The organism is Paenisporosarcina sp. OV554 (genome assembly GCF_003058165.1).
Classification (GTDB): Bacteria; Bacillota; Bacilli; order Bacillales_A; family Planococcaceae; genus Paenisporosarcina.
The window spans coordinates 1-57,671 of record NZ_QBUC01000022.1 but is presented as its reverse complement, the minus strand read 5'-3'; the positions used below and the strand labels follow the sequence as shown (position 1 = coordinate 57,671).

The window sequence follows — 57,671 nt, the reverse complement described above, 5'->3', positions numbered from 1 at the left end:
TCGGCATCTGTCTTCACTTTTCTTAAACTTGATTCTCTTGCTTTGTATGAAACGGATTGAAAATAATCAATAAATATCCTCGTTCTTCCAAGTAATGACGACAGGAGTTTGATAATGCCCTGTAGCTTCTAAAACTATTGAAGGCTTCTTACCAGTCACTCTTTTCACATCCTCAAGAAACGCTACAAGATAACTAAGCCCCTCAACAGTATGAGACACTTTAAAACTCTTACGATATGGTTTGCCTTTATCTAAAAATGCTTGAACTTGACTTTCCCCTTTTGAAATATCCAGACCAACGACTGGATTCATTCTAAATCCTTCTCATAAACTAGTAATTTGCCAGTAACACAGACAGTCATTTATGCTGTTCGAAATCAACTTGTTCCGTTTTATGTCACTCTTGGTATAGTACTTTTGTTTTAAGCAGGTATAGAACCAAGAACAGCAAAAGATACATCCTAGGTTTAATTTTCAGAAAAGTAGAAATGTGGGATGATAAGGGTTAATTGGGCAATGTTTCTGAATATTGAATGAATAAATGCTGAATAAACGCCCAGTTGATACTAGATTAGTTGAAAAATTTTAATAACTTGATGTTGAAAGACAGATCAGTGTATTAAATGTGAAGTTAAGTCATCAGCACGAAACCTTTACATTTTTACAAATATATTAATCTACTATTTAGTTAGGCAGGGGAGAGGATTAATGAGGAAAAGGAGAAACAAAAAAATTATTATTAGAATCATTGTTTCGTAATTCATTGCACTACATATGTAATAAAGAGACAGAGACTGGGAGGAAAGAAAATGGGAAAAAAAGCAAACAATAAAAGTAAGTTCTTAAAAAGCTTAGCTGTATTTGCTCTATCATCTAGTTTTATTTTAGGTTCTATTGTACAAGTACCAACTACTGCGAAAGCGGTTAGTTATTCGAATACTGAAAATTTACTTGCTAATTTAACACCAGAACAAAGAGCAGCACTTAACCAGATGACTACAAATGAATCAACAGGTCTTCAAATTTCTTCTGATATTGATTTAACGACAACAGAACAAACCCATGTAATTGTCGAGTTTGCAAATAAACCAGCAAAAGTTGCTAAGATTGAAGCGGCATCAGAAGGTCAACAACTATCATATTCTGAAGCATCAAATTTAGTTGATCAAGATCATGAAACATTTCAAAAAGATTTAGGACAAGTATTAGTTGATGAAAAAAGTAAAAAAGTAAATTATAAGGTTAATCGCTCATATAAAAATGCATTAAATGGTGTTTCAATGAGTTTACCTGCAAATCAAATTCAGAATCTATTAAAATCAAAAGTTGTCAAATCAGTTTGGAGTAACGAAACGTTTACGATTGATCCGCCTGTTCAAGGAAAAGATAATGATCAATTAAAAGCAGATGAATTCAATATTGCAACTTATACACCTTATGATGGATTAAACCGTTTACATGCAGAAGGCTATACCGGTAAAGGGATTAAAATCGGTATTCTAGATACTGGAATTGATTATAACCATCCAGATTTAAAGGATGCTTATAAAGGTGGATATGATTTTGTAGATGATGATAATGATCCAATGGAAACAACTTATGCGGATTGGAAGAAATCAGGAAAACCTGAATCTAATGGATCATCGGTTTATTACACAGAACATGGTACACATGTTGCTGGGATTATTGGAAGCCGTGGAGTAACGGATAGTGAGTATACAACAATTGGAGCAGCACCAGAAGCAGATATTTATGCGTACCGAGTGCTTGGACCATATGGCAGCGGACAAGGTGACGACATAATTGCAGCTGTCGATCGAGCTGTGAAGGATGATATGGATGTTATTAATATGTCATTAGGTAATTCCCTTAATGATCCATTATATGCAACTTCAATTGCTGTAAACAATGCAGTATTAAGTGGAGTAACAACCGTTGTTGCAGCGGGGAATAGTGGCGATAAAAATTATACGCTAGGTTCACCAGGTGCTGCAGCCTTAGCGTTAACTGTCGGTGCATCATCTGTTGCAATTGATATTTATCAATATGCAGGTGCACATAATGGGAAGAATTACAATTTAAGACAATTAGCAAAAAACTATACAGATGATTTATCTGCATTAAAAGGAAAAACTATCCAACTTGTTGATGTGGGGCTCGGAGATGACTATACAGGCAAAGACGTAAAAGGGAAATTTGTACTCATGAGCCGAGGAGTTTATACATTGGCCTCTAAAATTGCGTATGCCAAGGAACAAGGTGCTGCTGGCGTTATCATGTATAATGATGAAGCAAACAAGGGCGAGGGTGCAATTCAGTCCTTTTTAGGTGAATCAGTTAATTCGATTCCTTCATTCTCTGTTTCAAATGAAGAAGGATTAACGATCTTGGAAGCATTAAAAACTGGTAAAACTGATTTCACATTTGGCGATTTTACTAAGATACAAACAGCATCCGATGAGTTAGCAGCATTTAGTTCAAGAGGTCCTTCTCGTGTAAATTATGATATTAAACCAGAGGTTGTCGCACCTGGAGTATCAATCCTTTCAACCGTTCCATTTTATGTAAATGATAAAACTGTTGATGGATCAAAAGCTGAAGACTACAAGTATGCTTATCAACGATTATCAGGTACATCGATGGCAACACCTTATGTGGCAGGTGTTTCAGCATTATTACTTCAATCGAGTAAAGATCTTGAGCCAGCTGATGTAAAAGCGATTTTAATGAATACAGCTGATCCATTAGCAAAAGATTATAGTGTGTTTGAAGTAGGAAGTGGTCGTGTTGATGCATATGAAGCAATTCATTCGAATGTTGAATTGGAAGTAGTAGATGAAACACCTACAAGTATCAATGGAAAACAAAAGTTAATCAAAGAATTAACGGGCGGAATCAGTTTTGGTTCATATGGATTTGACGACCAAGATATTTATGATTCACGTAAGATTACAGTGAAAAATAGAAGTGAACAAGCAAAAACATTTAGTGTAAATGTTAAATTCCAAACAGGATTAAGAGGTTCCAAAGATGCAGCTCAAAATGGAGTGACCTTAACAGGTCCAACTTCAGTTAAATTAAATGGAATTAGTCAAAAATCAATTAAATTTGACTTAAACATTCCGAAAACAGCCGAAAAAGGAACATATGAGGGATATATAGTATTTACAAATAAAGAAGATCCAACAGAAACGTATCAAATTCCATTTGGCGGACGTGTTATTAATGAAGGGATTGATACCTTTACAGTACGAAATCCAATGTATTCTGGTGATACACTTTGGCCAGAAAAAGCCATGCCAGCCCTTGGTTTTCAATTCTCATTAAAGTCCTTTATGAAGACTTTAGATGTAGTATTACAAGATTCAACGGGTCAAGATATTGGTTTCCTAGGGTCTTTTGATCCTCGATTATTGAATGAAAACCAAGATAATTTTATTACTTTTGGATTCACTGGGATTTACTATCCGTTTACAGGTGATTCGAAAAATCCGATTAACAGTGATTATGTTTATGCAAAAACAGGTAACTATAAATTAAAAATGATTGGAACAAATGGTCAGGGGAAAGTATTTACGAAAGTCGCGGATTTTATCTTCGAAAAAGGCAAGCCAACAATGACTTCAAGTTTTGATTCGTTAGATCAAAAGGTTATTGAATATAAAGACAGTCAATTCGATTCAAATGGAGAATATTTATATGATTTCAATATTAATGTAAATGATCCTGAAGTGGCTGATGCTAATCGTGTTGGAATTCCAATTGATCAATCAAGCAATGCAGTGGTTTCATTCTACGATAGTCCATATTCAGCAGAACCAATTAACACTGATAAAAATGGAAATTACAACGATCAAATACTAGTGAAAAAAAGGTCTACACCTTTAAAAGTTCAGTTTTATGCTTATGATGCTGCAAGAAACTTTACTTCAGATGCTATGTCAATGCTAAGGGTAGCTTATGTTTCTAATACTTACCCTTACTATTACTTAAAAGCAAATAAACAAGTCGCTTCAACCGGAGATACTATAAATTATTCAATTCGTTCGAATAATATTAAAAACCTAAAAACATCAAAGATTACAATTCCAGTATTAAAAGACAATGGTGACTTAGCTACAATTAATAATGTTGTTGTAAGTGATGCAGTTAAGCAATATGGCGATGCAAAAGTATCTGTAACATCAATATCAGATGATGTTTTTACGACTTATACAATTACTTTTAACTATTTCGGAAATAAAGCATTACCAGAAGATATGCAATTAGTTAATTTCGATTTAAATACAGTTAAACATCATTCGCCAAAGTCATCTTTCTCTGTCAACTGGTTTAACATGGAAATGACTAGTACTACAATTGATCAATCAAATGCAGTAACAAATAATGTATATACTTATATGGATAGTGTTAATATGAAAGAAAAATATTCAAGGATACAGGGTAACTTGAATTTAGAAGGAACGACTGATCCTTTAACAGGCCAACAGAATTACGCGTTAGATCAAACCAAACTTGGTGCAAAAGTAACTGTAACGTCATATGATGGTAAAACTGTTTTTGAGGCTCCAATACAAAACAAAAATGGAAACTACACTGCAGATGGAATGAATGCTGATAAAAATGCTTATACACTAAAAGTAGATGTACCAGGTCATTTTACGATGTATAAGTCGTTTGAGCTATCAGATGACGTTCGTGGAGAATTAATCGGAAACAGAAGAGTTTTTTCCACTCGAGCTAAAGCTGGGGATGCAAATAAAGATAATGTAATTGATATAATGGATGCATTATATCTACAAATAAATTGGGGAACAAATAAATCAGGTGCAGATTTGAACTTCGATGGAGTTGTTGATAAAAAGGATATGGATCTTCTTATTAAAAACTATGGATTACAAAATAGTACAGTTCCGAATGCACCTAAAGCGAAAACTTCGTATAAAGGTTCTACATTAGATACTGTGTTAATTCAGTTAGGATTAAAATAATCCTAAGCTGGTTTCTATAATCACACGAAGAACCATTTGATGGCTTACTACAATAAATAGACAGTAATTAAATAGGATTTTAAGAAACCTTAGCCCTTTATTTTATTGGGTTAAGGTTTTTTAATTACTTTTGAAATCAATCACTCTGCGTTCAAAAAGCATCAGTTCCATAAGTGTACATTTTAAATATCTGGCTGACCTTATAATACGATCGGGGCTTTTCTGAAATATCCATGCAGTGCAGATGTTCCAGGACGATCTTCAACAATCGGGCGCGATTGCAGCACAAGGAGCAGTAGCTTTTTTACTAGGATTGGATGTAAGCTTCGCTGGTACTACCCCAAATATGCAGTTAATAGAAGAATTGCAGGCAGATCGGGAACGGATGAAAGAAATACAGGAGCGATTGAAGCGAATAGAGGAAGCCGATCAAGAGCGGGCAAAAGCAGATCGGGAAAGGTTTGATCGTATAGAAGAGCATTTAAAGCAGCGTGAGCAAGTAAAAAAAGTTTTCTTTGGGTGTGCGGAAATAGGGGGTAACTGGCAACTGGCCAAGCTCAAAATTATTTGGGTTTTAACTGGCCACTGCTTATGGGCAGTATAAGCATAATCTCTCTTGTAAACCTTCTAAGACTTCTTCTGGTACTTCCCTGACCTTGATATCCCCACCCAGGAAAAGTAGCCAATTTGTTATTTCGGTCAATTCTTCGGGCTTATTAACATTGATAAAAGTCTTTAGAATGGCTGTGGTTTGGTAAGGATTCGTATAGGAAATTGAAACTTTTAAAGGATGGTATTTTTTGAACTGGGCAATCGCTTTTGGACCAAGTTCAAGGACAAGGTTGATTACTTCTTCCTGCTTACTTAGTTTTTCTAAAATCTTTTTCTTACTTAATCTTTTTTTCGTCGGGTAGGGTTTGACACTGGTGAGATGCTCGACAGGAAAAATCTGCTTCTTTTCTTCCTTTAAGTCAAAGCCTTCAATCAGCCAAAGGCTTTTTTCATTATAAAGGTGCAAGAGATAAATTGGATAAGACTTTATTACCTTCTCTTCTTTGATGGTAATCAATAAATAGCTATCCAAAAGAAGGGTTTGGATGAGTTTTTCTAACATGGGATGGGGGAGGTCTGAAAGATCAAGTAGGTCGGGATTATTGGGGTTGGTCCCTTCAAAAAGCAAGATTTGATTTAAAAGAACAAGGTCATTTTGCTGGTTTTCTGAGATGAGGCCTAGTAATTTTTCAGCTAAAGACTGACGACTCTTTAGATAGGGGAGCTGTTGATTTCTTGTGGCCATAAAGGCAATAAAAAGAGCTTTGACCTCATTATCGGTAAAACGAACAACGGGCAGGACAGAGTTGTGCATGACAAAATAACCCCCATCCCTTCCAACTTCAGCGACAAGTGGCATCCCCATAGCCTCAATTTCTCTGATATCTCTAATAGCTGTCGAACGAGAGATGTTAAATTCTCGCATGATTTCAGAAATTGTAAAGTGAGCACGGTTGTTGATATACCGCATGATGATATTAATCCGTTCAACTTTTTTCATCGGGACTCCTAAACAGTATCATTTTTTGACATGATTTAAGGCTATCATAAACTTATCAAGTGAAGAAGACAATTCATTTGATTAATTTAAAAAAGAGGAAGGTTTTGAATATGGCAGATTATACCCTAGAAGAAAAAGACAGCTTTACCGTTTTAGGTGTTGGAACTGAGCTTAAGAGCGATTACACAGACTTTGCTGGCATAAACAAGGAAAAGTCAGACTTTTGGCAGGCCTTCAGCCAAGATGGAAGGCTTGACACTTTAAAAGCCATAGCCACAAATGACTACGTTTTTGCCGTGAACGAAGCGGTGAATAACAAGATGATGCATTATGCTGGCGTCATGACAGAGGCATCGGCACCAGAAGAAGCCAGAGTAATCCAATTTCCTAAGGGGGAATACCTAGTTGTTAATGGGGAAGGGAAGACGGCTGATGAATTGAATAATAAGCTTGCTGGCCTTGCCTTTGGTCAAGTTTTGCCAGAAGCAAAGAATTTTGCCTATGTTGGTGGGCCAAATGCAACGGTTGAGATGGGGCAGCGAAACGGCTTAGTTTTTGGTGAAATGTGGATTCCTGTTGTTAGGAAATAAAGAGATAAAAGGAGGGATGGAAATGTCCTATATCGTTGATTTTAAAAATGTGTCTACGGTTGGTTTAGAATCTTCACCTGTAGTAGAAGCACTTGCTGGGTTACGTGCTAATGAAGCCCGTTACTTTATGAACAAATACAAGCATGAATTTACGGTTGTACCAGTTAGCGAAAGCCAGGAGACCCTTGATTATGTGAACCGAATTTTGAAAGAAGAACGTGATATTGAGTTTGCGGCCAAACCTTTAGAAACGTCGCGTTTTCAACTGGAAAATATCGAATTTGCCTACGTCTTTTATGAGGATGGTCTTGAGGTCAACGTCATGTATACGGTTGATGGCCCTAAGAAACGGGCCGTTGGTTTTAAGCTTTCTGAGGGGATGGAGGTACCAAAGGAATTAGAAGGGAAGTTTAAGTTTGCTAGGCAGAAGTCTAAACTAGCTGGAACAATTCGGGGCTCGTATTTTGTAATTAAAGGAGAATATTAAAGTAAGCAAAAGCAAGCGCAAGTCCTTGTTATTCCATTAAAGGGCGCGATTGTGGAACAACACAGACAGAAAATGATCAAACTTTTTTATAAAACCAAACTTAAATCTGCTGAAAAAGAATCCATTTTGATCAATCTTTCTTCAAAATGGATTCTTTTAATTTATCGTAAAATATGGGGTTTCGCGGTATTTTTATTCAAACTTTATTCCAAAGCAACAGCTGACCATTTACCTGAACCGATATTGCCGTATCGTTTGATTAATCAGTTGGACTCTTGGATGATGACTTCTTTATTCAACTAACGGGGCAGGTTAGTTAAAGAAGCATAATCAAAGGATTTGGGTTATTTTTCCCATATACTGTATAATTGAATTAAGATAATATCGGTATCCGAATATTCAACTCTGGGGCAGTTTTAAAGAATTATTTTGGGGGGAAAGTTTTGTTATATTTATCTTTATTTATTGGTATCGTTTTAATTGTCATTATAACTAAACTTACGCAAATTTTTAAATTATCAAGCATCTGGGAGTTGATTGGTCAGATTAGTGCTTCACTTGTAATAATAATGCTCGGCAAACTTGATGTTAGTTATTTTAATCTAATTTATGGTAATCAAATCGAATTAGGATATTTAACGATTCCATTTTCTTTATTATTTATTGTAGGTTTTACAAATGTAATGAATATGGAAAAAGTGCAAAATCATTTAATATTACTGTTACCATGTGTTTCTTTAGTTTGTCTTTCTATATTGGCTTTCATCATGGGATATTCATTTGTTTCAATAACGGGGATTTGTGCTAGTTTAACGATTATGTTGATTCTGCTATACGGCTATTATTCGGGTAAAGTATTTGTAGGTAGGACACTTACTACATCAATAGGTTTTATAATTGCAGTACTTTCACTAGCTCTTAAAACAGTTTATATTCCTTTATTTACGTTAGCACTACCTTTCGCTCTATATTATTTAATTCAAAATAAATTTACGTCTGTACAATCAATTACAATTAGCTCTTTGATGGGTATTCTATTTAGTGTATTAATGTTTATAGTCCCTTTAAATATATTATGGTATCTTGTTGTTGGGTTAACGGTCATTTTGGTTATCACGCAATTGTCTCGTAGATATCGCTTTATTTAGAAAAAAATTTCGATTACCGAATCTTAGGGGGCTTTATCAACAAAAAACTAAAGCCCATCTTCAACAAACTGGTGCTTTACTTCAAGAAGGAGTAAAGCATTTTTTGCATTTTTTCTTATTGCACTAACGGGGCAGTTTAGTTCAATAATGTCAATAGAAAATAAAGTTAAGTAATAGTCTCTTTTAAGGAGGATAATGCATTTGGGATTTGATGTGGTCTTATATAATCATAAAGGTAGTAAAATTAGACTGTACGAGCTGCCAGAAAGTCTACATAATGAAATATTTAATTCGAAGAAACTGTGGCGTAGTTATTTGGAACTTAGAAGATTAAGCGATTTTTATCTTACTGATGAAACTTTTTCAGGAGAGAGACTGTCCAACCTAATAAATGACCTCAATAATTACAAATTATTTATTTCGGTAAATGAACTTAACGAATATGAAGAATTTATTAAACAATTGTCCAGTGCGGAAATAGCCAAGGTACATATTGCTGGAGATTAAAAAATAGCTCATCCTTGTTGAACTATCAGGACTGGGTAACGAAAGAAATCCTTATTCAACTAACGGGTGCTTTAGTTGAAGATCATTGTGCTGCTTAGGCCGCTTTTTTCTTATTGAACTAACGGGCGAAATAAGGAATTACTCTTTAGAAATCATATTATAGAAGAGGAGTTTAATTCTTTGTTATTCTCTACTGTAATATTGGCTGGATAGGTATTTTGATTTTTTTGATTGCTTTAACATTCAACAAGTTAGCACATCATAATGAGTACGGATTTTTACATATATTAATGGCAGTAATGTATGCGATGTGGTTGCCTCTTCTCATAGTAATGAATCGATTGTTAAATAATGAAGTGTTAAAGGTTGGAATGATTTTTGGGATAATTTATCTAAGTATGATGGTAATTACAATGACTTTTCAAACAGGTCATATTGTACACATAGCAAGGGAAGAAAATAAGAGTCCAAATCGGGAAGACAAAAGTAACCATATGATGGCAACATTATCTGGTCCATTTGAACTGTTAGCAAATATCTTAAAATGTATATGGGCAGTATTTTTATCTATTGTGTTTTTGGGAGAATAACAACTTCATAATGGCGAGTATAATGTCCTTATTTAGCTTGCTAATTGTTTATTTTCTATTGCTCTTAATTGATAGTAGTCTTGTAAAAAGAATTAAATTCTTTGGAAAATTTAAGCCCAATCCATATTTATTTAATTTAGAGACTTTATGTTTCTTCCTAATTTTAACAATCTTTATATCACTGCAATTAAAATTGTTTTACTTAATATTAATTTGATTGTGAAGAGTTACACTTAAACTAACGGATGCTTTACTTCAAGAAGGAGTAAAGCATCCGTTAGTTTTTTTCTTATTGAACTAACGAGGCAGTTTAGTTGAAGAAGTAATGAATATTTATGTAATAATATGGTAATATATATTTAGACATTTTATTCCTATGAAAGCCAAAATTAATAATTAGGGGAGTTGTTTTTTGTTGAAAGAGAATCAAGAATATAAAAGGCATTGGAGAAAGTTTATTATTTTTACACTTATTGTTGGTTTAGTTGTTGGAGTTATTTCAGTAATTTCTGATAATCTACCCAATTTAGCTGATGATGTAACAGTCCTCGAATTTATCATTTCGTATTTAGCGATAACGATTAATTCTTTACCAATGTGGTTTATTCTTACACTGCTTGTTGGCTATCTATTTGCGAATAACATTAGTAAAGCTGCATTACTTGGATCCATTTATACAATTTGTGCAATTACTTTTTACTTCGCGATTGGACACTTTTATATAGAAGCAACAGTATCATCATATTTTAAAGAACAGGCACTTGTATATGCAATTTGGGGCGGTGCTTCAGCTATCGATGGTATGCTTGGTGGAATTACAGGATTCTTATTAAACTAACTAGGTGCGTTTATCAGAGCGATTATCCAAGCGGGATTAAAGCTCTTTGAACTTATTGTACTAACGGGGTTAGTTCAATAAGGAATCACAAAAATCCACCGAGAATATTAGATTAAACCAATGCTTATGACAAACGTAACCAACATCGTTAGAGACAAATAAACCAAGTGAGGTATAACAATTGAAAATTGAGAAATATAACATTGAAACATCAAAAGGGAAGTTACAATATAATATTAGTGGGAAAGGAAAACCAAATATAGTTTTGATTAACGGTGGTTCGGGACCGATAGATGCTTGGATGAAAATACTACCAGAAATTTCAGAATCATCATCTGTATTTTCTTATAATCGTTTTGGTATTAGTGGTAGTGATAAACCAATAGAATCTCAAGATGGAAAAACGATTGTTAAAACTCTTCGTGAAGCATTAACAATAGTGGGGTTTGAATCTCCACTCATATTAGTTGGACATTCGTTAGGTGGATTATATGCAAATTTGTATGCTCGACTTTACCCAAACGAGGTAGCAGGAATTGTCTTTTTAGAATCCAGCCACCCGAAAGATTTAAGCCTAAATGAATATCAAGGTAAGACAGTAAAAGTAATAAATAAAATGTTCACAATGTTTGATTCCTTGTCTTCACATAAACAATTCAATGAAGTTAATTTTGTGAAAGAAACTGTTGATCAAATCCAACAAGTAGACTTTTTTCCTAAAATACCCGTATTTGTAATTACAGGTGGAAAAGAAAACCGAATGATGCCAGAGGAAGTTCGGAAAAAACGACTAGAGAATCAATTGGAGTTACTTTCATTGTCAAAAAATAGCAAACACATTGTAGCTGAAAAAAGTGGACATTTTCCTCAATTGTCAGAGCCAAGAGTCGTAATTGATACTATCAAAGATTGTGCAAAACAAATAAATAAGGTGAATAACCAATAAATGCAAATTTATTTAGTATTACACTTTAACTAACGCGTTCCTTACTTCGATAAGGAATAAAGCCGTTTCTTATTGCACTAACGGGGCAGGTTAGTTAAAGAAAGAAAAACATTGAAATTTTGGAGAAAGATAATCTATTGGAGAGATAGTTATGAAAATAAGAGCTGTTAAAAAAGAAGAATATAATTATACAGAAATTTTTGTTTGTGAAGTATTCAAAAACACGGGTCATGCAGATGGAGAATACGAAAAGGCTTGGCTAAAAAAGATTAGAGAAAAACAATATTATATTCCTGAGCTTGATTTAGTAGTTGAAGAAGAAGGAAAGATTATTGGACATTTTGTCCTCTCAAAGTTTCCAATTAGTAAAAAGCACGAAAATGAAGTGTTAATGCTATCACCAGTTTCAGTGGCAATTAATAAACAGCGTCAGGGTGTTGGTAAATACATGTTACGGGAAGGAATTAAATTAGCTTCTAATTTAGGATTTAAGGGGATTGTTGTTGAAGGAGATTTTCGTTATTATCAACGCTTTGGGTTTAGAACTTCAACTAAATTTGGTATATATGCATCCAAGAAAAATCTTCCTCCATCAGAAGAGTATCTAATGGTAATGGAATTATGCGAAAACGGGCTGGAAAACATTTCAGGTGAAGCAGATTATTCAATGTATGGTGAATTAAAAATTTGAAAAGCATAGGTGAAAATTTGTTTGTTTAAATACTCCAAAGCTAAATAAAATAAGAAATTTGTTATTACAATTGCTAAAAAAATAATTATTTCTTTTTCAACTAGAGGTGCTTTAGTTGACCAACCAGCTGCCTTTAAAAGGCGGCTTTTTCTTGGTTGAATACTTCCTAATTCATCTATTATGTCAACAGGTTTGCATGCCCCATACAAGCAAGTTCACTTGTTTACTACCTGCAATTGAGGAAATATTGTTATTTTTGTAGAATTCTCAAGAGAAAATACATATGTTATATTATTGTTGCGCTAAGGAAACTTTTTTGCTCAAGGAAACAAGTTCAAGTTTTCTAACATGATTTTTAATTAGGAGGTATTTTATGTTTGTAGGATTTTTAAGAGAAAATGCATTTGCTTCTTATTCATTAACTGTAGGGTTTTGGGCGACTTCTTTTTATGTTTGTCAAATTCTTAAGCGAAAATTCATAGCATCATTTTAAATGGGGTTTAACAATATTCGCGTAAGAATCTTTTAGCAAAACACAAACTTTTCTTATTAAACTAACGAGTGTTTAAGTTGAAGAAATCGGCTGCCTTTTATAGGGCAGTCTTTTTTTAATGAACCTAGTTGAATTCTTCCCAATCGGGGTGTTATGTCAACCTATGGTGTATGCTCGATACAATCCAACTGAGTAATTGATTCGAGGTTTTGCGGACGGATCATCCAGTTACTTGTTCAACTAACGCAACAGGTTAATGGAATAGAAGGAGTTGTGTGTTCTGGATAAAATTTTGTTTGATTGCTATAACTAACGAGTGCTTTAGTTCAATAAGCCGCTACTATTATTAATCAAAAACACCCAAGAAAGAGAATTTAACACATTAAACGTTGCAAATCAATGAAACAAGGGCTACCAATTCATATACGAATTGATAACCCTTTTGTTTACTTATTTATGTTTGTACTTCAAAACGGAACCCGTTACCCCAAATGGTCCTTTTTTGCTTAAGATATTCTATCAACTGATTAATCAGTAGTTACTTCTTTAATAACTGCCATTTCTTTACCGAACCTATCACCGTTATCAATGAATCCTAAACTTGCGTACAAGTTATGTGCTCCCAAGTTTTTGGGATGATAACCTACAATGATTTTTTGAGCATTCAATGATTTAGTCATCTCAGCCATCATTAGTTTGGTTGCTGCTTTACCTATGCCCTTACCTTGGAATTGCTTATCCACCATTATTCTATATACCCAATAACCATCTAGTTCCTCTTGAACAGAATTATACATCAAAAAACCAACTACCTTTTCTTCAGCATAAATAGCATAGGGCTTTAATGTAGTTTCAAACTTTGATTGCGATATTGATATAGCATTTGGTTCAATATATTCTTTTTGTTCTTCCGATACCTCTAATTCGCAACAATCGTACCAATTTTCTGCATTTAACTCTACAATTTCCACATTTTCTATTTTCATAATTTTCCCCTTTCAAAATTCGGGGAAACGCTAAACCAAGTTGTTAATTAGGCGTTATCCCCGTGTAATCATTACTAATAATAAGCTTTTTGTTTTTTTTCATAATGAACGCCTCCTCTAACAACTTTCGTCTGTAAATTAATGGGTAATTTTCCAGGTGTTTTTATTGTATCACATTTTTTTTACATAAATTTCTTTTTCTTTTCTAATTAGTCTAACAAGAAAATAGCAGAACCTTTGTATCAAGGAGTAGCGTTTCCTACCTCTATTAATTCTTATCTATAAATCAATAGGGATAGGAGATACAAAATCAACAAATGGGTTGGGTAAAAAGCTCGATAGAATAATCTTGGTATTTTCACTACAGTGAGGTGATTTTTGAAAATTATTATGAATGTGGCAATGATACTGAATGATTGAATAGAATTCCAAGAATCAAAATAATTCCAGCTATATAGAACGTTTAAACTTACATGACCGATTAGTAGTGCAACCGGTTTTTCTTTCAGAAAATAGTAGAGTAAAAATAATAAGTATCCATATATACCGTAGTCCGTGAAATCTGAGATGGGCACCATGATGAGACCAAAAATCACGAGGATGAAAATCCCCCGAATTATCCCGATTTTTTCATATATTACGATTGCAATTGCTCCATATAATAGGGTGAAGAGTACGTTTAATGAATAGGTCTCGAAAAGGAATGTAAAAGGAAGTTGCGCTAATACGCCAATTACCAATAATCTTTTAAAATAGGTAGATCTACTACTTGTTAATGTTAACCCCCTCACTAATAGGTAGGTGTAAATAGGAAAAGCAATCCTTCCTATCATTCTCCAAGTAAGGTCAGTCGGAAAAAATTCATACCCGATATGGTCAATTAACATGGTTATTATCGCTATCCATTCCAACATACAGAAACCCTCATTTGCAAAAATAAATTAGATTTAATATCTATACGGCATGCTAATTATTAATATTGATTTCTTTAATTATATATTGTTCTTTGAAGAAAAAGGGAAACATGTTTCCTTGTAGAATAATAATTAAATAGATGAATCGATTCTAACGCTTTGAATTAACGAAAAGAGGGATAAATAATGTCTGATCATGAAACTTTAAGAGAGCATCTATTGCAGCTCGAAGAAAGATTGTTAAAACCTGAAATAAGGACATCACTTGTAGAACTCTCAAATTTACTTGCAAGCGATTTTTTTGAATTTGGAAGTTCTGGAAACATATTGTACAAGGATGGAATTGAGGCAGATGGAATTGGTGTTGTGAAGATGACATTAAGTGATTTTAAAATACATCAACTATCTACAAACACAGTGTTAACGACTTATCGAATATTTAACGAGGTAAATATGCAGTATTCATTGAGAAGTTCTATATGGAAACTTAGTGATGGACAATGGAAAATGTTTTTCCATCAAGGGACTCCTACTCAAGCACAATGAAACAGTTTTTTTCAATAACATACTGTGTATAGCTGGAGAAGAGTCTAATTGGAGGAATATAAAATGAAACTAAACATAATTGATCGAATAGAAAACTTGCAAAGTAATAATCAGTTTTCGGGGACAGCATTTGTTAAAAATGAAGACCAGGTTTTAGTAGATGTAAGCTACGGATTCGCGAATCGTTCTGAACAAATTAAAAATCAAACAGAAACTCGATATGGTATAGCTTCAGGCTGTAAGCTCTTTACTTCAATCGCAATTTGTCAGCTTGTAGAGGAAGGAAAAATTTCCTTTGACTCTACTTTAAGAGATTGTCTAGATGTGAAGTTTCCGCATTTTGACGAAACGATAACGATTCATCGGTTGTTAACTCATACTTCTGGAATACCTGATTATTTTGATGAAGAAGTGATGGATGATTTTGAAGATTTGTGGATTAAAAATCCAATGTATCATATTAGGTGTTTGAAAGACTTCTTACCTTTATTTCAAAATGAGAACATGAAATCAGCAGTAGGGGAGCGTTTTCATTACAATAATGCAGGTTATATATTGCTCGGTTTGGTAGTCGAACAAGCAAGTGGATTTGCCTTTACTGACTATGTTGAGAAACGGATTTTTAAAAAAGCAGGAATGTTGGATTCAGGGTACTTTGCTTTTGACTCTCTCCCAGAAAGGATTGCGCTAGGTTACATTGATAATTCTGATGGGACATGGAAAACGAATATTTATTCTTTACCAGTAAGAGGTGGTTCGGATGGTGGAGCATTCGTTACAGCAACAGATATGGGGAGGTTTTGGGAAGCCCTTATGAATCATCAACTGATAAACAAATCAATTACCAATCAGTTACTCACTGCCCACACCGAAGTCAAAGAAGATAGCTTTTATGGGTATGGAGTATGGATAGAGAAGCATGAGAATCTTATCTCCAAATACCATGTTATGGGCTATGATCCCGGAGTTAGTTTTCACTCTGCTTATTTTCCTAATTCTTCATTCAAGGTTGTTGTATGCTCAAACAAGTCGAGAGGAGCATTTGACATAATGAAAGGAATTGAAGAAGAATTGTCGAAAATAACATTTAACAAGACCTCTATTTAATCGGTGGGAAAAAGAGGGCAAGTTAAACTTACGAATACAATTAGTATTTCTCTAATTTCTTGTTCTGTTATAAAAGTAACGTGACTACCATAAATTTGTTCATTTAGGAGTGGAATTTTGTTTATTGTTAATGTTGAAGGTGCCATTTATAAAAATGAAAAGTGGCTTTTAATAAGACGTAGTGAAAAAGAAGAACACGCTGGCGGTACACTTTCTCTTGTTGGAGGCAAGGTAGATTACGAAGGAACCTCATCAGATATACTAGAGAGAACATTAATCAGAGAAATCTACGAAGAAGTAGGAATAGAGGTTTCAAATCTTAGATATGTTAATAGTTCTTCATTTGTAACAGATTTGGGTTTACATGTGGTCGACATTGTTTTTCTTTGCGATCACAAATCTGGAGAGGCATATGCGAAGAGTCCTGATGAGGTAGACAGTTTTTTGGATGTCAACTCAAGAAATATTAAATAATGATGCAATACCGAGTTACTTAATAGAAAATATTAAACTTGCTGAAACATTGGTAGGAGTAATTAATGAGCTAAATACATAAAATTATTATTCATCCATTAATATTTGTAACTTGTGATTGTAACGAGGAGGAAACACGATGTGGACAAAACCAACTAATAAAGAATTTCCCGCTTATTATGGAAAGTATATTGATTTAGTTTCTGAGGGGTCTCTTGAAGATACGCTAATCAAACACCTAGAGAACACAACTGCATTGCTTTCGGATGTTTCTGAAACACAAGCGAATTATCGTTATGCACTAGGGAAATGGACACTGAAAGAAGTTATTGGCCATATCGCAGACACGGAACGAATTATGAGTTACAGAATTCTCCGGATAGCAAGAGGTGACCAAACGCCACTTGCAGGCTATGATGACGAGCAATATGTAAAAGAAGCTTTATTTCATTCCCGTTCATTCCCAGATTTGCTTGAAGAATATTCTACAGTAAGGCATTCAACTCTTTCTCTAGTGCGTGGATTGTCTGAAGTAGTTCGGGATAGAAAAGGAATCGCGAACAACAGCGAAATTTCCGTAAGTGCTCTGGCATACATTATTGCAGGTCATGAACTTCATCATGTGAAAATCATCAAGGATAAGTATTTAATTTAGTTAGTGAAATGGATTTGAATCCCGATTTTTAGAGTAGTAAGTATAAAGCGGAAAATCATTGGGCTCAGCCCTTTTTCTTTTTGTACTAAATGGTGCATATAGTCTTAACCAAAAGATGTGAAGGTTAAAGGAAATACAAAACTGTCTGTCGAAGTATATCCTATACTTATGGAAAAAGGTGGAACGTTTATGATTGAGAAAGCAACGGAAAAGGACAAAGAATTTATATTGACTAAGGCTGCTGAGTCAGCAAGTGAAGGTGCTCAGCAAGCACTAAGTGCAGAAAAGGCAAACCAAATATTTAATGGTATTTTAAATAAAGGTGGTTTTTACCTAGTCTAATAAATTATTAAAAAGGAAACTTTAGGTCGACTTTTCACTAACGGGTGCGATTCTTCAATAAAGAAGGATCGCTTTTTCTTTTTCATGTAACGTAAGCAGGTTAGTTAAACAAGGGGATATGTATTATGATATTAAAGAAATGGAATCAAGGAGGTTACAGTGATTTGTCACATCCGTAAAAACTATTTGAAGGTACTCCTTTATGGGAGCCTATTAAAAAAGGAATAAGTGACCTTGTAGAAAATAATGACATTGAAGAGACAACACATAGTTGGCTACCTTTGTAAGTTAATAAAATAAATGATCGGTAACGAAAAATAAATAAACAGTCTTTGTTTAACTAACGGGTACATTAGTAAAAAAAATATCTAAAGGTGATCTAATAATGAATATACAAGTCAGTCTAAAAGATATAATTGAGGAAATGGAAGTACAGTTTGAAGAGTCACGTTCATTACTAAATATTAAAACGGGTGAAATAATGATAGTTAATTCTGAGGACTTGGGAGCTGCTGAAGACGAAGAACCATTTGATCATTTACCTGAATGGGAACAAGAAAATAGAATGACTGCAATTGATGTGGTTGAAAACTTTGAAAATTATATAGAGTTACCTACTAAATATGCAGTGAATGAATATGGAATAATGGAAAACTTCAGTTTAAAAGTTAGGGATCAACGGATGCAGGAATCTTTATTAAGGGCCATTAAGGGTAAGAGTGCCTTTAGAAGGTTTAAGGACAAAATAATAGATTTTGAAATAGAAGATCAATGGTATTCATACCGTGACGAGTGTTTTAAACAAATTGCGATTGATTGGTGTCAGGAAAATAAAATAAACTTTATTGAATAGAAATAACAGAGGTGATTACCGAACCAAAGGGTAATGGCCTGTTTCCAATGGAGAATGTTAAATGGATAAATGGAAGTTATAAAGAAGATAATCGTATTTTTGATTCGGAAATTCAAGCCGAAGAATGGGTGGATGCCTTATATCCGGATTTTGGTCCGTATTTATTTAATAAGATTAATGTTGGATATGCTTCACCTGCTTCGCCTTATCGATTCCCATTTCTTATACACGATCTCGCTGGATTCAACATACTCAAACCTGATTCAAATAAGGATGGTGAAGTAGGTCGGTTTCTTATTCGGATTCAAGACCCAAAGGCTACCACGACCTATTCTTCACCTCTACTATATAAAAAAATAGTAGTGCTAACCAATGCCTTGGTCTGCACTACTAATCTTAGTATGTTTCTTATTGAGTAATGAAGTAAATGTCTTCCGAATCCAGAGGCTGTGTCACTAATGATGCGCGTAGCATTCAGCCCGGAAGTGGAATTTCTATCTTGAAATAGGTTATGACATTACCGGATTGTCATAACCACAATGAACACTAGACTGGCAGACAGCATATATCTACGATTTTTTCTGCATTCTAAAACGGCCATCTCTAAAAAGAGAGATGACCGTTAATTTTTATTTTTATTTTTGAATGAATTGTTGTGTCCAGTAATTACCTTTTGCATCGTATCCAATACCAATATGAGTGTAGTTTCCATTCATGATATTAGCGCGATGTCCTGGTGATTCCATCCATCCTTTAACGACTTCTGCCGCCGTTTTTTGACCCATTGCGATGTTTTCAGCTGCGGCTTTGTATTGAATGCCGTTAGCTTTCATTTGATCGAACGGTGAACCTAGTGTTGGACTAGTATGAGAGAAATATTTGTTCTTGCTCATATCTGCTGATTTTTCACGAGCAGAATTCATTAACAACGCATCAGTAGCAAGTGGTTTTAAACCACTTTTTGCACGTTCTTGATTCGTCAAAGTTAGAACTTGTTGTTCTATGTTTGAAATCGACCCTGGTTGTTGAGTTGCAGGTGGTGCAGTAGCTGGTTTTTCTACAGCTGGTGGTGTAGATGTAGCTGGTTTTTGTGCAACTGGTTTTGCTGGTGCAGGCTTAGAAACTTCTGCTGGTTTCTGAGCAACTGGTTTTGTTGCTTCAGTCTTTTGAACAACTTGTTTGATTCCTGCTTGTGATAAACCTGCAGTTTCAAGTTGTGCATAAAGTTTTTCTAGCATTTGTTTTTCTAAGGCCGAGTAATCCACCTGTTTTGCTTGAGTACGTGTAGAAAAATCTGAAACATTATTAGTCTCGCACGTGGGTTTATATGATGAAAATGATGCTTCTGCTGTTGTTGCTTGACTTAATGAGAACACCATCGCTCCCATTGTTAAACTTAGTAACACTTTTTTCATTTTTTATTCCCTCCTCTGCCACTTAGTCTATCTTTAAAATCTAGCAAAAAATTAGCCATTCGTTTCCAATGCATCCAATGGAAATAAAAATCTCCATTTTTAAGGGTTAAAGACCTTAAGAAGTGTGTTATTTTTGATAAATTCCCATCTATTTCAATTTATTTGGTGTTGACGTTCTTAAAATAGATGACATTCCCACATGTGAAACGTAGTCACTGTGATTCTATGATCCTGCCAAAGCCAAGTTACTAATGAAGAATAACAGGCTGTATTCCTACGCGTTTATGTTGAAATTAGTGAACGAATTGAACGAAACATTTTGCTAGAACAGGCGAATAATTAAAAGAAAAAAGCCGGGAGATTTCTTCCGGCTTTATAAATAACTAAAGATTTTTTGGGGGCAACTAAAATATATCTTTAGACAGAAAACGAGCCTTAGAAGAGATTCTAAGAGCTCGGTTTTTTGAGTATAGTTGCGTTTTAATAAAATTCTATCATTCACAAAGTGGGTACCAGTTTTAGCAATGGGTCCAATGATAAAAGAAATATATCAGAACCCAAGATTGGGTTTCCGTCAGACTAAATTTCTTTTTATTGGAGGAGGGCACTTATCCAGTATTGGAGAAGCTTTATGATGATAAAAAACGCCAATGCATTATTCGGTGTGTGAATTTATCCTGTGATTAGTTTGATTCCAGTTAGGGCTAGTCCAATTAAGCAACCGCATAATGCCCCATTCACACGGATCCATGTGATGTCATTTCCTAACTTGTTTTCAAGCAACACTGTAATTTCATCGTTTGTCATTTTATCCAAATTATCTTTCACTAATTGCCCGATTTTTTGGTGATTTTGTTCGATAATATCAAGAATTTGCTCCTTTATCCACACGTCTAATTTCAATAGGGTCGTCGATTGTCCTTTCAATTTGGCAATTCCTTTTTTGATAATTGGCGAGAGTATGTCCTCTATGAAATTTTCTTGCTGAACGTATGTTAACAAAAGGTTTTGGATACGTTTATTTAGCGTTTCAAATAATGGCTTCATGTCATATTCATTCACTGAACTCTGTTTAATAGTTTCGATTTGTTGAATAACGGACTCGTTGTTTTTAACTTGTTCCATTTCAGTTCGGATATATCCAATGATTTTTTTTCGGTTTTCACTGGTTTCGCTATTTAAGTCTTCTAGAAAGTCCGTAATCGAAACATCGATGATTTCTGCCATTTTCCCACTAGCTATATTCATTACAGATTTTAAGGCGAACCCGAAAATTTTGTTCTCTGAATTTTTTTCAATTGCGTTTGTGATCATTTTAGTAATTACATCTCTTGTCTTTTGGTCAGACAATTTGCTATCTACCACTTTAAGGGCCATTGTATATAATCTTTCATCCATTTGATTTTCTAGTGCTTTATCAATGGCTTTTTGGATCACGTATTCTGTTTTGATGCTATTCATAAGTTCTTTAGCCCACAATTCCAATTGAGGCTTTAATGGGTTTATATCCATATTACTAGCTAGATATATAGTGGCTTTTTGAAGTTGCTTTTTCATTTCATTTCTTTGAAGTTCCGTCTCGACTTTGTCTAATAGCAATTGGGCAATTTGGACGTGTTTAATTTTATTAACAATACTTTCTTTCGTGAGCCATTCATTTTCTAATACATGTAAAATTGTTCCAATGATCCGTTCGCGGTTTTTAGGTAAGAGTGCTGTGTGCGGGATCGGGATATTGAGTGGATGTCGAAATAACGCTGTCACTGCAAACCAATCGGCCAAGCCTCCTATTAGACCTGCTTCAAAGCCTCCTTGCAACAACTTGCCAGCTATGGAATCGTTAATCGGAAGGGTAGCCAAGAATCCCACACCCATTATGCCGAGAGACCAATTTGCTATTTTTTTAGAATTTGCTTTTCTTTCTATTTTAGTCAATTGATGTCTCTCCTCCTCCAAAAAATTCTTTATATCCATTATAGGTTATCTCATTCTGTACTAAAAGAATGGTGGGAATAACAAATGACCGTATCTGGATTTGTCCAAGTAAAAGAGAAATTGTATGAACTGGAGAATACCTTGCATGCTCATCAATTTATAAGAATCTCGAAATTCGTCATTTCCAACATTTATGAAATGAGCAAATTTGAAGCATCTTTCAATGGCACTCTGTGTGTTCACTTTCGGGTGCAAAAGAATACTTATCGTCATACGTAAGTGCAATCAAAGAATTACTGAAAATGAAAAGGAGGGTTAACTTGAAAGCATTTTTACTAAGAAGTGTGTTCGGAATTGGGAATAGGGGCCATTCTTTCGGTGTTTATCAATGTGAGCATCGTTGTTTTTGGTAATGAAAGCACGTTGGATGGTGATTTGTATGTAAAAAATGCATGGGGTTCCTTGCTTTGTGGCTGGTTTTTCGCAGTAGCAGCCATGATATTCGAAATGAAAAGATTGGCTCTTTGACAGCAAACACTGATTCACTTTATCTTCATTACGGTTCTCTATTTCATCTTTGCCAACTGGATTGGCTGGATTCCATACCATGAAGGAGTCTTCCTTACTATGATTGCGCCTTCGCGAATGTCTATTTAATTATGTGGTGGTTTAATTATCTTTGCGAGTGTTCACGGAACTTGGATTAGGCCTCTTTTTTGTTGAACTAAGTGGCAGTTTACCCAAAAAGGTTACGTTATAATAGCTATATTAATTAAAGTAGGAAGTGACCTAAATGATTTAATCAATAGCATTAATTATACTGGCGGGTCTTGCTGAAATAGGTGGCGGCTATCTTATCTGGTTATGGTTAAGAGAAGGTAAACGATACATAATTTTACGTAGGTGCTTATTGCCGCGTTTATTAATTTTATCTTTAGCTATAAACTTCCCGGATTGGTACCGCAAATATCAATAGGCATTCAGTTGTCTGTTGTTGTCAAACCTCCGAATGTCTCCAATTTCTGCTATCATTCCGACAGCTGTCTTTACCCCACTAGCTGGGATACTACGTAATATGCCATACTCTTCAAACCTTTCGGCCAACGACTCCATCTTGCCGATACATTGTTCTTTCTGAAGGAGAAGCTCCTGATTGTGAGGTGTGTAGAGATTGCAGACAAAACGTATTGGGAAATTAGGACGAATCTTATTGCCGAAAGATATTTTAGATCGATTTCAATTAAAAGATGGCGATATGATTGATATTTCCTATAATGATACACAAATAATTATCGAGCCACATCGTCAAACTTATGTGTGTGCGAGTACAGGGAAGATTTCAACAGAGGCCGTAAAAATTGATGAGGCGTGGATTAGTAAAGAGGGAATCAAGAAGTTAATTCAATATATGGATCAGTAAAAGCCTGAAATCGAATCAGGCTTTTTTTTATTGAAACATTTAGTTTTAAGATTTTTTTTTTATTTTGTACGCACGTGCCGATGGGGGGCATTCTTCAGACTAGGAATACGAAGAAGAGGTTTGCAACATAATGAGTCACCAAATTATAGGAAATACTGAACTTTAAATGGACAATGTTCGTCGATATCAGTCTCTTCATATTGTGTAAAGGGGTGGGACTATGACTAAAATAGCGTTTTTGCTTTTTATGTATATGGATGTATGTATAGCTATTGGGTTTTATATGTATTTAAGAAAAATTAAGAAACTTATCGATTTTCAATTAGGGATGAATATCAGCGTTGTAATGGGAGGGATGACAGCTTTACTATCCGGTGTATTACTTATACTACAATATCCCTTTCATTTCACTTGGATAACTGTTATTTCCACATTGGTAGGATTAACGGCTGGAGCATTGTTTGGACTGTTATTCGATTACCAAACGTTTGTGACAGGTTTAACAAATGGAGTCGTCATTGGGTTGATGTCACCGATGATCGGAACAGTTATAGAAATGGAATCCGTGTTTGAGGTTCATTCACGGCTTTTTTGTTTTAAGTTTACTCACTATTTTTATTTCAATTAAAAGGGTCGTGATGTAAACCTTGCTACTCATCATATTGCTATTTATTTGGAATCTAACTGAATCAGGTTATGTTTACAGGATTTTTAAAAAGAAACATTTATTATTTGACGATCGATTTACCAAGACGATGTGTATGGCCATAACTATGATATCTTCCTTTGCCTTGGCACTTTACCTGGAACTATTGCTTCCTGCCAATCAAAAAAATTTTTATCTCCTTCCTATCTTAGGTGGATTGTTTATTGGTTGGAAATTCGGTGCAATCATAAAAGCCCCGGCTACTTTAAACGGTATTTATAATGGCACATTGGGAGGAATTATGGGAATGATGCTCGGTGTTGTACTACAAAATCCAGCTCTGTGCGATATCCCAATTGAGTCGGAAGCAATGATTGTAAAAAATATGTATAGTCTTGCTATTTTCACTGCTTGTCTTCATGCACTCATCAGTCACTTCATTCGTTATTCAATCAAGGTGTAAAATGCTCTCTTTTCGTGAAGAGCATAAAGGGGGATCCTAATGAAAGTATTTGTCATTGTGATGTTATTGGTTGTCGGATTTATGGCTTTTAACTTTTTATGGCCGAAGTCAATCGATTTGCCTCAAATTGGCACTGTAAAGGAATGGGCACTGACTGAAGTGAGTGGAGAAGACGCGTCCATTAACAAAAAACCAAAACTAGTAACTTTCTTCTATACAAACTGTCCAGATATTTGTCCAACTACCATGTTGGACTTGAAAGATTTGCACCAATTAATGAAGGACAAAGGTATATCTGACGATCAGTATCTTATTGTAGCTGTGACATTAGATCCGACCAACGATACGAGAGAGAGAATTATACAGTACAAAGATACTTTTGACATTTCGAGCCCCAACTGGTTATTTTCAAGAGGCACGGAAGAAGAAACCAAGAAATTTACTCAATACTTCAATTTTGCCTATAAAAAAAATCAAGATGGATTTCTTACCCATTCCACATCCATGTTTGTGGTGGATTCAACTGATCAAATAAGAGCCCATCACGATATGGCGATGGGTAAAAAAAGGGTGAATATCGAAAAAGTAGCTGATCACTTGATACAGTTGATAGAGGATTCGGAATAAATTTTATTCCTGAATCACGGTAAGGAAGTGAATTGTAATTTTGTATTTAATCGATTTCAATTAAAAGTTGGCGATATGATTGATATTTCCTTTAATGATACACAAATAATCATTGAGCCACATCGTCAAACCTATGTGTGTGCGATTACAGGTAAGATTTCGACTGAGGTAGTTAAAATTGGTGAGGCATGGATAAAGAGGGGATTAAGAAGTTAATTCAATATATTGATCAGTGAAGGCCTGGTGTGACTTCAGGCTTTTTGTTATGTAGTCTTTGAGCAGTCGTGTGCGTTAAAGTTAGAGGCTGTTTGATGGAAAGAGGCTAAGAACCGATAATAAAAAACCACTACCTGTTTTGGTAGTGGTAGTTGGTACGTATTACATCCTCTATTTATATACTTTGATAGGTCTCACCGATAATTGATAGTTTCAATTTAGAAATAACCATAAAATGTTGCAAGGTTCTTCAAATTTGATTAGTGATGATGGCTATGTCCTTCTTCAGGCGATTCTTCTTGTTTCCTATCAGTACTCATTACTTCACCAACGACAATTTGACGAGTGGGTTGAATTGTTTGAGAGCCTGTTTCCATCTTCGCCCGTAAATTGTATATTCCCTCTTCATCAAATGACGTTTGGATGTTCACAATCCCTTTATCATATTGTTCAAACGGAACTTCTATAGTTTCCGTCTGCCCTTGTTTTTGCAAAACAAACGAGATTGGTTTAAGTTCTTCCTGATCGGAACTGTGAAGTGAAATCATTATATCTACTTGTGTATTTATATCAATCGATTCTGGCACATTCCAGTCAATCTCCGGTGGTTGCGACATTGTATCAGTGGCATACGTACATCCTGATAACAAAAGGGCTGTACCTAATCCTAATATTACTTGAGTTGTCATTTTCATCAGTGTTCCTCCTATGCCTGTAGCCAATCTTTTAGTTTCGGAATGTAGGGAAGGATAAATTTATCAAAGATAAATACGACAATCAAACTAATCCCAACAAGTGGCATTAAAATACCCATGACAATCATCAATCCCCAGACAACACGTGTTACTTTGCGATTGTCCACTTTAGATGGTGCGCCAGATTTAGTAGCAGGCTTGCGCTTTCTCCACATGATGAATGAACTTATCACAATTAATATGATGCCTAGACACACAAGTGTTCCAATAATTTGATTCACTACACCAAATAATCTTCCCTCATGGAACGAAATCCCAGCAGTCATTGCTTTTGCCATGATGCCATAGTCTGCAAATCTTGCATCACTTAAAATAAAACCTGTATATGGATCAACATGGAGTGTCGCTTCATCTAATACTTGTCCGTTTGAAGATGTGATTGTGAACACACCTGTTTCTTCTGCCGGAAGTGAAATAGTATATGGCTTAGCAATTTCTTCTTTTACAGCAATATCATTTATTTCATCAATCGATAGTGCAACAAACCCATTCATATCCGTTGTTGGAACTTCCAAGTTTTGAGTTGCCCATGGTACATCTGCAGCAATTTCATCTGTTTTGATTGATGATGGAGGTTTTTCACCATAGGATGTACTTAAAGGAGCATTTCCAGTGTTTGTTGATGTAGCTACTCGGTTCATGATGTCCCCTGAAACAGTCGACCAAGCAAGTCCCGAAAATAAAATGATCAAGATAGCACCGGATAGCCAAAAAGCAGTGACTCCATGCATATCACGCCAAAATAGTCTTCCTTTTTGGCGGAAACGTGGTAATACAGTTCCCCATATTGAAGGTTTTCCACGAGGCCACCATACATATAGTCCAGTAATCATTAAGATGATCGCCCACCCTGCAGCTAATTCAACTAGTAAATTAGCAACGGATCCACCAACCAATAACTCACTATGTATCTTAACAACTTGATTCATAATCAAATCATCATCTTTCATTTCCCCAACAATTTTCGCATCATACGGATTGACATACACCGTTTTTGCTACATCTTCATCCATCACTCGAATTTCAGTCGTTCGATTTCCTTCTTCAAACTGTCGAATGGACGTAACGACAGCTCCATCCATTTCAGATGTCACTTCTTCCACTAATGCACTTGGTGCTAAGCGTTTTGCCGTTTGTGAAGGGATTTCATATAAGTCTTGATACATCGCTGCTTCAATTTGAGGTTTAAATAAATAGATTCCTCCACTAATTGCTAAACTGATAAATATAGGAGCAAATAATATCCCCGCATAAAAATGCCATCTCCAAACCGCTTTGTACCAGTCACCTTTTGTCGTTCGTTTCTGTTGGCTCATGAACTTCACTCTCCATCATCTGTATGTTTCGTTTAGTGCGAGTCGTGACACCCATGCCCATTCATTGCTTTCTCAATGGCAATCAATGCTTTTTCAAATGTAGTGAGTTGTCCGCCAAATCCTTGTTGAAACTGCTTTGCTTGTTTGTGTGAATCAAAGACCAATACTTCTGGTTGACAACAATTCATATGAGCGTTTGTCTCCATTAAGAAATAGGCTCTCTTAGCACTAATCGTTGTGTCTTTTAAAAAATCGCGACATATAATTTGAGAAATTCTTGATTCAATTTCGTTATAACGCAATAACCCACAATGCATACAACATGTTTGTTCGACCTGATGGTTTGTCAAAATAAGCTGAACCGCTAAACGACTTTGTACAGGTTTGGCGCAATAAGAACAGCCTTTTGGATTACCTTTTGCTAAGTCAATTAAAGTTACCCCATTTGATGTTTTGAGAACTTTTTGTTCCTTAACCAATGAGGAAACATCACGGTAAACCGTCATTTCTGACACTTCTAGTCGTTCACTAATTTCTGCTATTCGAAGTGTTTCTTCTTCTTGAAGCCATGTTAAAATTTGTTGCTTTCGTTCAATTGGCAACATTTTTTATCACCATCCTTGTAAGATAACGTACATATTTTTTGAAAAGTTCACTTATTATTAGAATATCAGAATAAAAGTTTTTTTTATGAACAACGTATGAATTTTTGATGATTTTTGTTTGAAATAAACAAAAATCATCAAAAAAAGAATTGGATTCCATTTTGCGCAATTACTATTCCTTGAGTGAAAATTAAGATCAGATTAATAAAAAGCCTGAAATGACTGGCAGACAGCATATATATCTACGATTTTTTCTGCATTCTAAAACTTCCATCTCTAAAAGCGAGATGGCCGTTAATTTATGTTTATTATTTGAAGGACTGTTCTATACGGACACTTCCATTAAAATGGATTTTAATATGAAAAGAAAATTCGTTTGAAAAAGGAGAAGTTACCATTTAATTTCTTATAACTTCGCATAAAAAGCTTATTTTCTAAATAATGTCTTAACACGTCATTCACATCCTCTTCATAATCATCTACTACACTAAAACTGCAAGCTCAAATCCAAGGAGGTCCTACATGAGTCAAACACGTTTGAAATAGAAACCCCTACTTATCGCAATCCTTTCGTTTTTAGCCATCAGTGGAGTCGCTGGAACCATTGCCATATTTCCATTACATAAACGACAACGAATTCCTCTAAAAGCTAGATAAGTAAAAATAAAAATTGCGGTTTAAAGGAGAGTCATTAACGTGGAAATTCAACGAAGACCTTGGAAAAAAAATTCTTTGATCCGATTTATAGACTTCTTAAGTAAGTCCACTCAAAGCGCCGAAGCAAGGAGAGTTTCTCAATTAAATTCATCACACCCACCTTGGAATTAACTAAACGAAATTTTCGACTTACGGGGTAGGTTAGTTGAGGTGAAAAACTTGGATATTATTCGACTTGTACGTCTTACAAACGCCAAACTGATAAAAAATTAGGTGTTGCTCTTAAAAAATCTACTAATTGGACCAGTTGATTCGGATAAAAGCTAAAACAGTGGTTTAAGGCACTGCCTTTTCTTGTTTATGAAGAAATGGACCTAAACTAAAGATCGCATTAGTTGAAGAACCGGCTGCCTTTACAGGGCAGCTTTTCTTATGGAGTAATGAAGTTAATGACTTCTCTATAGTTGCATTTGATAGTAAATTTAGAAGGTGATTATTCAAGCTTAAAAGAAAAAGGGTAATGTAATACATATAAGAAGGAGATGAAAAAATCTCTTCCTTCTTTTTTTACTATAGAAGATAATTATTATCCCCTAAAAGGAAAAAACAAAAGCCCTGCATCTAAGCCGTTCAGTTTTGGATCACTTATTCCTAAATAAGCGGTTAAATCAACCCTGTTTTATTATCAAAATAAACAGCCAAATATAACCCAAATTAGCACCTCATTTCGAGGTGCTTTTATAATTGATAGAAAATTTTATCTTTTTAGAGGTAAAAATGGATATTGTTGGTATAATAAATAAAAGGAATTGTTATTTTTGTTTCTCTAACGAGGCAGGTTTGTTCAATAACAAGTATTGAAAGGAGGTCTTTTGTGAGAATTATATTGTTTCCGTTATTATCATCAGTTGGGACAATGGCACTATTATATTGGATTGGAAATATATTTAATTTATCTCTTCTTAGGTTTTCATTTGTTCTAAATGAACCGTTAGAAAATGGGTTGATTTTTGATGCAAATATTGCAATACTTCCTTTTGCTATCGGCTTAATAGTTGGATTTATTGTGCAACGTATAGTTAAAGTCAGAAGCAACGAGGTACAATGAAAAGGAAGAGATAAAATGAAGGATAAAAATGGGAATAAATAAGTTCGAATTTTGCTGAAGGTGTTATTCCACTAACAGGTGCTTTAGTTGAATAAACGGAGAAGAAAATTGGTTTATTAAAAAGTAGAACAACTAGAAAAACATTGAGATAATACTCTGTGTTTTTTTCTCTTTTCCAATCATAAATATTCATTTCCCGGTTTACAGGTTTCTTGTTTAGTTTATTCGGTTGTTTTTCGTCAATGCAATTTCACACCTCTTTATCATACCAAATAGATACCTAAATAATCACTTTACAATCACAATTGTAATAGCAATAATTGACCTGTCAATAGTATGATTATTTTAAAGGTAAAATCAATACAAACCTTGATATATCAATAAAAAATAGACACCCAATTGACTAGCTAATTGGGTGTCTATTTAGGGTTATATTTCAAGAAAAGTGATTCAAAACTGAACGGCTTAACCTGCATCATGCAGGTCTTTTGTTTCTATCGTGTTAATGCATTATAGATGTTGGCTTCTCCAGATCCGTAAAGAGTATCTTGTCCAGACTTCCCAAAGTCCTCAGCAGTATTTCGTAGAGCAGCTTGAACCTGTGCTGGGGAATACTCTGGATGCCTTTAGTGATTAATTCACTGAAGGGTTTTTGTTTTCTTCCATTATATATATTCTCAAACACTTCGGGCTTCCATTGATGGATTGCATGACATTCCTTATATTGGGCAAATTCAATTCACTATAATTAGAAAGATAGGCTTGATTAAGAATAAGTTCTTTCCATTACCTGAAGCTACCACACATAATCTTTTTGAATAGATCACCTTCTATATAGTCATATTAACATTAAAAGGAGATGGTCATGTGCCACGTGAAAATGAAAATCAACATGTTGAAGCAACCCCTCATTTTGATGGAGAAATAGAAGGTATAATTAATGATCCTACAGCATCGGCAGGCTCAAAGATTGGTATTGTTAATACTAAAGGAGAATTCGCACAAGAGAAAAATCCATTCAATTTCATTCCTAAACAGGATCCAGAAATGAAACAATTCGCAAAATTAATGGCAGGTAAAAAAATAGAAGATTAAAAAAAGCAGTTCATCAAAAAAGTGATAGTGAAATTTTGGAGATATCCCTCTAATACGATACGCATAACCTCGTTCTTTTTTTGAACGGGGTTTAATACATGTAAAGGTGTGATGTTAATGAAGAAGGCTTTATTTTTGGATCGTGACGGAGTAATAAATGAAGTGCTAACGGATAGGGTTAAATTTGTAAATAAGCCACATGAGCTATACTTCTTACCAGGTGTTCCAGAAGCAATTAAAAAATTGAATCCTTTCTTTGATTTCATATTTGTAGTAACTAATCAAGGCGGTGTTGGATTGGGATTCATGAAGGAAACTGAGCTCAATAAAATACATGACCATATGATTTCTGAATTAAAGAAGGAAGGGGCAACTATTCATGACGTGGCTTATTGTCCTCATAAGCCAAAATCGGGCTGCGCCTGTCGCAAGCCAAACAGCAAATTAATTATAGATCTCAGTAAAAAGTATGATATTGATTTATTCCAATCCTACATGGTAGGAGACACCGATACAGATATTATCGCAGGGAAGAAGGCAGGTACAAAGGGAGTATTCTTGGGTAAGAGTGATCCGCTTGCAGATGCTGTTTTCCCTGACCTAATAAGTGCTGTGGATTGGATTATAGAAGATTCAACAGCAAAGTAGAGCGTGCATTTGATAATCTCTTTTTTGGCTAGTCATCATCTAATTTCTTGTTCAACTAACGAGGTAGGATAGTGAAATAAGAAGGAAGTTTTAAAAGAGTATCGAATTGGTGTTTTTTATTTACTTGGACAGACAATGACACAGTAATAATTAACGGTCATACATTAGATACGACAAATTTGATTTTAGATATGAATGAGTGCAGCTTTTCTTATTGATCTAAAGGTTAATTAAGATGAGCACTTCCTCATCCGGGGGTTATGTCAACCTAGGGGATACCAATATTTTATGAGTTGTTCTTTTATCGTCAAAGTAAGAAAGAGCGTATCAATAGTAAGATTGAATGATTACAAAAGTTATAGAATGACCAAGGCATTTAAAGTAGGATAAGAAAAAATTAATATAATAGATGAAATATTTAACGAGCTGGATAAAGTCAGCTCGTTTTTTTTTAGGAAATTTAAGTTCGATTGTTATGTCAACCTACTGTGTATCCTCTATACAACGAGTTCAGCGTTTGAATCGTGGTACTTAATCACTTCCTCGCATTTTTTAGAAACTAACCGAATATGTTTAGGTGTATTGAATTTATGCTATAGGAAGGACGAATTTTGTGAACGGTACCCTATCAGACGAAATTAAACGAATTATAAGCATCTTGAAGAAGGATCAATCTGAGGTAGGAACTTGGGATTATCCTTTTGAAACAGGTATTACAACGGATGCCTATATGATTATTTTATTGCGTTCATTAACTATTGATGATGAAGAATTAATAAAGGAACTAGTAGATCGGATTTTAAGCAAACAACAAGATAGTGGGGCTTGGAAGCTGTTTTATGATGAAGAAGATGACGGTAATGTAGCTGCCACGATTGAAGCTTATTACGCCCTTCTATATTCCGGCTATTGTTCTCATGATGATGTACGAATGCAAATAGCAAGACAGTTTATTTTATCAAATGGGGGAATAGACAAAAGTAATTTACTAACAAAAATTATGCTGGCAGTAACTGGACAATTTTCATGGGCAAAAATTTTTACTATTCCGACAGAATTTGTTTTTCTACCACACTCATTCCCAATTAACTTTTTCGACTTTTCTGTCTTTGGTAGGGCAAATATCGCTCCACTCATGATTCTCGCTGATAAGAAATACATAATTAAAACAAATAAAAGTCCAAACATTTCAGATTTATTTATTTTGAACCACAACCGGTTGGATGAAGAATATTTATCAAGGGTCCTCTCAAATGAATGGAGTCCTTTTCTTTTATCCATTCAAAAAAGAATTGAGGACCTAATTGGTTTGCCAAAGCAAATTCAGGAACTTGCGGTAGATAAGACAAAACAGTATATGCTGGAACGAATTGAACCGGATGGCACATTATACAGTTACTTCAGTTCGACATTTCTGCTAATTTTCGCGTTGCTTTCCCTTGGATATAAGAAAGATCATCCCACAATCATTCATGCGGTAAACGGATTAAAGTCTATGAAATGTCAAGTTGACGGGAAGACTCATATGCAATTCACCACAGCAACGGTATGGAATACAGCTTTAATTAGTTATGCCATGCAAGAAGCAGGGGTTTCCGAATTAGATCCCGTTATAAAAAAAGCAAACCAATTTTTATTAACACGACAGCATTATAAATATGGGGACTGGGTCATACACAGTCCACATAGTCTTCCAGGGGGATGGGGTTTCTCAAATGTAAATACAATGAACCCTGATATTGATGATACAACTGCATCCTTAAGGTCAATCTGCAAAACTGTCAATAAAAAACCCAAGGTCCATACATCTTGGGACAGAGGAATCAACTGGGTATTTTCAATGCAAAATGATGATGGAGGATGGCCATCATTCGAAAAAGGCGTGAATAAAAGCATTTTGTCTATAATTCCAATTGAAGATGCTGAATATTTACTCGCAGATCCATCAAGTGCAGATTTAACAGGAAGAACATTGGAATTTTTCGGGAAATTCACTAACTTAAAGAAGAGTCACGACTCTATAAAGTTAGGTGTAAATTGGTTATTCGATCATCAAGAACCGAATGGATCGTGGTATGGCCGATGGGGCATATGTTATATTTATGGTGCTTGGGCTGCTATAACCGGGCTTGTTGCAGCAGGAATATCATCGGACCATCCTTCTATTCTAAAATCAGTCAAATGGCTTCGTGATATTCAAAATTCGGATGGGGGATGGGGAGAGTCTTGTAAAAGTGATAAAATGAAAACGTACGTTCCATTGAGAGCCAGTACGTTAACTCATACAGCCTGGGCATTGGATGCGCTGATTGCTGCTGAAGACGAACTCACACCAGAAATAATATCCGGCATCAAATATATTTTAGAAAATAATGATAAAGATGACTGGACAACATCTTATCCAAAAGGACAGGGAATGGCTGGCAGTTTCTATATTCATTATCATAGTTATCGATATATTTTCCCACTAATTGCACTTGCGCATTATCAAAAAAAATTTCCGAATGAAAGCCTCTCAAGGACGAATAGGTATGAAAGGTGACATACCAACTACGGTGTAAACGGAATAGTTGATTATATAAATCAGTTTATTTTTAATGAAGATCTAATTTTATTGGCTGAAGATGGGGGGCAATTTGAAGAATTTGCTAATCGCCCAATCGCTCAATATTACTGGAGAATCTTGGGTTAATAATCATCCTCATGAATTAAAAGTAGGTTTGGTTTTACGGATTGATTATCTAATTCCTTCATCAACTAATGGTGTAGGTTAGTTGAACAACCTATAAATTGAAGAGTTTAAAGTTATAAAGCATTCCTTTTGTAATGAGGAATGCTTTTATCATTGTCCAATATACCAAAAATATAATAAAATTCGATAATAATTTATTGTTATACGATATATAATGTATTAAAATATAAATCGAAAATTTATGAAACAAGGAACAACATTTTTCCTAAATTTAGAAAACCCTTTGATACTATTAATTGATTAAATGATATTGTATTGGTCAAGTGATGGTAGAAACGATTTGGTATAATAGAGTAGTAATAGAATAGGTACTCAAGGGTGGTTGGCGCCATGTCAGTATTTGAAGCATTGATGTTCGCAGTAACGTTCGCAGCATTAATCGTGTCAATTCTGTCATTTAACCATAAAAAATAACCCATCCTTGAGTTAGACGCACAAGATGGGTTATTTCTCATTATTTAGCTGACGCCCTTTGAGGGAACCTGCCTATTGCATGACTGAATGGTGTTGACGCACCGTTCGGTCTTTTTTAATATACGTAATACTTGCTATCATTATAACATAATGATTAAAAATAATGCAAAGCACATCTGAAATTGCTATATTATCATTATTTTAAAATTAAGAATTTCATAAATAAAATAGTATGACTAAAAGAAGATACTCAAACGTCTTTTTCAACTAACGGGGCAGGTTACAAGACTTAAAAACAGGAGTATTAAAAACTATGTAGAATATTTAAGTAACCCCAAAATTTAGGGGTTGTTAGATTGTATTGTAATCGAAATTATTAGGGTGGGAGATTATATTACCAAGAAGATAAGTGTTTTCACTAAATATTAATTCGTTTGTTCTATTAAATAACCCACTCGTTGGATCACAGTAAAAGATTGTTAATCATTCTTTATCTTCAATGGAATCTTTTCTTCTTTCTCATTCCACTTAACGACGACCTCAATCAATTCATCTTTCTTGCACATATTACCATCACCAGCTTCTGAACTATCCCGAATATACTTTGTTCCTGGAGGGCATAGAGTACCAACCTCTGTCTCTCCGCTTGTTGTATAAGTATAATCTAACAATGGCATCGGAAATATCCGAATAGTCACCTTTGTATTCAAGTACAAAATCTTTTTGTTTTTCTTCTTAATGAGTAGCTGTATCGACGTTACCTGAAATATCTAAAGTTGCCTTCCAATGTTTTTCTTCGCCGTAATATTCATGTTTAACGCTTGCGACCATCTTTGCTATTACATCCCACAAGTTAGTGAACAAGAATAAAACTGTACTGGACTTACGGATGCTTTAGTAAAGTTTGATAAACGTTTTTGCTTTCAATCGGATGTAACACTTAAAGTATTTCGTTACATTCAATTATTTTTTTTGAAAGTATGTATAGAAGTTAAATTAGTTGCTAATGATAATCAAATGACCATTTTCTTCATTTTTGAATTAATAGTTTTATTAATAGATTTGTCTTTAATTATCAAATAGTAGATACAGTATATAAAATAAAATATGTAATAGGGTTATTTCTTGAGTTGCAATATGAAAGAGAAAAGAAGAAGGGAGGAAATAAATCTTATGAAAACGTTTATAAACAAATTTGCAGAAGCGATTGTCATAGGTATCATTTTACTATTATTTAATCCTGAGTTAATGGTGATAGGATCTAGTATTAGAAAGAATGCATACGAGACGATTGTAGTGAGCCTATTAGTAATAATAATCGTTTTGATTTTAAGAAAACCAAGATCACGAGCATAATATATCGTTGAATCGAGAATTACTCTTAGCCAATAAATCGATAAGTATATCAGTAATTTTTAATGATCTTTTTTCACTGCAATACTCATATTCATTCTCTCTTATTTCCTGCACTAAAAACAAAAAATGCAAATGAAAGCCTCCCCTTATACCTATATTGGTATAAGAGGAGGGCTTTAGAATGGCATCAATAAAAAAAGGTCATCAACGAGTCCAACTCTCTATTAATTTTCTCATTTATCTAAACAAACGCCCGATTGGACGTTCTGAATTCATATTTAATTGAACTTAAATTCAACAGAATCTAGCTCTTTACCACTACTTACATATGTTTCCCCATTATTTAAATCAATTTCGATTGGTAAATCTTTTTCTTTTATTGCTCTTAAATGAACGACAACATCCCAATATCCTGAGCTATGGTTTGTAATAGGTACAGAAACTTGATCACCATTATTAAAATTAATAATCATCTTCACAACTTTTTCACCCCCCATTTATTCATTATTCTACGTAAGAGGATCAATTTTAGTTAGGTAAAAAAGCCCTGGAGGGTCTTAATAAATAGGTGGCGGCTATCTTATCTGGTTATGGTAAAGAGAAGGTAAACCATATTATTTGGAGATTCTAGGAGGTGTTACTCTAGCTCTTTACGGTATCATAGCTACAATTCAATCGTTCCCATCGTTCAGTAGAGTTTATGCCGCCTATGGAGGAGGTTTTATCGTTCTATCTGTATTGTGGGGATGGGGGATTGATAAAAAAACACAGATTTATATGATTGGATAGAGCCGCTTTTTGGCGTGGCTACAGGCGCAATGAAGCCGCTCGCAAAGAAAATCAAGAAAGATTAGCCTTTAGCCGAGCTGCTTTACGCCACCGGGAACTACGATGCCATGTATTTTGCCGGCATCATTGCGGACTCAATGACAATGACTGAGTCAGATTTTGTAGTTGCAGTAACTTTGGCAGAAACCGAATTTGCGCAAGTTGTTGCCGATAAATGGATCGCAAGCGGTGAAGAATTTAGAATGTCTGCAGGTTGGGGCTGTTACTGTTGGCTTCTTGGTAATTGCCCAGACACTGAATTTAGCGCCAGCAAAATTGCCAGTATGCTTGATTAGGTGGAAAATATGATTCACGATTCACCAGATCGAACGAAATCCGCTTTGAATAATTTTATCTACACAGTTGGGATTTCATATTTGCCGCTCCATGATAAGGCGGTTGAAACCGCAAAGGCAGTAGGCCCAGTCGAAGTCAGGCGTGGAAAGAAAAAAACAGTATCCTGCTTGCTTCCGAAAATATTCAAAAAGATATAGATAGAGGGCTGCTTGGTTTTAAACGGAAAAATGTAAGATGTTAGTTGCGAATACAGCTTTTTTCTTATTGAAGTAACTGGGCAGATTGAATAAGAAAAGAGAAATTTCATGACATTAAAATCGCAAAAAATGGGGGGCTTATAATGTCCGAGAAAGAAAGAGATAGGTTAAAAGCTAAAGAACAACGAAAAAATCCTGGTGGTGCCTTAAACAATGCGTGGGCTCAAGCCCATACAGGAGCACCCAGCAGTGGATGTTTAGTCAATATTGGCTCAATTGTAATAATCGTAGCAATTATTCTTCTGGTAAGAGCGTGCTCAAATTAATTTTATTGTAGTAACGGGTGCTTTACTTCAGGTGGGGCCATTCTCTTATTGAACTAACGCGGCAGGTTAGTTTAATAACAGATAGTTTACAGCAAAAAAATAGTTGATTATTTCTTTTTTTCTGAAAAGTAAGTAATTTATTACTTGTCTATTCTAAAAAACATGTGATAGAATACATTAATTTGTGTGTTTAGCGATGAGTCGCCCGACATTACAAATCAGTTTTTTTAAAAAGAAAAAGAAAGAAAAGAGAATTAATAAGATGGGGAGGTGATTGGATGGAATTTAGAGGAGCTAGTGTTTACGATCAAACGGATTTTTTTTCAAATTACATGAAAAGAAGAAACAGACAAGATAGTCCAAATAATGCCATTGAAGGTCCAATTATCTTTGAATTAATTCGGAGCATTCAAGAAATAAGCATCTTAGATTTAGGGTGTGGTGATGCCTCGTTCGGAAAAGAACTTTTACATTTAGGGGCAAAAAACTACACAGGAGTAGAAGGTTCGCAACAAATGGTAGAAGCTGCACGCTCTAACTTACTCGAACAAAACGGAACAATACACTGTGAAACAATGGAATCCTATGATTATCCTGAAGAGGCATTTGATCTTGTAACTTCTAGATTCGCATTCCATTATGTTTCCGACGTTAACCGCCTATTTCAAGCTGTTTATAAAACACTTAAAGAAAACGGTAGATTTGTTTTTAGTATCCAGCATCCCCTGACAACTTCTTCATTTGCTAGTAAGCAAAGTGGGGATAAACGCGGTAATTGGATTGTCGATGACTATTTCCATGAGGGTGAAAGAAAAGAGCCTTGGATTGATCAAGTAGTGGTTAAGTATCATCGCACAATTGAACAATATTTTATCGCACTTAGACAAGCTGGCTTTACAGTATTGGATTTACGTGAAGGTACACCAAAACGTGAACGTTTTAGTAGCGAAGAAGAATTTGTTAGAAGACAGCGGATCCCAGTCGTATTGGCTTTTTCTTGTGTGAAGTAAACAATTTTTACGATTGAACTGTTAAACTAACGGGTGCTTTAGTTGAAGATCAGTGAGCTGCAAAGACATCTCTTTTTTCTTTTTGAGCTACCGGGGCTTGGCAAGAGTAACGTAGGTTATAAAAAGAGTTAACTTTATTATCTGATTCAAACATATGAATAATGTTGAGATATCCATAGGTTACTTACTTCTAAAATCTTAAAATAATTTGTAGTAAAATATACTATTTGAGGAGAAAAATAGAATGTCTAAGAAATTAAGAGTAGCTATTATTGGTTGTGGAGGTATTGCAAACGGAAAACATTTACCGAGTCTTAAAAAGCTTGAACAAGTAGAAATGGTTGCATTTTGCGATATTGAAATAAAAAAGGCAGAAAAAGCCGCAATAGAGTATGGAACACCCGAAGCGGCAGTGTATAAAAATTACAAACAATTATTGGAAGACGAATCAATCGATGTTGTCCATGTCTTGACACCAAATATTTCTCATGCGGAAATTTCAATTGCTTCAATGGAAGCTGGCAAGCATGTCATGTGTGAGAAGCCGATGGCAAAAACGTCTGAAGAAGCTAAATTAATGGTTGAAACGGCAGAACGTACCGGTAAAAAGCTAACGATTGGTTATAACAATCGCTTTAGACCTGACAGTCAGTATTTACATAACGTTTGTAAACAGGGTGATTTAGGTGAAGTGTATTACGCAAGAGCCCATGCCATTCGCCGTCGGGCAGTACCAACTTGGGGAGTATTTTTAGATGAAGAGAAACAAGGTGGCGGCCCGTTAATTGATATTGGCACACATGCGCTTGATCTAACACTTTGGATGATGGACAATTATAAACCTAAATCTGTGATGGGTACGACCTATCATAAATTAGGGCAAAAGAAGGACGCTGCAAATGCATGGGGTCCTTGGGATCCAGAAAAGTTCACGGTTGAAGATTCTGCATTCGGATTTATTACGATGGAAAATGGAGCAACAATTGTCTTAGAGTCAAGTTGGGCATTGAATACATTGGATATCGATGAAGCAAAATGTTCCCTTAGTGGGACTGAAGGTGGAGCAGATATGAAAGACGGATTGCGTATTAATGGAGAGAATTTTAGTAAACTGTATGCAACGAATGTAGAGTTAGGTGCTGGTGGTGTTGCTTTTTATAATGGAAAGGCAGAAAGTGATTCTGACCTTGAGGCGAGGTGTTGGGTAGAAAGCATCATTAATAACACAGAACCGATCGTGAAACCAGCAGAAGCCTTAGTTGTCACACAAATTTTAGAAGCAATATATGAATCTGCAAAAACTGGTAAAGCGGTTTATTTTGATTGAATGATTACTTGAAATCTTGAATATAGAAGGCATCTTAAAGAGGTCTAACCCTGATTATATTAAGGAGGAACTATAATGATTTATGTTGCATTATTGAGTAGATGGCATGTACATGCTGATGATTATGAAAGAGAGATAAGGGAAAATAAACATCTTTCCGTCCAACTTGTATGGGACGAAGATATAGAGCGTGGTAGAAAATGGGCAGAGGAGCTGGGTGTACCGTTTGAACAAGATTTACAATCAGTTCTAGCAAACCCTTCCATAGATGCTATTGTTGTCAATACACCTACGAATCTGCATAAAGAAATCATTCTTGCTGCAGCAAAAAATAAAAAACATATTTTCACTGAAAAGGTGTTGGCATTTTCCGTCAAAGACTGTGAGGAAATTTTTGATACAGTCAAAGCACACGGGGTTAATCTGATGGTTTCTTTACCTAGATTAACAATGGATTATTATTTATATGCCCAAAAGGTAGTGGATAAAGGATGGCTTGGTAAATTGACAATGGTTCGTTGTAGACTTGCTCATAATGGAGCCGTGCCAAATAAGGGGGGAACACAAGGGTGGTTGCCTGAACGATTTTTTGATAAGGAACAATGTGGTGGAGGTTCATTAATTGATCTTGGTGCACACCCGATTTATTTGACTAATCGTTTAGCTGGAAAAGCACAGGCCCTACACGCACGGTTGCAGCAAACAAATAATCTAGGAGTGGATGATAACGCTGTTGTTTTACTAGAGTATGAATCTGGTGCACTGGGTGTTATTGAGACTAGTTTTTTATCAAACGGAAGTCCGTTTCAGTTAGAGCTTTATGGGACAGAAGGAACACTGCTAATTGAAAATGAACAAATTCGTTTAAAAAGTAGTCAGCTAGAAGAAGGAGAATGGATAAATCCAGTAGAACTAAAGCCATCTTTACCAATGCCGTTGGAACAGTGGGTAGCGATAATTAAAGATGGAACTGTATCCACAATTACGAAAGAAGATGTGATTAATTTGACACTAATAAATGAAGCCGCGGCTTTGTCCCATAAAGAAAGTCGTCGAATTGAATTAAAAGAAATTGTGGAGAAATGTATTGTGAATAATGTCCTTTGAGTTGAAATCAGGTCTTAGAGGAACGCAAGAGGGAACTAGAAGTTAGGAAGAACTTAGATAGTTAGAATTATAGAGATTCTCTTGTAAAAGGAGACAAATATAATGAGCATAAATCTGGTGACTTTATTATGATTGGAGATAGAAAGCACGATATTATTGGGGCAAGTAATACTGGAATTGATTCTATTGGATTTACAGACAAGCGATAGTCCGATTCGGTAATGTTTTTATAAATAATCCCCCTCACAATTAGAACGTTTGTTCTAATTGTGAGGGGGATTCAATTATTTGTCCAGTTCTATTGTCTTTATCGGTAAATCATGGATATATGTCTCAATTTCTTCTTTAAGCCAGTAAGGTTTCCCTCCCTTACGTAGCATGTGAATTTTCTTGGTATCCATGTTTAAAACCCCAGCCTCGGCTGGGGTTTTCTATGAAAGAGGGTCATTCGCACGTTGCTCATGTAGATGTACAAGATAGATTGTAAAAGGTTGGAAACAGTACGGTCTTAGAACGCGATACCATAATTCCAGATGCACTATTTTTCTAAATGAGACATCCCCCCACTTAATTGTGAATATAAGCAGTCCAATATTTATTTGAGTTATTTTCACTTAAACGAAAAGGGTCCTATGGAATTTAGGGGCTTTTCCCTATATTAAAGAACTTGTATACAGAAGTATCCTATATAAGTATATAAGATATGTAAGATTATTGAGAAAAGGAGTTTTTTGAATGCGTACACAAAAGGCAAGAATAGTTATAGTGGGGGCTGGGTCAGGTGGCATTTCGGTTGCATCGAGATTGTTGCGAGAAAACAAACAGTTGGAACATCAAATATTGATTATTGATCCTCAGAAAAAACATTATTATCAACCTCTTTGGACACTAGTTGGAGGTGGAGCAGCACAAAAGGAACAGACCGAACGTGATCAGTCCAGCGTGATTCCGGAAGGTGCAAATTGGCTTGCAGAAAGGGTATCATCATTTACTCCGGACAAGAATGAGTTAATAACAGAGGAAGGTACAAAAGTTACTTATGAATATCTCGTTGTTGCAGCTGGGATTCAGCTGAATTGGAGTAAGGTGCCTGGTTTGAAAGAGTCTATTGGAACAGATGGCGTCTGCAGTAATTATGAGTACCAATATGTAGATTCTACATGGGAAAATATTAAAAATTTCAAAGGTGGAAACGCAATCTTTACAATGCCAAATACACCTGTAAAATGTGGAGGCGCACCTCAAAAGATTATGTATTTAGCCGAGCAATATTTTCGGAAATCGGGTGTACGTGATCAAACAAAAGTTATTTTTGCCACAGCATCGCCTTCTATTTTTTCAGTTGAAAAATATCGCAAGACTCTCGAGGGAATTATACAAGAACGTGAAATTGAAACGAAATTTCAGCGTCACTTGACGTCCATTGATTCAAAAAATAAAAACGCGGTATTTACAAATCTTGAAACAGGTAAAGAAGAGGTATTGTCTTACGATATGATCCATGTTACACCACCAATGGGACCGCCAGAATTTTTGGAGAAAAGTCCACTAGCAGCTGAAAATGGATGGATTGCAGCAGACCAATATACGTTACAACATCCGGTTTATGGAAATGTATTCAGCCTTGGTGACTGTGCAAATCTACCAACGTCAAAAACTGGTGCAGCAATTCGGAAACAGGCTCCTGTCGTTGCGGAAAATATTCTTTATGCTATGAATAACGAACCCTTAGCGGCCAAATATGATGGCTATTCTTCCTGTCCAATTGTTACAGGATATGGGTCACTTATTTTAGCTGAATTTGATTATGATAATTATCCAGTTGAAACATTCCCATTTGATCAATCTAAAGAACGCTTAAGCATGTATTTAATGAAAAAACATATGTTGCCGGCGCTTTACTGGAATGGCATGTTGAAAGGACTTATGTAAAAAAAGGAGGTGAAATGTCTTGGGAAAAGTAGATACATCAAAGTTGAATATACTTCTTTCTGATCAACAAACTGTTGAATCGCTGACCTATCTAGTATCAAAGCTACCAGAATATACAGCGCGTATGAAACAGATGGAGGAACCCCTTCTATTTATAGAAGAGGTGTTAAAAGATCAGGAATGGCTTGAACAAATAACAGGTGAAGCAGAGCAAGCGATACAGTCGTTGAAACTGACCAAAGAATCTGTCAGTTCCTTAGTTCGAATCATAGAGATTTTACCTATTATTACACCTTATTTGGATAAAGGAATCGAACTTGCTGAATTTGGACGCAATACATTAAAGGATCCAACTTCTTTCCAATCTATAACATCAGATATCCATCCCTATATAGAAACTGTCCAAAAATGCGGGGGTATTTTACAGGAGACTAACCGCAGAGTACAAATGCAAGAAACGGAGAAGATATCACTATTTAAGGTGTTGGCACTATTAAAAATCCCCGCTGTAAAACGAGGCTTTCAATACATGAAAACATTTCTACAAGTACTTAGTGAAAAAAAATAGGAGGCTAAAATATGTTTTTTACATCATTTTTGGATGAGAAGTTAGCACATTATTCGTATTTAGTTGGATGCCAAAAGACAGGAGAAGCGATTGTTATTGATCCTTCTCGTTATGTGAATCAATATTTAAATGTAGCAGAAAAAGAAGGATTCTCCATTTCCGCAATTGTGGAAACTCATATTCACGCGGACTTTTTATCAGGTTCCACTGAACTTTCAGAGCAGTCGGGAGCTAAAATATATTTATCTGATGAGGGCGATGAAAACTGGAAATATCAATTTAATCCACGATATAACACTGAACTCGTAAAAGAAGGATCGGTTATTCAAGTTGGCAATGTGAAAATTGATGTGTGGCATACACCAGGACATACACCGGAAAGTATTTCATTTGTTTTGACAGATCAAGGTGGAGGGTCATCAGTACCAATGGGAATCTTTACAGGGGATTTTGTTTTTGTTGGTGACATTGGACGTCCCGATTTACTAGAAAAAGTAGCCGCAATGGAAGGTACTGCACAAGCAGGAGCTAAAACAATGTTTCAGTCAGTTCGGAAATTTAAAGAACTTCCGGATCATGTTCTAGTCTGGCCAGCTCATGGGGCTGGGAGTGCATGCGGGAAATCCCTTGGTGCCGTACCACTTTCAACTGTTGGATATGAAAAAGCAAATAATTGGGCACTACAAATCGATCATGAAGATGAATTTGTAAAAGAATTGATGACTGATCAACCGGAAGCACCAAAATACTTTGCGATGATGAAAAAATTGAATAAAGAGGGGGCTTCTCTTCTACCTAAAGAAAAGCCTCATCTCATCCATTCCATTAACGAAATGGAAAGCGAAATGAAAAAGGAGAAGATGGTCATAGTTGATACACGTCCTTCTGATCAATTTTTCAAAAATCATATTGAAGGATCCTTAACTATTCCACTTAATAAATCATTTACTAATTGGGCTGGTTGGCTTTTATCTTATAAAAAGCCCATATTAGTAATTGTAAAAGAAGAAGAGGAACAAGAAATGGTTAAAGCACTCCAATCTATTGGGCTAGATCAAATTAAAGCAGTTTTTCGCCCAGAAATTGCTGAACAGGGAAATGGAACAGTTAAGCAATTGACAGTTGATGAATTTCAAAATCTTACTGAATACCAGTTAATTGATGTACGAAACGATTCGGAATGGAAAGAAGGGCATCTTCCCGAAGCAGAACATATTATGCTCGGTACTCTAACGGATCGGTTGGCTAATATAAGCAAAGATAAACAACTAGTTGTTCAATGCCAAGCAGGCGGCCGTTCAGCCATTGCTAGCAGTATTCTACAGGCAAACGGCTTTGGAGATGTATACAATTTACAGGGTGGATATGAAGAGTTAGTAAAAAGAGAAATTTCGGTTTCGTGCCACGTATAATGGAGAAAAAACAGAGCAAATCTCATTATGGGGTTTGCTCTTTCCGTAAAGGAGAGAGAGAAAATGAGTTCTTCGAGTATGAAACAGGAATATTTTGAAAATATTTTAACACATATACAGGATGGCATTATTGTCATGAATAACGAACGAACAATCCTCTCAATGAATCCAGCTGCAAATAATTTAACTGGATGGAAAATAAATGAGAATGTTCCATATTGCACATATTGTCAAAGTAGGGTTCTTTCTGAAGGAGAAGATCGCTGTTTATTAATTTCCAAAAATGAAGTTCCATACTTCCTTTCAGAAATGCCCACCTATCAAGGACAACATATTAATGTTGAGATGAGCACAGCACAATTAATGGTAAATGATGAAACTGGGGAATCACAATATTTACTCGTCTTGAAGGATCAAACATTAAAAAGAAGAGAAGAAGAAGCAAAATTCTCTAAATTAATGATTAAAAGGCTGACCGAGGCACAGGAGGGTGAACATAAGCGTCTCGCACAGGAACTTCATGATGGTGTCAGTCAATCCCTCTATAGCATTACACTTGCAATGGATAATATTCAAGTTTATACACAGCAGCCTGTACTACAGGAATACCTAGATGAAGTACGCATTGAACTGGATAAAGTTATTTCAGATATTAAAAGTTACTCCTATCAACTTCGCCCAAAAAGTCTTGATCAACTTGGTTTGTCTGCAACAATTGATGCATTAGCAAAATCATTGATGACAAAAAAGGCAGGTCTCGTCATTGAGTTGGACTCAAATTTAGTGAACAGGCTTCCAGTGGCAATTGAAATTAACTTGTATCGGGTTATGCAGGAAGCGCTACATAATATGATGAAATACGCCGAAGCGACTTTTGTAACAATTCATATTTTCTATGATGAGAAAAAAGACCAGATCCTTATCGAATACAAGGATAACGGAATAGGCTTTGACACTGAAAAAGAAAAAAATGGACTAGGTCTTCAGCATATGAAAGAGCGAGTGGATCAATTAGGGGGGCATTTTCTACTTTCATCCTCTATCGGACAAGGAACTTCAATCACGATTGAATGTACGGTTAATGAGGAGGTAGAGTATTGATTAAAGTATTGATTGTTGATGACCATAAATTGATTCGAAAAGGGATTATCATGATGTTAGATACGTTTGAAGATATAAAAGTTGTGGGGGAAGCCTCTGAAGGATCTGAAGCTATCAGGCTTTCCTTTCAATTAAATCCTGACGTCATTTTTATGGATATTTCAATGCCAAATGGATTGGATGGCTTTCAGACAGCGAAAGAAATACGCCAACAACTGACGCATGTTCGTATTATATTTTTAACTATGCATGAAGAAGAAGCCTATATTAAAAAAGCACTCCATCTGGGTGTTAGTGGATTTTTGCTTAAGAAAAGACAAAAAAACAACTTGTACGAGTCCATTCAACAAGTAATGAAAGGACAGCTTTATTATAAAACCGAATTTCCAGATCATTTAATTGAGCTATGGAAAGATAGTCAGAAAAAGAAAGGAGCACTAACGGAACGAGAACTTGAAGTTTTACGGTTTCTCGTCTTAGGATTTACCTATATTGAAATTGGGGGAAAAATGTCTATATCGCCAAAAACGATAGAAAACCATAAAGCGAACATGATGTCAAAATTAGAAATAACGCATCGATATGAATTAATACAATATGGTCTTCGAAATCAGTTTGAAATACAATTTTGATGTAAAGAGGTTAAAAATATGAGTCTTACAATGATAGTTTTAATATTCTTCATTGGATTTATCGGATCATTTATTTCTGGGATGCTTGGTGTGGGTGGTTCTATTGTTAATTATCCAATGCTACTTTACATCCCACCTTTATTAGGTCTTGCAGCGTTCTCTGTGCATGAGGTAACAGGGATCAGTGCAGTTCAAGTGCTTTTTGCAACCATTGCCGGTGTTTGGCTATTTAGAAAAGATGGGTACTTAAATAAACGCTTGATTGTATATATGGGAATCAGTGTCTTAATAGGAAGTCTAGTTGGCGGTTTTGGCTCCACGGGTATGTCAGAAAATACAATCAATATTGTTTATGGAGTACTGGCATTATTAGCTGCAATACTGATGTTTGTGCCAACTAAAGGACCAGATGACCAACCACACGATCAGGTAACGTTTAACGGACCTCTCTCTGCTGTATTTGCCCTCATTGTTGGAATTGGGTCAGGCATTGTTGGTGCCGGGGGTGCTTTTTTACTCGTGCCAATCATGCTGGTTGTGTTAAGAATTCCAATTCGTATGGCCATTGCTTCTTCACTTGCCATTACATTTATTTCATCTCTTGGGGGAACCTTCAGTAAACTAGCAACAGGGCAGGTAGAATATATTCCGTCAATTATTATGGTTATTGCCAGTATAATTGCAGCACCTCTTGGAGTAAAGTTAGGGAAAAAAATGGAACCGAAATATCTAAAAGGATTGCTTGTGATTATTATTTTAGGAACAACTATTAAAATATGGATGGATATTTTATAACAAGTTGGTGCGGTAGAAAAAGCTTTTAAAACAGGAGAAGTTGGTTGCACTGGTATCATCTTATCAGAGGAGCTTGGGTTTAATGTTTCATTAAAGGAAAATACGAACAACTATATCAAGATAAAATCCCTCAAGCCTGGGACTTACTATTATTCATGTTGAATGAATATGTTTAAAGGCACAATAACTGTTGTAGAGTAAACAAATATACTTACTAATCCTCCCTTTACAAGAGGGGGTCAGAGGGGGGCCTCCAGACGCTATCCATTGAAAAAATAGACGTTTTGATTGAAACAAAAAAAGCTTGTAGAGAAAAAGAATGCTTTTTCTACAAGCTGATTGTATGTCTTTTGTACATATTATTTTTATCTGGTAAATCACACGTACTTTCAGCATGGCATCCTTCACTGTTTATTAAAAAACACTTACTGTCCGGTCGATCGCGCGGCGTGATATTCATAATGAAATACCCAATGATTAAAACCAGGATGACAAGCGAATAGAGCAATGTTTTTATAGGATGATCATGATCAACAATAATTAATCTTACCATCGCGGTGATGCCAATATAAAGAAAATATCTTAGTGGAAAATGATAATTTTCTTTAAAATATTTTACAATCATCGCAATAAACTCGAAATATAAAAAGAAAATGAGGATATTCGCCAAATAAAGTTGATAATCATTGCTTTCATTTACAATCAATATATGACTAAAAATAAATAACTCCTTTATCAATAGAAAGGACAAAATCATCGCAAGAAAAACGAGGGAAATATTTAATACGATTTGCAGCACTTTAGGAATGATCTGCAAGAAAAAAGCGTACCCCTTTTTATACTTCGGCATATACATCATCCTCCAGCACGGAAATACCTATTTTAGATAGGTTGACATGATTGAAAAATAATCTGTACATTTCTTGTAGCCTACTTTTTTCCTTTCACCGTTTCCCCTGAATAATAGGTGTTCGAAATCTCAATAGCCTCATACGGACATTTAAAACACGTAATGAGCTCTACTGCGAGCTTGCAATCTGGTGGGGTAATCATTCGTCCCCTAAATCCCCCCAAAATCGCTCCGGCCTTTTTTCTTAATAGTAATAGCGCTGTTGCTTCTGCTAATGCCTTTTCTTTTTTGTGCAAATTCGTTTATGAAGTAACGAAAAAAGCCCAATTTCTAAATTTTAATGCTGAGGAATTGGGCTTTTAATATTGGGATATTCAAGCAATTATATTAGGGTACAATCACATCTGTTTCAATCAATCGTGGATGAATCTTTTTCGCTTTTTCATATGTTTCAGCTGAGTTAACTGAGTATACATGCAGTTTTAGGCCTGCTTTTTTGATTTTTTTTGCAGTTTCTTCATCTACATTGTTAATAGATGTTGAATAAATGGCGTTTTCATATTTCTGTAACTCTTTAATATCGGCATCTACATTCTTCAATGCATTTCCAAGGAAGGTCACAGTTGCTTCTGGATACCATGTGTTAAATTGATCTCGAATACTCGTATTACTCAATACAAAAAATGAATGATTTAATACTTTCGTTTCTTTAGCTTCTTCCATAACACCGTCTACGAATTCCTTGTCATCCCAGTCACCTTTTGAACCATCAAAATTGATACCAATATTGTATTTATTAGCTTCCTCTAACACTTCATGAAGTGTTGGTACTTTATAATTGGTCACATTTCGTAAACCGTTGATACATCAATGTTTATAGAGGGAGTTTAGTTGAAGATTCAGTTCCAAAAGGAGATGAATTGATATGGAATACAAAATTAAACCGCATAGATATCCATTTGTTATGACCATCATTTTTGTCCTATTTTTGAATGTAGTTTCGGATTACTATGGCGGGTCTTCATCTCTATATCTATCAGTTTTACTGGTAGCCGTTGTATTTGCTTTTGTTCAATTTAGGCTTAATATCAACGAAGAGAATTTGGTTTATGAGATTTTAATATTCAATAAATCCATCGTAAAACAGAGGATTTTTCCTGAAGAAATAAATGAACTGAAATTTACACGAGTCGGCTGGGCTAAAAAATCTGCCAAAATAAAAGTAAATAAAGGGATTAACGTAAGATTAGCTGTTCTCGAACCACCAAAAGCGTATGACCATTTAATTGAATTCGCAGAGAAACACGATATAACAATAGTTAAAACAAAGGACTATTTAATTTTGGAAAGCATGAAATAATAAGTTTCCTATTGAACTAACGGGTGCTTTAGTTAAAGATCATCGGGTTGCATAAGCAGCCTTTTATTGAACTAACGAACAGGTTAGTTGAAGAAGGTGGGAATGTTTTGTTAATACGAACATTCAGGAATGAGGTGTTTTTATGGGTATTATTTCACTAATCAAACCATTAAAAAAGTATGAGGATTATTTTTATAGAGCTAATACTTATGAGAATTTATTCCTTATTAAAAAGGCTATTCAAATTATGGATACAGCTATTAAACAAGAATTCACTAAGGAAGAAAAATCTAGTGGTTATATTTATTTGGGGATATTATATTCCAAAACAAAGGAATTCAGTAAAGCTTCTAACTGTTATAACCAAGGGCTTGATATGATGAGAGATGAAAATTTTAAATACAGTAGCAACTTTAAAAAAGCCATTAAAATTTTTATAATAAATAAGGATGAGGAAAGAGCAAAATTTTGGCTAAATAATCTTCTTCAACGACAAAGTTATGATAAAAAATTTAAGAAGTTAACCGATTTAAAAAGCAAAGTTCAGTAAAGACCTTATTGAACTAACGGGTGCTTTAGTTCAATAAGGAGTAAAGCCTTTTTCTTCTTCAACTAACGGGGCAGTCTAGTTTAGAAGAAATTATCTTAAATCTACATATTAGCCTTATAATAAAAATAATAAAGTAGGTGTGTAACCAGATGTTTTCTTGGAGGATAACAAAATATGACCCAAAAAACAGAAATGAAATTGGCAATTATCTTGATGACAAGGAATGGACTTGTTTTTCAGAGGTAGGAACTAAACTAAGTGAAGAAGAATATTTGAGAACAGAATCAAACTACATAAACGCTATCACAACATTTATGGATGAGATGGGTTTAAATAAGGTTTATTTAAACGCTTTAGAGATATGGTCTGACGAGGTTTCAAAACAAAATGCGTCTCCATTTTTGTCAAAAATGTGGGTTGGCAAATGCGTAACTACTCAAGAAATCAAAGAATTAGCAAAGTTAACATTACGGAATGTTATTTGGTGTAAATTAAGTTACAAAAAAGAGTTTTTTGTTCATTTCGGATACGATTACTATATGTACATTGGGGCAAATAAGGATTGTCATAACGCCCGTCAAAAAGTTGTAGCTACTGGATTATACGTTGAGGAATTTAATTCTCCATATTTAGATTAGTATCACAGTTTTAGTGAGAATTATAGGCTAGTTCTTCAACTAACGGGTGCTTTAGTTGAAGATCATCGGGAATGCTTATGCACCTCTTTCTTATTAAACTAACGGGGCAGGTTAGTTGAACAAGGTGTAATAAAAGAAAGATAGGTAGGTGATTGGATGAAGAGTTACAAATTCGAAACTACTAACGAATACTTCGACTATCTCGATTTTCATGATTGCTTTGTAGAAAAAATACAAGTGGAAAATGAAAGAATCATTATTGATTTTGAATATATATACATTTCCGAACAACATCCTCTCAACCCTTATAAAGTTGCGAAGTCAACAGGACAATGTAGGATGACTTTCAATGAAGTTGCGTTTAGTAAAGCTTTCCTCTACGTTGATTTAAATCCAGTTCTGATTTCCGATTTGGAAGAGGAAGAGGAGGATGAGAAAGAGTCGGAATTTGAAGAAAAGCAAGTTCTACTCACCGATTTAGAGGAAATGGAATTTTTGACATTTAAAGAAAAGCGAGTTGAAAATGATTGCTTTATTTTTGAAATGTTTGGGTTGGATTGGAGAACCACCCAGGGGTTTTGCGGCTTAAGAATTCACGCTAAAAATTTTACTTTACAATGGAATGAGTTAACAGATGACGCCTGGTATGTAGGTTGGGACAATCAAGAATAGCTAATAAATTGTATTGAACAAGAATGTTGATACTATATACCAAAAATTACTATTTTTTATTATACCTAAAGAAAAAGGAATTAAATAAAATCAGGTGGGGTTCTAGAATGGGATTATTTTTTGAAAAAAGGGTAAAAAAGAAAAGTTCAAAACCGTTTATTGTTATAAAAATTTTAATCGTCATAGCAGCGTTGTTCATGTTGGTAATGAGTATAATCAACGATTTTGATTACTTCTTTCGTTGGTTATTCATCTTATTAGGGGTTAATTCATTATAGATGGGATTGAAAGTTATTTTCAAAAAGAAGATAAACGGTTCTATCTTTTGGATTTCGGATTTGGGGTTTTATATGTTATTTTATCATTTCAATTTTCGTGGTAATTTTTTACTAACGGGTGCTTTAGTTGAAGTTCATCATGGATATATAGGTAAACAAAAGAGCCCAATTCATGCGAATTTAGGCTCTTTTTGTATGTTTAATTTAGATTTTGTACCAGATTACTGAACGGGTTAACTTATTTGTGGAAGCCCTTTTACTTTGTCAGTTGCTTCTATATAAAGGACAAGGAAAATCAGAGTACAAAAAAACATCAATATTATAATAAGGGTAATACCTACACATTATTGAAATGATGGTGGTCTGTTCACTTACGTCAAGTAGATATTTATCTCTATACCAAACTTGTGCAAATTAGCATTGCTTTTTGCATTGCTTTTCTCGTTAATCTCACAAAATTTTCTTTCTAATAATAAAAGGAAACCCATCAAGAATATGGTAATATAATGAAAAGATGTAGTGTCTAAGTTGAGGCTTTTGATCTTCAAATAACGGGGCAGGTTAGGTGAAAAATAATTTCCTTATTTTGCTGAAATAAAGTTGTGGGAGGAATTGAAATGGATAAAGAACTTGAAGATATAATTGTTAAATCTTTTTTTAATAAAAGAATCCAACAAAGAGTTTTGTTCGAACTTTTTTCGGCAAAAAAACGAATGGATGCAATAGGTAGATTAAATCATAATTACTTAACTACACTCAGAGAGGAATTTATGATTGAAATACCAAAGCCTAATTCTGACCCAGAAGAAATAGAAAATCTATTGAAAAAACAAGGCGCTTGTAATGATTGTTACGCAATGTCTTGGAATGATTCTATCGATGGAAAGCATATGTCTTTAACTTCGGCTTTAGAGGTATCAGTCGGTGAAGGGTTTCCTTCAATAATCTCGTGTATCCCTGGAAAACTCGCCTACTTTGAAGCAGAACAGTCATATGGTCCTCCACCAAGGTTTATTCTGAAAAGAAAATGAATGTGGTTGAACTAACGGGTCCTTTTGTAAAAGATCATCGAGTGCATAAGCAGCACTTTTTCCTATTGAACTAACAGTGCAGGTTAGTGAAACAATTTATAAGTTAATTCGTAAATTTATTATTAGTTTTAAGGAGGTAATAAATATGAAAATAGAAATTGAAGTTAAAGCATTTGGAGAAGTTGAAGTTCAAGGTATAGAGGACTCTTTTAAAGGCGTTGAACTAATGGGTGTACATAAACTTTCTAAAGATACAACACTAGGTGAAGTAGAAGCTCTATTATCTAGGTTATTTGGAGAAGTTGAAAATGGTTATAAAAATCGAGAACAATGTGTCGGTAAAATCACGATTCGTGCAAAAAAGGAAAATGGTGAAATTGTATATTTAGGTTAGAAGTTTTGTTGAACTAACGGATGCTTTAGCTCAATAAGGATTAATGCCACTATCTTTTTCAACTAACGGTGCAGGTTAATGGAATAGGAGGAGTTGTGTGTTCTGGATAAAATTTGGGTTGATTGCAATAATTGTTTTTGTCCTAATTTCAATAGTTAAGCTTCTTCTGAGGAAGCTATTCAAAATTGAGACAGTAAAAAAAGAGTTTTTTTCCTATAATCACATAAACGAAATACATCGAAAAATTGATAAGGGTTTGAGAATTTTTTCTATAATTACTCTAATACTTCTATCTTTTGTGCTGTTGTTTTATTTTGAAGATTTTATTTATCTGATTTTAATTGGACCAATCGTTTTTATGTTATTGGATTATATGGTACGAGCATTTTTTGAATGGAAGTATACACAATATCCAAAACAATCTATTTTAACTTTAACTGAAATGTTTTTAATTGTAATAGCAATAATAATCGTTATTGAATTTAAATTACTTGGTTCTTATTAAGCTGAAGGATGCTTTAGTTGTAGATCAGTGAGGTGCTTATCCAGCTCTTTTTCTTATACAACTAACGGTGCAGGTTAGTTAAATAAGGTATTTTCAGTTTTAGATATAATATTAGGAAAAACAAACTGATTTACAGGTGGGGAAAGAAATGAAAAATGGCTTAATCAGCGAACTTGAAAATCTTTATAATACAGAATTAATGAATGAATTCCCAAACGAAGATATTGAACAGATTGAAAAAGATTTCGAGGATGTTTTCTCAGAAGTAGATTGGCTGGGGGCTGATTTTAATGAATTTTGTATGCTTATCGCAGGAAGTTCCTCTTATGTGTTAGGTAATAAGAAAATCCCTAAGAATCAAAGGCAATTCCTATATAAAAACTTTTTTTCACTTTATCCTAAATATTCATTTTTAAAAGATTCTGTAAGTAATTATCCTCATTTTTATAAAGAACTTGTAAGTTTTGAAAAGGCACGAGAATTATTACTGGTTATTATTCAGAATAAATAAGTCTTGTTTGACTAACGGGTGCTTTAGTTTAACGAGGATATAAATTAGTAGGAGGATGTTGATTAATGAAAGATGTAAGAAACTTAATTTATACAAGGAAAATAGGTGTTATTGAATTAGATTTAAAGGCAGCAGAAGAAAAGCTAGGTGCAGTTTTCCCAGAGCAATATAAAGATCTTTTCAAGTTAGTTAATAATGCGGAAATAGGTGAATGGATACTTTATCCTATCAAAGACCACAGAAATCCTAAAAAGACTTGGGATGATATTGTTAGACAAAACACTGAAGTGAGAGAAGAAGATATATCGGAAGACCTTCTTGTCATCGGTGATAATGGTTCGGGAGATAAATTATGTTATAAGGTCAATAACGGGATAATGGGGAATGAAATTTATCTTTGGTGTCACGAAGATGCTGAACTTAAAGAATATGCCCCTAATTTGAAAGAATTTATTATTTTAATCTCAGAAGAAGAGACCGAAGATGATTTTGAAGACGAGTAAGTCTTTCTTCAACTAACGGATGCTTTACTTCAATAAGGAGTTAAGCCTTTTTTCTTATTGAACTAACGGGGCAGTTTAGTAGAAGAAGGATTTCCAAACTTCTTTCAGAAAATAACAGTTATTGGTAATTAGTGAAGTTGAATTCGAGGAGATTATTATGGAAATATCATTGATTAGACACGGAAAATCACAACTAACTGAAAATGATAGAATAACTTGTTTGGAGTTTAAGAAGTGGGTTGAGAGGTACGATTGCAATGGAGTGTTTGAAGTATCTAAACACCCTTCCGAGACGCTTGAAATAATGGAAACAGCAAAAATTGTGATTACCAGTGATTTAAAAAGGTCAGTTGAATCAGCGAAGTTATTAAATCCAAAAGTAAAAACAATTCCTGACCCTCTTTTTCGAGAAACTGAGTTACCTACAAGTTCAATGAAATTATTTGATTTAAAATTAAGACCGAGTATTTGGGCAGTCATTTTAAGATTACTATGGTTTAGTGGATATTCTAACGAATGCGAGTCTTTGAGTACCGCAAAACTAAGAGCGAAAAAGGCATCACAACAATTAATTGATTATGCTGATGAACATAGATCGGTTGTATTAGTTGGTCATGGATTTTTTAATATGCTAATAGCGACGGAATTGCAGAAAAAAGGATGGAAAGGTAAAAGAAAAACGGGTGCAAAACATTGGAATTGTACTACATATTCCTTGTTGAGCTAACGGGTGCTTTAGTAAAAAACATCGGGATGCTTAGGCAGCCCTTTTTCTTCTTCAACTAACGGGGCAGTTTACTTGAACAAGAATGTTGATACTGTATACCAAAAATTCCTATTTTTTTATTATACTTAATCAAAAAGGAATTAAATAAAATGCAGGTGGGGTTCTAGAATGGGATTATTTTTTGAAAAAATGGTAAAAAAGAAAAGTAGAAAACCATTTATTATTATAAAAATTTTATTCAGCATATCATCGTTGTTCATGTTGGTAATGGGCATAATCAACGATTTTGATTTCTACTTTCTTTTTTGGTTATTCATCTTAGTAGGGCTTAATTCAATTATAGCTGGGATTGAAAGTTATTTTCAAAAAGAAGATAAATGGGTCTATCTTCTGGATTTGGGAATTGGGGTTATATTTTTTACTTTAGCATTTCAATTTTCGTAGTTATTTTTTACTAACGGGTGCTTTAGTTAAAGAACAGGAGATCGTCAGAGACGGTCTTTTTTTATTTACCTAAAGCCCAAGACAGATTGGATATTTATTCATTAGAGGGGAAAAGCGAATCAACCAAAAGCCCGTCAACTCAACGATGTATATTCGGTGAATAAAAGATGGATGGGCGAAAAGAGGAAGAAGTGAGAAACCGCAAGGGTTGGAGTGTGGGGGCTAACTTCCTAGTCGATGTGTTATGTCAACCTAGGATGCATACGTGATACAATCCAGTTAAGTAAGTGAATCGACGTTTTACGGGCGGATTATCTTGTTTCTTATTCAACTAACGGGGCAGGTTAGTTAAGGGAACAAGGTGTTATCATAATAAGAAGTTTAAGAATGAAGGTGAGCTGATGGAAAGTAAGGATAATTATTATATTACCTTTGGTGCCCAACTTGGAGACCCAAAAGCTGATAAAGCTGTTGGACCCCACCTTATGGAATTATGTAAATTACTATATAGATTTTGCGATAAAATATACTGTGAAGAGATAGATGAAATTGCGCCAATTCTCCGTGTAGATGGTGAATTGTGGTACTGGGAATTTGAAGGTTGTGAGAAATTACGACTAAGCAAAAAATATCGATATATTACAATTGATGTTGGTATGCCACGCTCAAGATGGGAAGGAATTAATGGAATAGATATTAGAAATTATCTTATTGAAAACCTAAAACTAGCATTAGAGTTAATGGTAAAAAGATTAAAAAAAGAAAAATACAAGGTAAATGAAAATGGAATATGGACTGATTTTGCAAAAGTAGAAGGAGAATTCTTATTCAACTAACGGGTGCTTTAGTTGAACAACGCTAATAATATTTAGTGCAAACACCTAGCCTCTTGGTTGGGTGTTTTTGTGTTCGGTATTTACATTCATTACCTTTTCACATAATTAGCAATCGTTTCAACATCACGTATAGCACTTGTATTAACAAATAAGCAATCAAAATTGTGTGTCTGCCAATTCAAGTGTTAAAACGAAGTGTAAAGTAAGTGTTAATCATTAACAAAGCTTGATTTATAGGTATTTTAAAAGAGCCTAATTCATATGCGAATTTAGACTCTTTTTGTATGTCTAATTTAGATTTTGTACCAGATTACTGAACGGGTTAACTTATTTTGGAAGGTCTTTTACTTTGTCAGTTTCTTCTATATAAACGATAAGGTAAATCAAAGTACAAAAAAAGATCAATTTTATAATAAGAGTAATACCTACACATTATTGAAATGATGGTGGTTTGTTCACTTACGTCAAGTAGATTATCTATCTCTATACCTCGCTTGTGCAAATTTGCATTGCTTTTTTCGTTAATCTCACAAAGTTTTCTTTCTAATAATTGTAAACGTCAACCCAAAAGTTGACCATGTCGCTCACGTAAAAGTTGACCACCCTCTACTTAGATCGATTGAGATTCAAAGGTCTCTTTGAGGCGATAGCTCTCGCCATTCATATCGATAATATTAGCCTTATGTGTTATTCGATCTAACA

General features: G+C 34.8%; 64 protein-coding genes and 7 pseudogenes (1 of these 71 running past the window's edge). 55 read left to right on the top strand and 16 right to left on the bottom strand.

Annotated features, from left to right (window positions below):
- Window positions 1-312: pseudogene (locus C8K15_RS16050) on the bottom strand (IS110 family RNA-guided transposase); it reaches 756 nt to the left of the window's first position.
- Between the two features lie 497 nt (window positions 313-809).
- Here C8K15_RS16050 and C8K15_RS16045 point away from each other — a divergent pair.
- Both C8K15_RS16045 and C8K15_RS16040 read left to right on the top strand, forming a co-directional pair.
- Complete coding sequence (locus tag C8K15_RS16045) at window positions 810-4,991, top strand: S8 family serine peptidase (RefSeq protein WP_108587381.1); 4,182 nt, start codon at window positions 810-812, stop codon at window positions 4,989-4,991.
- 238 nt (window positions 4,992-5,229) lie between these two features.
- Window positions 5,230-5,595, top strand: a complete 366-nt coding sequence (locus tag C8K15_RS16040; protein WP_146173668.1) for a hypothetical protein — start codon at window positions 5,230-5,232, stop codon at window positions 5,593-5,595.
- Here the strand turns inward: C8K15_RS16040 and C8K15_RS16035 are convergent.
- Window positions 5,581-6,543, bottom strand: coding sequence for a helix-turn-helix transcriptional regulator (locus C8K15_RS16035; protein ID WP_108587379.1), 963 nt, complete (start codon window positions 6,541-6,543; stop codon window positions 5,581-5,583). The genes C8K15_RS16040 and C8K15_RS16035 overlap by 15 nt on opposite strands.
- 110 nt (window positions 6,544-6,653) lie before the next feature.
- On the opposite strand from C8K15_RS16035, the gene C8K15_RS16030 reads away from it, so the two are divergent.
- The 9 genes from C8K15_RS16030 to C8K15_RS15990 all read left to right on the top strand — a co-directional run bounded on the left by C8K15_RS16030 (window position 6,654) and on the right by C8K15_RS15990 (window position 12,340).
- Entirely contained in the window at window positions 6,654-7,133 is a 480-nt protein-coding gene (locus tag C8K15_RS16030; RefSeq protein ID WP_108587378.1) for a GyrI-like domain-containing protein, read from the top strand.
- A 22-nt stretch (window positions 7,134-7,155) separates the two neighbouring features.
- Window positions 7,156-7,620: a phage tail protein gene (locus C8K15_RS16025; RefSeq protein WP_108587377.1), complete on the top strand. Its 465-nt coding sequence runs from the start codon at window positions 7,156-7,158 to the stop codon at window positions 7,618-7,620.
- 72 nt (window positions 7,621-7,692) lie between these two features.
- Window positions 7,693-7,923, top strand: coding sequence for a hypothetical protein (locus C8K15_RS20930; protein ID WP_233260536.1), 231 nt, complete (start codon window positions 7,693-7,695; stop codon window positions 7,921-7,923).
- Window positions 7,924-8,063: 140 nt separating this feature from the next.
- Window positions 8,064-8,768 carry an MraY family glycosyltransferase gene (locus C8K15_RS16015; RefSeq protein WP_108587376.1) on the top strand — a complete coding sequence of 235 codons (705 nt, stop codon included), beginning with the start codon at window positions 8,064-8,066 and terminating at the stop codon, window positions 8,766-8,768.
- A gap of 201 nt (window positions 8,769-8,969) precedes the next feature.
- On the top strand, window positions 8,970-9,275 hold the full coding sequence (locus tag C8K15_RS16010) for a hypothetical protein (RefSeq protein ID WP_108587375.1): 306 nt from the start codon (window positions 8,970-8,972) through the stop codon (window positions 9,273-9,275).
- Window positions 9,276-9,493: 218 nt separating this feature from the next.
- Window positions 9,494-9,865: a hypothetical protein gene (locus C8K15_RS20925; RefSeq protein ID WP_233260535.1), complete on the top strand. Its 372-nt coding sequence runs from the start codon at window positions 9,494-9,496 to the stop codon at window positions 9,863-9,865.
- 415 nt (window positions 9,866-10,280) lie between these two features.
- The gene (locus C8K15_RS16000) at window positions 10,281-10,703 is read left to right on the top strand and encodes a hypothetical protein (protein WP_146173667.1); all 423 of its coding nucleotides are present in this window, start codon (window positions 10,281-10,283) and stop codon (window positions 10,701-10,703) included.
- Between the two features lie 181 nt (window positions 10,704-10,884).
- The gene (locus tag C8K15_RS15995) at window positions 10,885-11,649 is read left to right on the top strand and encodes an alpha/beta fold hydrolase (protein ID WP_108587373.1); all 765 of its coding nucleotides are present in this window, start codon (window positions 10,885-10,887) and stop codon (window positions 11,647-11,649) included.
- A 151-nt stretch (window positions 11,650-11,800) separates the two neighbouring features.
- A complete protein-coding gene (locus C8K15_RS15990; protein WP_108587372.1) occupies window positions 11,801-12,340 on the top strand; it encodes a GNAT family N-acetyltransferase in 540 nt (179 codons plus the stop codon).
- On the opposite strand, the gene C8K15_RS15985 is transcribed toward C8K15_RS15990, so the two are convergent.
- From C8K15_RS15985 to C8K15_RS15975, 3 genes are all read right to left on the bottom strand, one after another.
- Window positions 12,310-12,549 carry a hypothetical protein gene (locus C8K15_RS15985; RefSeq protein ID WP_108587371.1) on the bottom strand — a complete coding sequence of 80 codons (240 nt, stop codon included), beginning with the start codon at window positions 12,547-12,549 and terminating at the stop codon, window positions 12,310-12,312. The genes C8K15_RS15990 and C8K15_RS15985 overlap by 31 nt on opposite strands.
- Before the next feature lie 811 nt (window positions 12,550-13,360).
- Entirely contained in the window at window positions 13,361-13,819 is a 459-nt protein-coding gene (locus C8K15_RS15980) for a GNAT family N-acetyltransferase (RefSeq protein WP_108587370.1), read from the bottom strand.
- A gap of 275 nt (window positions 13,820-14,094) precedes the next feature.
- Window positions 14,095-14,733, bottom strand: coding sequence for a TraX family protein (locus tag C8K15_RS15975; protein WP_108587369.1), 639 nt, complete (start codon window positions 14,731-14,733; stop codon window positions 14,095-14,097).
- Window positions 14,734-14,919: 186 nt separating this feature from the next.
- On the opposite strand from C8K15_RS15975, the gene C8K15_RS15970 reads away from it, so the two are divergent.
- The 7 genes and pseudogenes from C8K15_RS15970 (at window position 14,920) to C8K15_RS20405 (ending at window position 19,129) form a co-directional block, all read left to right on the top strand.
- Window positions 14,920-15,279 carry a nuclear transport factor 2 family protein gene (locus C8K15_RS15970; RefSeq protein ID WP_108587368.1) on the top strand — a complete coding sequence of 120 codons (360 nt, stop codon included), beginning with the start codon at window positions 14,920-14,922 and terminating at the stop codon, window positions 15,277-15,279.
- A gap of 63 nt (window positions 15,280-15,342) precedes the next feature.
- Complete coding sequence (locus C8K15_RS15965; RefSeq protein WP_108587367.1) at window positions 15,343-16,386, top strand: serine hydrolase domain-containing protein; 1,044 nt, start codon at window positions 15,343-15,345, stop codon at window positions 16,384-16,386.
- Between the two features lie 117 nt (window positions 16,387-16,503).
- Window positions 16,504-16,942: pseudogene (locus C8K15_RS15960) on the top strand (NUDIX hydrolase).
- A 57-nt stretch (window positions 16,943-16,999) separates the two neighbouring features.
- Window positions 17,000-17,515 carry a DinB family protein gene (locus C8K15_RS15955; RefSeq protein ID WP_108587366.1) on the top strand — a complete coding sequence of 172 codons (516 nt, stop codon included), beginning with the start codon at window positions 17,000-17,002 and terminating at the stop codon, window positions 17,513-17,515.
- Between the two features lie 189 nt (window positions 17,516-17,704).
- Window positions 17,705-17,857, top strand: a complete 153-nt coding sequence (locus tag C8K15_RS20410) for a hypothetical protein (RefSeq protein ID WP_158268341.1) — start codon at window positions 17,705-17,707, stop codon at window positions 17,855-17,857.
- 385 nt (window positions 17,858-18,242) lie between these two features.
- On the top strand, window positions 18,243-18,710 hold the full coding sequence (locus C8K15_RS15950; protein WP_108587365.1) for a UPF0158 family protein: 468 nt from the start codon (window positions 18,243-18,245) through the stop codon (window positions 18,708-18,710).
- Window positions 18,711-18,757: 47 nt separating this feature from the next.
- A complete protein-coding gene (locus C8K15_RS20405; RefSeq protein WP_158268340.1) occupies window positions 18,758-19,129 on the top strand; it encodes a hypothetical protein in 372 nt (123 codons plus the stop codon).
- Between the two features lie 216 nt (window positions 19,130-19,345).
- Here the strand turns inward: C8K15_RS20405 and C8K15_RS15940 are convergent, their stop codons facing one another.
- Together C8K15_RS15940 and C8K15_RS15935 are read right to left on the bottom strand one after the other, a co-directional pair.
- Complete coding sequence (locus C8K15_RS15940; protein WP_108587364.1) at window positions 19,346-20,125, bottom strand: CAP domain-containing protein; 780 nt, start codon at window positions 20,123-20,125, stop codon at window positions 19,346-19,348.
- A gap of 672 nt (window positions 20,126-20,797) precedes the next feature.
- Window positions 20,798-22,060, bottom strand: a complete 1,263-nt coding sequence (locus tag C8K15_RS15935) for a DUF445 domain-containing protein (RefSeq protein WP_158268339.1) — start codon at window positions 22,058-22,060, stop codon at window positions 20,798-20,800.
- A gap of 84 nt (window positions 22,061-22,144) precedes the next feature.
- On the opposite strand from C8K15_RS15935, the gene C8K15_RS20920 reads away from it, so the two are divergent.
- From C8K15_RS20920 to C8K15_RS15920, 3 genes and pseudogenes are all read left to right on the top strand, one after another.
- Window positions 22,145-22,339, top strand: coding sequence for a LytTR family transcriptional regulator DNA-binding domain-containing protein (locus C8K15_RS20920; RefSeq protein ID WP_369973770.1), 195 nt, complete (start codon window positions 22,145-22,147; stop codon window positions 22,337-22,339).
- 99 nt (window positions 22,340-22,438) lie between these two features.
- Window positions 22,439-22,588 carry a DUF3021 family protein gene (locus tag C8K15_RS15925; RefSeq protein ID WP_233260534.1) on the top strand — a complete coding sequence of 50 codons (150 nt, stop codon included), beginning with the start codon at window positions 22,439-22,441 and terminating at the stop codon, window positions 22,586-22,588.
- A 277-nt stretch (window positions 22,589-22,865) separates the two neighbouring features.
- Window positions 22,866-22,949 (top strand): annotated as a pseudogene (locus C8K15_RS15920) (YnfA family protein); the annotation flags it as partial.
- Here the strand turns inward: C8K15_RS15920 and C8K15_RS20915 are convergent.
- Window positions 22,946-23,227 (bottom strand): annotated as a pseudogene (locus C8K15_RS20915) (IS110 family transposase); the annotation flags it as partial. The pseudogenes C8K15_RS15920 and C8K15_RS20915 sit on opposite strands and share 4 nt — an antisense overlap.
- A 4-nt stretch (window positions 23,228-23,231) precedes the next feature.
- Here C8K15_RS20915 and C8K15_RS15905 point away from each other — a divergent pair.
- From C8K15_RS15905 to C8K15_RS20400, 5 genes are all read left to right on the top strand, one after another.
- Window positions 23,232-23,480, top strand: a complete 249-nt coding sequence (locus tag C8K15_RS15905) for an AbrB/MazE/SpoVT family DNA-binding domain-containing protein (RefSeq protein ID WP_108587360.1) — start codon at window positions 23,232-23,234, stop codon at window positions 23,478-23,480.
- Window positions 23,481-23,700: 220 nt separating this feature from the next.
- A complete protein-coding gene (locus tag C8K15_RS15900; protein ID WP_233260533.1) occupies window positions 23,701-24,108 on the top strand; it encodes a hypothetical protein in 408 nt (135 codons plus the stop codon).
- Window positions 24,109-24,241: 133 nt separating this feature from the next.
- Window positions 24,242-24,589, top strand: a complete 348-nt coding sequence (locus tag C8K15_RS15895) for a hypothetical protein (RefSeq protein WP_233260532.1) — start codon at window positions 24,242-24,244, stop codon at window positions 24,587-24,589.
- Between the two features lie 39 nt (window positions 24,590-24,628).
- Window positions 24,629-25,216: an SCO family protein gene (locus tag C8K15_RS15890; RefSeq protein WP_108587358.1), complete on the top strand. Its 588-nt coding sequence runs from the start codon at window positions 24,629-24,631 to the stop codon at window positions 25,214-25,216.
- A 27-nt stretch (window positions 25,217-25,243) separates the two neighbouring features.
- Window positions 25,244-25,432: a hypothetical protein gene (locus tag C8K15_RS20400; protein WP_158268337.1), complete on the top strand. Its 189-nt coding sequence runs from the start codon at window positions 25,244-25,246 to the stop codon at window positions 25,430-25,432.
- 260 nt (window positions 25,433-25,692) lie between these two features.
- Here C8K15_RS20400 and C8K15_RS15885 read toward each other — a convergent pair whose 3' ends face one another.
- Genes C8K15_RS15885 through C8K15_RS15875 form a run of 3 tightly spaced genes read right to left on the bottom strand, consistent with a single transcriptional unit; the run spans window position 25,693 to window position 28,108 of the window.
- On the bottom strand, window positions 25,693-26,127 hold the full coding sequence (locus C8K15_RS15885; RefSeq protein WP_108587357.1) for a hypothetical protein: 435 nt from the start codon (window positions 26,125-26,127) through the stop codon (window positions 25,693-25,695).
- 11 nt (window positions 26,128-26,138) lie between these two features.
- Window positions 26,139-27,503 carry a PepSY-associated TM helix domain-containing protein gene (locus C8K15_RS15880; RefSeq protein ID WP_108587356.1) on the bottom strand — a complete coding sequence of 455 codons (1,365 nt, stop codon included), beginning with the start codon at window positions 27,501-27,503 and terminating at the stop codon, window positions 26,139-26,141.
- A 32-nt stretch (window positions 27,504-27,535) separates the two neighbouring features.
- Window positions 27,536-28,108 carry a DeoR family transcriptional regulator gene (locus C8K15_RS15875; protein ID WP_108587355.1) on the bottom strand — a complete coding sequence of 191 codons (573 nt, stop codon included), beginning with the start codon at window positions 28,106-28,108 and terminating at the stop codon, window positions 27,536-27,538.
- Window positions 28,109-29,639: 1,531 nt separating this feature from the next.
- On the opposite strand from C8K15_RS15875, the gene C8K15_RS15870 reads away from it, so the two are divergent.
- The 4 genes from C8K15_RS15870 to shc all read left to right on the top strand — a co-directional run bounded on the left by C8K15_RS15870 (window position 29,640) and on the right by shc (window position 34,158).
- Entirely contained in the window at window positions 29,640-29,873 is a 234-nt protein-coding gene (locus C8K15_RS15870; RefSeq protein ID WP_108587354.1) for a hypothetical protein, read from the top strand.
- Between the two features lie 867 nt (window positions 29,874-30,740).
- The gene (locus tag C8K15_RS15865) at window positions 30,741-30,968 is read left to right on the top strand and encodes a hypothetical protein (protein ID WP_108587353.1); all 228 of its coding nucleotides are present in this window, start codon (window positions 30,741-30,743) and stop codon (window positions 30,966-30,968) included.
- A gap of 117 nt (window positions 30,969-31,085) precedes the next feature.
- Window positions 31,086-31,616: a D-glycero-alpha-D-manno-heptose-1,7-bisphosphate 7-phosphatase gene (locus C8K15_RS15860; RefSeq protein WP_108587352.1), complete on the top strand. Its 531-nt coding sequence runs from the start codon at window positions 31,086-31,088 to the stop codon at window positions 31,614-31,616.
- 613 nt (window positions 31,617-32,229) lie between these two features.
- Window positions 32,230-34,158 carry a squalene--hopene cyclase gene (shc, locus tag C8K15_RS15855; protein ID WP_108587351.1) on the top strand — a complete coding sequence of 643 codons (1,929 nt, stop codon included), beginning with the start codon at window positions 32,230-32,232 and terminating at the stop codon, window positions 34,156-34,158.
- A 1,103-nt stretch (window positions 34,159-35,261) separates the two neighbouring features.
- Here the strand turns inward: shc and C8K15_RS15850 are convergent.
- Together C8K15_RS15850 and C8K15_RS15840 are read right to left on the bottom strand one after the other, a co-directional pair.
- Window positions 35,262-35,480 carry a hypothetical protein gene (locus tag C8K15_RS15850; protein WP_233260531.1) on the bottom strand — a complete coding sequence of 73 codons (219 nt, stop codon included), beginning with the start codon at window positions 35,478-35,480 and terminating at the stop codon, window positions 35,262-35,264.
- A gap of 936 nt (window positions 35,481-36,416) precedes the next feature.
- Window positions 36,417-36,635 carry an early set domain-containing protein gene (locus C8K15_RS15840; RefSeq protein ID WP_108587348.1) on the bottom strand — a complete coding sequence of 73 codons (219 nt, stop codon included), beginning with the start codon at window positions 36,633-36,635 and terminating at the stop codon, window positions 36,417-36,419.
- 67 nt (window positions 36,636-36,702) lie between these two features.
- Between C8K15_RS15840 and C8K15_RS15835 the strand changes: the two are divergent.
- The 13 genes and pseudogenes from C8K15_RS15835 to C8K15_RS15770 form a co-directional block, all read left to right on the top strand.
- Window positions 36,703-36,926: pseudogene (locus C8K15_RS15835) on the top strand (YnfA family protein); the annotation flags it as partial.
- Window positions 36,927-37,504 (top strand): annotated as a pseudogene (locus C8K15_RS15830) (DNA alkylation repair protein); the annotation flags it as partial.
- A 99-nt stretch (window positions 37,505-37,603) separates the two neighbouring features.
- Window positions 37,604-37,786: a DUF6366 family protein gene (locus C8K15_RS15825; RefSeq protein ID WP_108587347.1), complete on the top strand. Its 183-nt coding sequence runs from the start codon at window positions 37,604-37,606 to the stop codon at window positions 37,784-37,786.
- 278 nt (window positions 37,787-38,064) lie between these two features.
- Window positions 38,065-38,796 carry a class I SAM-dependent methyltransferase gene (locus tag C8K15_RS15815; protein ID WP_108587346.1) on the top strand — a complete coding sequence of 244 codons (732 nt, stop codon included), beginning with the start codon at window positions 38,065-38,067 and terminating at the stop codon, window positions 38,794-38,796.
- Between the two features lie 244 nt (window positions 38,797-39,040).
- Window positions 39,041-40,123, top strand: a complete 1,083-nt coding sequence (locus tag C8K15_RS15810) for a Gfo/Idh/MocA family protein (protein WP_108587345.1) — start codon at window positions 39,041-39,043, stop codon at window positions 40,121-40,123.
- A 75-nt stretch (window positions 40,124-40,198) separates the two neighbouring features.
- Window positions 40,199-41,230 carry a Gfo/Idh/MocA family protein gene (locus C8K15_RS15805; RefSeq protein WP_108587344.1) on the top strand — a complete coding sequence of 344 codons (1,032 nt, stop codon included), beginning with the start codon at window positions 40,199-40,201 and terminating at the stop codon, window positions 41,228-41,230.
- Window positions 41,231-41,346: 116 nt separating this feature from the next.
- Window positions 41,347-41,439 (top strand): annotated as a pseudogene (locus C8K15_RS15800) (HAD hydrolase-like protein); the annotation flags it as partial.
- Between the two features lie 526 nt (window positions 41,440-41,965).
- A complete protein-coding gene (locus C8K15_RS15795) occupies window positions 41,966-43,162 on the top strand; it encodes an FAD/NAD(P)-binding oxidoreductase (RefSeq protein WP_108587343.1) in 1,197 nt (398 codons plus the stop codon).
- 19 nt (window positions 43,163-43,181) lie between these two features.
- Window positions 43,182-43,730, top strand: a complete 549-nt coding sequence (locus C8K15_RS15790; RefSeq protein WP_108587342.1) for a hypothetical protein — start codon at window positions 43,182-43,184, stop codon at window positions 43,728-43,730.
- Window positions 43,731-43,741: 11 nt separating this feature from the next.
- On the top strand, window positions 43,742-45,142 hold the full coding sequence (locus C8K15_RS15785) for an MBL fold metallo-hydrolase (protein ID WP_108587341.1): 1,401 nt from the start codon (window positions 43,742-43,744) through the stop codon (window positions 45,140-45,142).
- A 63-nt stretch (window positions 45,143-45,205) separates the two neighbouring features.
- A complete protein-coding gene (locus C8K15_RS15780) occupies window positions 45,206-46,243 on the top strand; it encodes an ATP-binding protein (RefSeq protein ID WP_233260530.1) in 1,038 nt (345 codons plus the stop codon).
- The gene (locus tag C8K15_RS15775) at window positions 46,240-46,875 is read left to right on the top strand and encodes a response regulator transcription factor (RefSeq protein ID WP_233260529.1); all 636 of its coding nucleotides are present in this window, start codon (window positions 46,240-46,242) and stop codon (window positions 46,873-46,875) included. Before C8K15_RS15780 ends, C8K15_RS15775 begins: the two co-directional genes overlap by 4 nt.
- A gap of 18 nt (window positions 46,876-46,893) precedes the next feature.
- Window positions 46,894-47,670, top strand: coding sequence for a sulfite exporter TauE/SafE family protein (locus C8K15_RS15770; RefSeq protein WP_108587340.1), 777 nt, complete (start codon window positions 46,894-46,896; stop codon window positions 47,668-47,670).
- Between the two features lie 328 nt (window positions 47,671-47,998).
- Here the strand turns inward: C8K15_RS15770 and psiE are convergent, their stop codons facing one another.
- Both psiE and C8K15_RS15755 read right to left on the bottom strand, forming a co-directional pair.
- Complete coding sequence (gene psiE / locus C8K15_RS15765) at window positions 47,999-48,520, bottom strand: phosphate-starvation-inducible protein PsiE (RefSeq protein WP_108587339.1); 522 nt, start codon at window positions 48,518-48,520, stop codon at window positions 47,999-48,001.
- A gap of 387 nt (window positions 48,521-48,907) precedes the next feature.
- On the bottom strand, window positions 48,908-49,366 hold the full coding sequence (locus C8K15_RS15755; protein ID WP_108587338.1) for a glycerophosphodiester phosphodiesterase: 459 nt from the start codon (window positions 49,364-49,366) through the stop codon (window positions 48,908-48,910).
- A gap of 79 nt (window positions 49,367-49,445) precedes the next feature.
- Between C8K15_RS15755 and C8K15_RS15750 the strand changes: the two genes are divergently transcribed.
- The 12 genes from C8K15_RS15750 to C8K15_RS15690 all read left to right on the top strand — a co-directional run bounded on the left by C8K15_RS15750 (window position 49,446) and on the right by C8K15_RS15690 (window position 56,969).
- Window positions 49,446-49,880 carry a hypothetical protein gene (locus tag C8K15_RS15750; RefSeq protein ID WP_108587337.1) on the top strand — a complete coding sequence of 145 codons (435 nt, stop codon included), beginning with the start codon at window positions 49,446-49,448 and terminating at the stop codon, window positions 49,878-49,880.
- A 142-nt stretch (window positions 49,881-50,022) separates the two neighbouring features.
- Window positions 50,023-50,430 (top strand): tetratricopeptide repeat protein, encoded by a 408-nt coding sequence (locus C8K15_RS15745; RefSeq protein ID WP_108587336.1) that lies wholly within the window; start codon window positions 50,023-50,025, stop codon window positions 50,428-50,430.
- A gap of 149 nt (window positions 50,431-50,579) precedes the next feature.
- Entirely contained in the window at window positions 50,580-51,068 is a 489-nt protein-coding gene (locus C8K15_RS15740; protein ID WP_108587335.1) for a hypothetical protein, read from the top strand.
- A 156-nt stretch (window positions 51,069-51,224) separates the two neighbouring features.
- Window positions 51,225-51,740: a hypothetical protein gene (locus C8K15_RS15735; RefSeq protein WP_108587334.1), complete on the top strand. Its 516-nt coding sequence runs from the start codon at window positions 51,225-51,227 to the stop codon at window positions 51,738-51,740.
- 895 nt (window positions 51,741-52,635) lie between these two features.
- Window positions 52,636-53,049 (top strand): hypothetical protein, encoded by a 414-nt coding sequence (locus C8K15_RS15725; protein ID WP_108587332.1) that lies wholly within the window; start codon window positions 52,636-52,638, stop codon window positions 53,047-53,049.
- Between the two features lie 145 nt (window positions 53,050-53,194).
- Complete coding sequence (locus C8K15_RS15720; protein ID WP_108587331.1) at window positions 53,195-53,443, top strand: hypothetical protein; 249 nt, start codon at window positions 53,195-53,197, stop codon at window positions 53,441-53,443.
- A 97-nt stretch (window positions 53,444-53,540) separates the two neighbouring features.
- On the top strand, window positions 53,541-53,948 hold the full coding sequence (locus C8K15_RS15715) for a DUF4181 domain-containing protein (RefSeq protein WP_108587330.1): 408 nt from the start codon (window positions 53,541-53,543) through the stop codon (window positions 53,946-53,948).
- A gap of 148 nt (window positions 53,949-54,096) precedes the next feature.
- Window positions 54,097-54,459: a YxiJ family protein gene (locus C8K15_RS15710; RefSeq protein ID WP_108587329.1), complete on the top strand. Its 363-nt coding sequence runs from the start codon at window positions 54,097-54,099 to the stop codon at window positions 54,457-54,459.
- A gap of 65 nt (window positions 54,460-54,524) precedes the next feature.
- On the top strand, window positions 54,525-54,962 hold the full coding sequence (locus tag C8K15_RS15705; protein ID WP_108587328.1) for an SMI1/KNR4 family protein: 438 nt from the start codon (window positions 54,525-54,527) through the stop codon (window positions 54,960-54,962).
- A gap of 157 nt (window positions 54,963-55,119) precedes the next feature.
- Window positions 55,120-55,689, top strand: coding sequence for a histidine phosphatase family protein (locus C8K15_RS15700; protein ID WP_108587327.1), 570 nt, complete (start codon window positions 55,120-55,122; stop codon window positions 55,687-55,689).
- 168 nt (window positions 55,690-55,857) lie between these two features.
- Window positions 55,858-56,133, top strand: coding sequence for a hypothetical protein (locus C8K15_RS15695; RefSeq protein ID WP_108587326.1), 276 nt, complete (start codon window positions 55,858-55,860; stop codon window positions 56,131-56,133).
- A gap of 401 nt (window positions 56,134-56,534) precedes the next feature.
- Complete coding sequence (locus tag C8K15_RS15690; RefSeq protein WP_108587325.1) at window positions 56,535-56,969, top strand: hypothetical protein; 435 nt, start codon at window positions 56,535-56,537, stop codon at window positions 56,967-56,969.
- Window positions 56,970-57,579: 610 nt separating this feature from the next.
- Here C8K15_RS15690 and C8K15_RS20910 read toward each other — a convergent pair.
- Window positions 57,580-57,660, bottom strand: coding sequence for an ATP-binding protein (locus C8K15_RS20910; RefSeq protein WP_255421032.1), 81 nt, complete (start codon window positions 57,658-57,660; stop codon window positions 57,580-57,582).
- Window positions 57,661-57,671 lie beyond the last annotated feature (11 nt).

Excerpts from the sequence above, each read along its gene's own strand:
- C8K15_RS16045 (WP_108587381.1), top strand. The coding sequence starts at position 810 with ATGGGAAAAAAAGCAAACAATAAAAGTAAGTTCTTAAAAAGCTTAGCT.
- C8K15_RS16035 (WP_108587379.1), bottom strand. The coding sequence starts at position 6,543 with ATGAAAAAAGTTGAACGGATTAATATCATCATGCGGTATATCAACAAC.
- C8K15_RS16030 (WP_108587378.1), top strand. The coding sequence starts at position 6,654 with ATGGCAGATTATACCCTAGAAGAAAAAGACAGCTTTACCGTTTTAGGT.
- C8K15_RS16025 (WP_108587377.1), top strand. The coding sequence starts at position 7,156 with ATGTCCTATATCGTTGATTTTAAAAATGTGTCTACGGTTGGTTTAGAA.
- C8K15_RS20930 (WP_233260536.1), top strand. The coding sequence starts at position 7,693 with ATGATCAAACTTTTTTATAAAACCAAACTTAAATCTGCTGAAAAAGAA.
- C8K15_RS15990 (WP_108587372.1), top strand. The coding sequence starts at position 11,801 with ATGAAAATAAGAGCTGTTAAAAAAGAAGAATATAATTATACAGAAATT.
- C8K15_RS15980 (WP_108587370.1), bottom strand. The coding sequence starts at position 13,819 with ATGAAAATAGAAAATGTGGAAATTGTAGAGTTAAATGCAGAAAATTGG.
- C8K15_RS15975 (WP_108587369.1), bottom strand. The coding sequence starts at position 14,733 with ATGTTGGAATGGATAGCGATAATAACCATGTTAATTGACCATATCGGG.
- C8K15_RS15970 (WP_108587368.1), top strand. The coding sequence starts at position 14,920 with ATGTCTGATCATGAAACTTTAAGAGAGCATCTATTGCAGCTCGAAGAA.
- C8K15_RS15965 (WP_108587367.1), top strand. The coding sequence starts at position 15,343 with ATGAAACTAAACATAATTGATCGAATAGAAAACTTGCAAAGTAATAAT.
- C8K15_RS15955 (WP_108587366.1), top strand. The coding sequence starts at position 17,000 with ATGTGGACAAAACCAACTAATAAAGAATTTCCCGCTTATTATGGAAAG.
- C8K15_RS20410 (WP_158268341.1), top strand. The coding sequence starts at position 17,705 with ATGATTGAGAAAGCAACGGAAAAGGACAAAGAATTTATATTGACTAAG.
- C8K15_RS15950 (WP_108587365.1), top strand. The coding sequence starts at position 18,243 with ATGAATATACAAGTCAGTCTAAAAGATATAATTGAGGAAATGGAAGTA.
- C8K15_RS20405 (WP_158268340.1), top strand. The coding sequence starts at position 18,758 with ATGGAGAATGTTAAATGGATAAATGGAAGTTATAAAGAAGATAATCGT.
- C8K15_RS15940 (WP_108587364.1), bottom strand. The coding sequence starts at position 20,125 with ATGAAAAAAGTGTTACTAAGTTTAACAATGGGAGCGATGGTGTTCTCA.
- C8K15_RS20920 (WP_369973770.1), top strand. The coding sequence starts at position 22,145 with ATGACCGTATCTGGATTTGTCCAAGTAAAAGAGAAATTGTATGAACTG.
- C8K15_RS15900 (WP_233260533.1), top strand. The coding sequence starts at position 23,701 with ATGACTAAAATAGCGTTTTTGCTTTTTATGTATATGGATGTATGTATA.
- C8K15_RS15895 (WP_233260532.1), top strand. The coding sequence starts at position 24,242 with ATGGCCATAACTATGATATCTTCCTTTGCCTTGGCACTTTACCTGGAA.
- C8K15_RS15890 (WP_108587358.1), top strand. The coding sequence starts at position 24,629 with ATGAAAGTATTTGTCATTGTGATGTTATTGGTTGTCGGATTTATGGCT.
- C8K15_RS15885 (WP_108587357.1), bottom strand. The coding sequence starts at position 26,127 with ATGAAAATGACAACTCAAGTAATATTAGGATTAGGTACAGCCCTTTTG.
- C8K15_RS15880 (WP_108587356.1), bottom strand. The coding sequence starts at position 27,503 with ATGAGCCAACAGAAACGAACGACAAAAGGTGACTGGTACAAAGCGGTT.
- C8K15_RS15875 (WP_108587355.1), bottom strand. The coding sequence starts at position 28,108 with ATGTTGCCAATTGAACGAAAGCAACAAATTTTAACATGGCTTCAAGAA.
- C8K15_RS15860 (WP_108587352.1), top strand. The coding sequence starts at position 31,086 with ATGAAGAAGGCTTTATTTTTGGATCGTGACGGAGTAATAAATGAAGTG.
- C8K15_RS15840 (WP_108587348.1), bottom strand. The coding sequence starts at position 36,635 with ATGGGGGGTGAAAAAGTTGTGAAGATGATTATTAATTTTAATAATGGT.
- C8K15_RS15825 (WP_108587347.1), top strand. The coding sequence starts at position 37,604 with ATGTCCGAGAAAGAAAGAGATAGGTTAAAAGCTAAAGAACAACGAAAA.
- C8K15_RS15815 (WP_108587346.1), top strand. The coding sequence starts at position 38,065 with ATGGAATTTAGAGGAGCTAGTGTTTACGATCAAACGGATTTTTTTTCA.
- C8K15_RS15810 (WP_108587345.1), top strand. The coding sequence starts at position 39,041 with ATGTCTAAGAAATTAAGAGTAGCTATTATTGGTTGTGGAGGTATTGCA.
- C8K15_RS15805 (WP_108587344.1), top strand. The coding sequence starts at position 40,199 with ATGATTTATGTTGCATTATTGAGTAGATGGCATGTACATGCTGATGAT.
- C8K15_RS15795 (WP_108587343.1), top strand. The coding sequence starts at position 41,966 with ATGCGTACACAAAAGGCAAGAATAGTTATAGTGGGGGCTGGGTCAGGT.
- C8K15_RS15785 (WP_108587341.1), top strand. The coding sequence starts at position 43,742 with ATGTTTTTTACATCATTTTTGGATGAGAAGTTAGCACATTATTCGTAT.
- C8K15_RS15780 (WP_233260530.1), top strand. The coding sequence starts at position 45,206 with ATGAGTTCTTCGAGTATGAAACAGGAATATTTTGAAAATATTTTAACA.
- C8K15_RS15770 (WP_108587340.1), top strand. The coding sequence starts at position 46,894 with ATGAGTCTTACAATGATAGTTTTAATATTCTTCATTGGATTTATCGGA.
- psiE (WP_108587339.1), bottom strand. The coding sequence starts at position 48,520 with ATGCCGAAGTATAAAAAGGGGTACGCTTTTTTCTTGCAGATCATTCCT.
- C8K15_RS15750 (WP_108587337.1), top strand. The coding sequence starts at position 49,446 with ATGGAATACAAAATTAAACCGCATAGATATCCATTTGTTATGACCATC.
- C8K15_RS15745 (WP_108587336.1), top strand. The coding sequence starts at position 50,023 with ATGGGTATTATTTCACTAATCAAACCATTAAAAAAGTATGAGGATTAT.
- C8K15_RS15740 (WP_108587335.1), top strand. The coding sequence starts at position 50,580 with ATGTTTTCTTGGAGGATAACAAAATATGACCCAAAAAACAGAAATGAA.
- C8K15_RS15735 (WP_108587334.1), top strand. The coding sequence starts at position 51,225 with ATGAAGAGTTACAAATTCGAAACTACTAACGAATACTTCGACTATCTC.
- C8K15_RS15725 (WP_108587332.1), top strand. The coding sequence starts at position 52,636 with ATGGATAAAGAACTTGAAGATATAATTGTTAAATCTTTTTTTAATAAA.
- C8K15_RS15720 (WP_108587331.1), top strand. The coding sequence starts at position 53,195 with ATGAAAATAGAAATTGAAGTTAAAGCATTTGGAGAAGTTGAAGTTCAA.
- C8K15_RS15710 (WP_108587329.1), top strand. The coding sequence starts at position 54,097 with ATGAAAAATGGCTTAATCAGCGAACTTGAAAATCTTTATAATACAGAA.
- C8K15_RS15705 (WP_108587328.1), top strand. The coding sequence starts at position 54,525 with ATGAAAGATGTAAGAAACTTAATTTATACAAGGAAAATAGGTGTTATT.
- C8K15_RS15700 (WP_108587327.1), top strand. The coding sequence starts at position 55,120 with ATGGAAATATCATTGATTAGACACGGAAAATCACAACTAACTGAAAAT.
- C8K15_RS15695 (WP_108587326.1), top strand. The coding sequence starts at position 55,858 with ATGGGATTATTTTTTGAAAAAATGGTAAAAAAGAAAAGTAGAAAACCA.
- C8K15_RS15690 (WP_108587325.1), top strand. The coding sequence starts at position 56,535 with ATGGAAAGTAAGGATAATTATTATATTACCTTTGGTGCCCAACTTGGA.